This is a genomic window from Streptomyces sp. NPDC002092 (assembly GCF_053593775.1).
On sequence record NZ_JBSFDG010000004.1, the window covers coordinates 1 to 57404 of the forward strand.

The 57404-nt window shown below is 69.4% G+C and carries 52 protein-coding genes, 4 tRNA genes and 1 pseudogene (1 of these 57 running past the window's edge); 43 read left to right on the forward strand and 14 right to left on the reverse strand.

All coding sequences use genetic code 11. The annotated features are described in order from the left end of the window. The 4 genes from ACWCRD_RS10005 to ACWCRD_RS10020 form a co-directional block, all read right to left on the reverse strand. Window positions 1-650: 2-oxoacid:acceptor oxidoreductase family protein (locus ACWCRD_RS10005; protein ID WP_450965425.1), on the reverse strand; the 650-nt coding region annotated here is incomplete at its 3' end. Window positions 651-938: 288 nt separating this feature from the next. Continuing rightward, on the reverse strand, window positions 939-1598 hold the full coding sequence (locus ACWCRD_RS10010; protein ID WP_311736815.1) for a response regulator transcription factor: 660 nt from the start codon (window positions 1596-1598) through the stop codon (window positions 939-941). Between the two features lie 318 nt (window positions 1599-1916). Further along, a complete protein-coding gene (locus ACWCRD_RS10015; protein ID WP_450965426.1) occupies window positions 1917-3275 on the reverse strand; it encodes a sensor histidine kinase in 1359 nt (452 codons plus the stop codon). A 128-nt stretch (window positions 3276-3403) separates the two neighbouring features. Beyond that, window positions 3404-4597 (reverse strand): sensor histidine kinase, encoded by a 1194-nt coding sequence (locus ACWCRD_RS10020; protein WP_450965427.1) that lies wholly within the window; start codon window positions 4595-4597, stop codon window positions 3404-3406. A gap of 226 nt (window positions 4598-4823) precedes the next feature. On the opposite strand from ACWCRD_RS10020, the gene ACWCRD_RS10025 reads away from it, so the two are divergent. From ACWCRD_RS10025 to ACWCRD_RS10085, 13 genes are all read left to right on the forward strand, one after another. Beyond that, the gene (locus ACWCRD_RS10025; RefSeq protein WP_344403636.1) at window positions 4824-5231 is read left to right on the forward strand and encodes an NADH-quinone oxidoreductase subunit A; all 408 of its coding nucleotides are present in this window, start codon (window positions 4824-4826) and stop codon (window positions 5229-5231) included. Beyond that, window positions 5222-5842 (forward strand): NADH-quinone oxidoreductase subunit B, encoded by a 621-nt coding sequence (locus ACWCRD_RS10030; protein WP_344403637.1) that lies wholly within the window; start codon window positions 5222-5224, stop codon window positions 5840-5842. Before ACWCRD_RS10025 ends, ACWCRD_RS10030 begins: the two co-directional genes overlap by 10 nt. Beyond that, on the forward strand, window positions 5839-7350 hold the full coding sequence (locus tag ACWCRD_RS10035; protein WP_450965428.1) for an NADH-quinone oxidoreductase subunit C: 1512 nt from the start codon (window positions 5839-5841) through the stop codon (window positions 7348-7350). The genes ACWCRD_RS10030 and ACWCRD_RS10035 overlap by 4 nt, the downstream gene beginning before the upstream one ends. Further along, window positions 7347-8315 carry a complex I subunit 1/NuoH family protein gene (locus ACWCRD_RS10040; RefSeq protein ID WP_450965429.1) on the forward strand — a complete coding sequence of 323 codons (969 nt, stop codon included), beginning with the start codon at window positions 7347-7349 and terminating at the stop codon, window positions 8313-8315. Before ACWCRD_RS10035 ends, ACWCRD_RS10040 begins: the two co-directional genes overlap by 4 nt. Then, entirely contained in the window at window positions 8315-8926 is a 612-nt protein-coding gene (locus ACWCRD_RS10045; protein WP_450965430.1) for a NuoI/complex I 23 kDa subunit family protein, read from the forward strand. The genes ACWCRD_RS10040 and ACWCRD_RS10045 overlap by 1 nt, the downstream gene beginning before the upstream one ends. Before the next feature lie 23 nt (window positions 8927-8949). Beyond that, window positions 8950-9654, forward strand: coding sequence for an NADH-quinone oxidoreductase subunit J family protein (locus tag ACWCRD_RS10050; protein ID WP_450965820.1), 705 nt, complete (start codon window positions 8950-8952; stop codon window positions 9652-9654). After that, window positions 9654-10043 carry an NADH-quinone oxidoreductase subunit NuoK gene (gene nuoK / locus ACWCRD_RS10055; protein WP_450965431.1) on the forward strand — a complete coding sequence of 130 codons (390 nt, stop codon included), beginning with the start codon at window positions 9654-9656 and terminating at the stop codon, window positions 10041-10043. Before ACWCRD_RS10050 ends, nuoK begins: the two co-directional genes overlap by 1 nt. Continuing rightward, window positions 10040-12034 (forward strand): NADH-quinone oxidoreductase subunit 5 family protein, encoded by a 1995-nt coding sequence (locus ACWCRD_RS10060; protein WP_450965432.1) that lies wholly within the window; start codon window positions 10040-10042, stop codon window positions 12032-12034. The genes nuoK and ACWCRD_RS10060 overlap by 4 nt, the downstream gene beginning before the upstream one ends. Before the next feature lie 6 nt (window positions 12035-12040). Further along, on the forward strand, window positions 12041-13639 hold the full coding sequence (locus ACWCRD_RS10065; RefSeq protein ID WP_450965433.1) for an NADH-quinone oxidoreductase subunit M: 1599 nt from the start codon (window positions 12041-12043) through the stop codon (window positions 13637-13639). Then, complete coding sequence (locus ACWCRD_RS10070) at window positions 13636-15156, forward strand: NADH-quinone oxidoreductase subunit N (RefSeq protein WP_450965434.1); 1521 nt, start codon at window positions 13636-13638, stop codon at window positions 15154-15156. The genes ACWCRD_RS10065 and ACWCRD_RS10070 overlap by 4 nt, the downstream gene beginning before the upstream one ends. Window positions 15157-15349: 193 nt before the next feature. Beyond that, window positions 15350-16213 (forward strand): zinc metalloprotease HtpX, encoded by an 864-nt coding sequence (gene htpX, locus ACWCRD_RS10075; protein ID WP_344403646.1) that lies wholly within the window; start codon window positions 15350-15352, stop codon window positions 16211-16213. Continuing rightward, on the forward strand, window positions 16210-16602 hold the full coding sequence (locus ACWCRD_RS10080) for a YccF domain-containing protein (RefSeq protein WP_450965435.1): 393 nt from the start codon (window positions 16210-16212) through the stop codon (window positions 16600-16602). Before htpX ends, ACWCRD_RS10080 begins: the two co-directional genes overlap by 4 nt. Window positions 16603-16720: 118 nt before the next feature. Beyond that, window positions 16721-17287, forward strand: coding sequence for an SMI1/KNR4 family protein (locus ACWCRD_RS10085; RefSeq protein WP_450965436.1), 567 nt, complete (start codon window positions 16721-16723; stop codon window positions 17285-17287). 184 nt (window positions 17288-17471) lie between these two features. On the opposite strand, the gene ACWCRD_RS10090 is transcribed toward ACWCRD_RS10085, so the two are convergent. After that, entirely contained in the window at window positions 17472-18722 is a 1251-nt protein-coding gene (locus ACWCRD_RS10090) for an APC family permease (protein WP_450965437.1), read from the reverse strand. Window positions 18723-18877: 155 nt separating this feature from the next. Here ACWCRD_RS10090 and ACWCRD_RS10095 point away from each other — a divergent pair, with 155 nt between their 5' ends. Then, window positions 18878-19144 (forward strand): GlsB/YeaQ/YmgE family stress response membrane protein, encoded by a 267-nt coding sequence (locus tag ACWCRD_RS10095; protein ID WP_351462518.1) that lies wholly within the window; start codon window positions 18878-18880, stop codon window positions 19142-19144. Between the two features lie 135 nt (window positions 19145-19279). On the opposite strand, the gene ACWCRD_RS10100 is transcribed toward ACWCRD_RS10095, so the two are convergent. Then, window positions 19280-19768, reverse strand: coding sequence for a YajQ family cyclic di-GMP-binding protein (locus tag ACWCRD_RS10100; RefSeq protein WP_019756392.1), 489 nt, complete (start codon window positions 19766-19768; stop codon window positions 19280-19282). Between the two features lie 232 nt (window positions 19769-20000). Between ACWCRD_RS10100 and ACWCRD_RS10105 the strand changes: the two genes are divergently transcribed. Beyond that, a tRNA-Tyr gene (locus tag ACWCRD_RS10105) sits at window positions 20001-20082 on the forward strand. 217 nt (window positions 20083-20299) lie between these two features. On the opposite strand, the gene ACWCRD_RS10110 is transcribed toward ACWCRD_RS10105, so the two are convergent. Next, window positions 20300-22786 carry an MFS transporter gene (locus ACWCRD_RS10110; protein ID WP_450965438.1) on the reverse strand — a complete coding sequence of 829 codons (2487 nt, stop codon included), beginning with the start codon at window positions 22784-22786 and terminating at the stop codon, window positions 20300-20302. A gap of 230 nt (window positions 22787-23016) precedes the next feature. Here ACWCRD_RS10110 and ACWCRD_RS10115 point away from each other — a divergent pair, with 230 nt between their 5' ends. After that, window positions 23017-23229, forward strand: coding sequence for a hypothetical protein (locus ACWCRD_RS10115; protein WP_115906481.1), 213 nt, complete (start codon window positions 23017-23019; stop codon window positions 23227-23229). Between the two features lie 100 nt (window positions 23230-23329). Here ACWCRD_RS10115 and ACWCRD_RS10120 read toward each other — a convergent pair whose 3' ends face one another. Both ACWCRD_RS10120 and ACWCRD_RS10125 read right to left on the reverse strand, forming a co-directional pair. Beyond that, window positions 23330-23986: an NAD(P)H-binding protein gene (locus ACWCRD_RS10120; protein WP_450965439.1), complete on the reverse strand. Its 657-nt coding sequence runs from the start codon at window positions 23984-23986 to the stop codon at window positions 23330-23332. Between the two features lie 621 nt (window positions 23987-24607). Beyond that, window positions 24608-25915, reverse strand: coding sequence for an amidohydrolase family protein (locus ACWCRD_RS10125; RefSeq protein WP_450965440.1), 1308 nt, complete (start codon window positions 25913-25915; stop codon window positions 24608-24610). Between the two features lie 267 nt (window positions 25916-26182). Between ACWCRD_RS10125 and ACWCRD_RS10130 the strand changes: the two genes are divergently transcribed. The 5 genes from ACWCRD_RS10130 (at window position 26183) to ACWCRD_RS10150 (ending at window position 27761) form a co-directional block, all read left to right on the forward strand. Next, a tRNA-Thr gene (locus ACWCRD_RS10130) sits at window positions 26183-26255 on the forward strand. 46 nt (window positions 26256-26301) lie between these two features. Continuing rightward, window positions 26302-26374 (forward strand) — tRNA-Met (locus tag ACWCRD_RS10135). Window positions 26375-26463: 89 nt separating this feature from the next. After that, window positions 26464-26628, forward strand: a complete 165-nt coding sequence (rpmG, locus tag ACWCRD_RS10140) for a 50S ribosomal protein L33 (RefSeq protein WP_003948671.1) — start codon at window positions 26464-26466, stop codon at window positions 26626-26628. 243 nt (window positions 26629-26871) lie between these two features. Next, entirely contained in the window at window positions 26872-27324 is a 453-nt protein-coding gene (locus ACWCRD_RS10145; RefSeq protein ID WP_232650397.1) for a MaoC family dehydratase N-terminal domain-containing protein, read from the forward strand. An 8-nt stretch (window positions 27325-27332) separates the two neighbouring features. Next, entirely contained in the window at window positions 27333-27761 is a 429-nt protein-coding gene (locus ACWCRD_RS10150; protein ID WP_344403672.1) for a MaoC family dehydratase, read from the forward strand. 103 nt (window positions 27762-27864) lie between these two features. Here the strand turns inward: ACWCRD_RS10150 and ACWCRD_RS10155 are convergent, their stop codons facing one another. Next, window positions 27865-28422 (reverse strand): hypothetical protein, encoded by a 558-nt coding sequence (locus ACWCRD_RS10155; RefSeq protein ID WP_450965441.1) that lies wholly within the window; start codon window positions 28420-28422, stop codon window positions 27865-27867. 88 nt (window positions 28423-28510) lie between these two features. On the opposite strand from ACWCRD_RS10155, the gene ACWCRD_RS10160 reads away from it, so the two are divergent. From ACWCRD_RS10160 to ACWCRD_RS10170, 3 genes are all read left to right on the forward strand, one after another. Then, complete coding sequence (locus ACWCRD_RS10160) at window positions 28511-29080, forward strand: TetR/AcrR family transcriptional regulator (RefSeq protein ID WP_450965442.1); 570 nt, start codon at window positions 28511-28513, stop codon at window positions 29078-29080. Between the two features lie 113 nt (window positions 29081-29193). Beyond that, a complete protein-coding gene (locus tag ACWCRD_RS10165; protein WP_450965443.1) occupies window positions 29194-30636 on the forward strand; it encodes a DHA2 family efflux MFS transporter permease subunit in 1443 nt (480 codons plus the stop codon). A 753-nt stretch (window positions 30637-31389) separates the two neighbouring features. Then, complete coding sequence (locus tag ACWCRD_RS10170; protein ID WP_450965444.1) at window positions 31390-32445, forward strand: UDP-N-acetylmuramate dehydrogenase; 1056 nt, start codon at window positions 31390-31392, stop codon at window positions 32443-32445. A gap of 47 nt (window positions 32446-32492) precedes the next feature. Here the strand turns inward: ACWCRD_RS10170 and ACWCRD_RS10175 are convergent, their stop codons facing one another. Beyond that, complete coding sequence (locus ACWCRD_RS10175) at window positions 32493-33125, reverse strand: NAD(P)-dependent oxidoreductase (protein ID WP_450965445.1); 633 nt, start codon at window positions 33123-33125, stop codon at window positions 32493-32495. A 103-nt stretch (window positions 33126-33228) separates the two neighbouring features. Between ACWCRD_RS10175 and ACWCRD_RS10180 the strand changes: the two genes are divergently transcribed. Both ACWCRD_RS10180 and ACWCRD_RS10185 read left to right on the forward strand, forming a co-directional pair. Continuing rightward, entirely contained in the window at window positions 33229-33840 is a 612-nt protein-coding gene (locus ACWCRD_RS10180) for a TetR/AcrR family transcriptional regulator (protein WP_450965446.1), read from the forward strand. A gap of 54 nt (window positions 33841-33894) precedes the next feature. Beyond that, on the forward strand, window positions 33895-34602 hold the full coding sequence (locus ACWCRD_RS10185; protein ID WP_450965821.1) for a hypothetical protein: 708 nt from the start codon (window positions 33895-33897) through the stop codon (window positions 34600-34602). On the opposite strand, the gene ACWCRD_RS10190 is transcribed toward ACWCRD_RS10185, so the two are convergent. Beyond that, on the reverse strand, window positions 34547-35521 hold the full coding sequence (locus ACWCRD_RS10190; RefSeq protein WP_450965447.1) for an adenosine deaminase: 975 nt from the start codon (window positions 35519-35521) through the stop codon (window positions 34547-34549). The two genes, ACWCRD_RS10185 and ACWCRD_RS10190, sit on opposite strands and share 56 nt — an antisense overlap. Before the next feature lie 215 nt (window positions 35522-35736). Then, window positions 35737-36963 (reverse strand): pyridoxal phosphate-dependent aminotransferase, encoded by a 1227-nt coding sequence (locus ACWCRD_RS10195; RefSeq protein WP_450965448.1) that lies wholly within the window; start codon window positions 36961-36963, stop codon window positions 35737-35739. A gap of 283 nt (window positions 36964-37246) precedes the next feature. On the opposite strand from ACWCRD_RS10195, the gene ACWCRD_RS10200 reads away from it, so the two are divergent. The 13 genes from ACWCRD_RS10200 to ACWCRD_RS10260 all read left to right on the forward strand — a co-directional run bounded on the left by ACWCRD_RS10200 (window position 37247) and on the right by ACWCRD_RS10260 (window position 53667). Further along, window positions 37247-37319, forward strand: a tRNA-Trp gene (locus tag ACWCRD_RS10200). A gap of 108 nt (window positions 37320-37427) precedes the next feature. Then, window positions 37428-37715, forward strand: a complete 288-nt coding sequence (gene secE / locus ACWCRD_RS10205; protein ID WP_030930581.1) for a preprotein translocase subunit SecE — start codon at window positions 37428-37430, stop codon at window positions 37713-37715. An 80-nt stretch (window positions 37716-37795) separates the two neighbouring features. After that, the gene (gene nusG / locus ACWCRD_RS10210; RefSeq protein ID WP_450965449.1) at window positions 37796-38647 is read left to right on the forward strand and encodes a transcription termination/antitermination protein NusG; all 852 of its coding nucleotides are present in this window, start codon (window positions 37796-37798) and stop codon (window positions 38645-38647) included. 167 nt (window positions 38648-38814) lie between these two features. Beyond that, entirely contained in the window at window positions 38815-39249 is a 435-nt protein-coding gene (gene rplK / locus ACWCRD_RS10215) for a 50S ribosomal protein L11 (RefSeq protein WP_311696792.1), read from the forward strand. A gap of 82 nt (window positions 39250-39331) precedes the next feature. Then, window positions 39332-40057: a 50S ribosomal protein L1 gene (rplA, locus tag ACWCRD_RS10220; protein WP_389084238.1), complete on the forward strand. Its 726-nt coding sequence runs from the start codon at window positions 39332-39334 to the stop codon at window positions 40055-40057. A 139-nt stretch (window positions 40058-40196) separates the two neighbouring features. After that, window positions 40197-41129 (forward strand): hypothetical protein, encoded by a 933-nt coding sequence (locus ACWCRD_RS10225; RefSeq protein WP_450965450.1) that lies wholly within the window; start codon window positions 40197-40199, stop codon window positions 41127-41129. 109 nt (window positions 41130-41238) lie between these two features. Then, window positions 41239-42108, forward strand: a complete 870-nt coding sequence (locus ACWCRD_RS10230; RefSeq protein ID WP_450965451.1) for a DUF1396 domain-containing protein — start codon at window positions 41239-41241, stop codon at window positions 42106-42108. 280 nt (window positions 42109-42388) lie between these two features. Continuing rightward, entirely contained in the window at window positions 42389-42919 is a 531-nt protein-coding gene (rplJ, locus tag ACWCRD_RS10235) for a 50S ribosomal protein L10 (protein WP_450965452.1), read from the forward strand. A 123-nt stretch (window positions 42920-43042) separates the two neighbouring features. After that, window positions 43043-43432 carry a 50S ribosomal protein L7/L12 gene (rplL, locus tag ACWCRD_RS10240; RefSeq protein WP_344404711.1) on the forward strand — a complete coding sequence of 130 codons (390 nt, stop codon included), beginning with the start codon at window positions 43043-43045 and terminating at the stop codon, window positions 43430-43432. Window positions 43433-43991: 559 nt separating this feature from the next. After that, complete coding sequence (gene rpoB, locus ACWCRD_RS10245) at window positions 43992-47477, forward strand: DNA-directed RNA polymerase subunit beta (RefSeq protein ID WP_390693033.1); 3486 nt, start codon at window positions 43992-43994, stop codon at window positions 47475-47477. A gap of 99 nt (window positions 47478-47576) precedes the next feature. Continuing rightward, on the forward strand, window positions 47577-51476 hold the full coding sequence (locus ACWCRD_RS10250) for a DNA-directed RNA polymerase subunit beta' (protein ID WP_450965453.1): 3900 nt from the start codon (window positions 47577-47579) through the stop codon (window positions 51474-51476). 212 nt (window positions 51477-51688) lie between these two features. Then, window positions 51689-52117, forward strand: a complete 429-nt coding sequence (locus tag ACWCRD_RS10255; protein ID WP_450965454.1) for an FHA domain-containing protein — start codon at window positions 51689-51691, stop codon at window positions 52115-52117. Further along, window positions 52114-53667, forward strand: a complete 1554-nt coding sequence (locus ACWCRD_RS10260; RefSeq protein WP_450965455.1) for a serine/threonine-protein kinase — start codon at window positions 52114-52116, stop codon at window positions 53665-53667. The genes ACWCRD_RS10255 and ACWCRD_RS10260 overlap by 4 nt, the downstream gene beginning before the upstream one ends. A gap of 50 nt (window positions 53668-53717) precedes the next feature. Here ACWCRD_RS10260 and ACWCRD_RS10265 read toward each other — a convergent pair. Further along, window positions 53718-54686: pseudogene (locus tag ACWCRD_RS10265) on the reverse strand (FHA domain-containing protein); the annotation flags it as partial. A gap of 265 nt (window positions 54687-54951) precedes the next feature. Between ACWCRD_RS10265 and ACWCRD_RS10270 the strand changes: the two are divergent. From ACWCRD_RS10270 to fusA, 4 genes are all read left to right on the forward strand, one after another. Continuing rightward, window positions 54952-55488, forward strand: a complete 537-nt coding sequence (locus ACWCRD_RS10270) for a DUF1707 and DUF4190 domain-containing protein (RefSeq protein ID WP_450965822.1) — start codon at window positions 54952-54954, stop codon at window positions 55486-55488. A gap of 341 nt (window positions 55489-55829) precedes the next feature. After that, a complete protein-coding gene (gene rpsL, locus ACWCRD_RS10275; RefSeq protein WP_003948652.1) occupies window positions 55830-56201 on the forward strand; it encodes a 30S ribosomal protein S12 in 372 nt (123 codons plus the stop codon). Between the two features lie 2 nt (window positions 56202-56203). Further along, a complete protein-coding gene (rpsG, locus tag ACWCRD_RS10280; protein WP_003998848.1) occupies window positions 56204-56674 on the forward strand; it encodes a 30S ribosomal protein S7 in 471 nt (156 codons plus the stop codon). Between the two features lie 39 nt (window positions 56675-56713). Then, window positions 56714-57404, forward strand: partial view of an elongation factor G gene (gene fusA, locus ACWCRD_RS10285; protein ID WP_450965456.1) — the 5' portion only. It continues 1436 nt past the right edge of the window; 691 of the gene's 2127 nt are visible here — the first part of the coding sequence; the start codon lies at window positions 56714-56716; its stop codon lies off the right edge, out of view.

Here is a 57404-nt window from a genome sequence, read left to right on the forward strand (position 1 = left end):
TTCTTCGCGAACTTGGTCCGCAGGAACTTCTCGGTGCCCTCGGTGGGCCGGTGGTACATCCAGGACAGCAGGCCCAGCGCGAACATGTTCTTGCTGCGCTCGGCCTCCTTGCGGGAGAGATCGAACTCCTTGAGCGCCTCCACCGTGAGGGTGGTCAGCGGCACCGGGTGCAGGCTGTACCCGTCGAGCGAGCCGTCCTCCAGCGGGGAGGCGGCGTACCCGACCTTCTGCATCGCCCGTTTGGTGAACTCGTCCGTGTTGACGATGATCTCCGCGCCGCGCGGCAGATCGGCGATGTTGGCCTTGAGCGCGGCCGGGTTCATCGCGACCAGCACATTGGGCGCGTCGCCCGGCGTGAGGATGTCGTGGTCGGCAAAGTGCAGCTGGAAGGACGACACACCCGGCAGGGTCCCGGCAGGCGCGCGGATCTCGGCCGGGAAGTTCGGAAGAGTGGACAGATCGTTCCCGAAGGACGCGGTTTCGGAGGTGAAACGGTCACCGGTGAGCTGCATACCGTCACCCGAGTCCCCCGCGAACCGGATGATCACCCGGTCCAGCTTGCGTACGTCCTTCGTCCCGCCCGGCCCCCGCTGCTCTCCGACGACGGCTCCGTCTGCCTGCTCCGCTGTCCTGCTGACCTGGCTGGTCACTGAACTGGACCTCCCTCGAGGCGGCTGTCTGGGACCGGCCTTCCCGTAGGCCTTCCCAAAATCAACCCTACGTCCGGCAGGGTCGCCTTCCCGTGGCCATTCGCATCATGGACACGGTTTTGAGACGGTGCGACGCCCTGACTTGTCATGATTTCTCGCCCCCCGGCGCTCCCTTTGAAGACGCTTCGTGCGATTCGTTCGGTTCTATTGGGTTCTATACGTGGACCGAGGCCGGACGGATGCCGGATCGATGACTGAACGCGCGCTTACTGACTCAGTGTCAGCCCGTCAGGAGTTCAGATAGGTGAGGACCGCGAGAACGCGCCGGTGATCCCCGTCACTCTGGGACAGCCCGAGCTTCAGGAAGATGTTGCTGACGTGCTTCTCCACGGCGCCGTCGCTCACCACCAGCTGCCGCGCGATGGCCGAGTTGGTCCGCCCCTCGGCCATCAGCCCCAGCACCTCCCGCTCCCGCGGGGTGAGCCCGGCCAGCACGTCCTGCTTACGGCTGCGCCCCAGCAGCTGCGCGACCACTTCCGGGTCGAGCGCGGTACCCCCCTGGGCCACCCGCACCACGGCATCCACGAACTCCCGGACCTCGGCCACCCGGTCCTTGAGCAGATATCCGACGCCATGACTGGAACCGGCCAGCAGTTCGGTGGCGTACCGCTCCTCCACGTACTGCGACAGCACCAGCACCCCGAGCCCCGGATGGGCCTTGCGCAGCTGCACCGCGGCCCGCACCCCTTCGTCGGTGTGCGTCGGCGGCATCCGCACGTCCGCGACCACGACATCGGGCAGCTCACCCTGCGCGTCCAGCTCGGTGATGGTCTTGATCAGCGCGTCTCCGTCACCCACCCCGGCGACCACGTCATGCCCACGGTCGGTCAACAGCCGGGTCAGCCCCTCCCTGAGCAGCACTGAATCCTCGGCGATGACCACCCGCACCCTGTCCTCCACGATTCCCCGGCCCCCCGTGCCCGACTCCGTCTGCCAGTGGTCCAGCATTCCAGCATTCGGACCCGACCGCCTCTGACCAACGGGAATCAGCGGGAAACCGGCTCAATGACACTTTTCAGCCGTTGTGCCGCCGGTCAGGCACTTTCAGCCCGTCCGGCGTTTGAGGACGAGGCCGTTCAGGCCGATCGGGGGTCCAGGGGGCGGAGCCCCCTGGCGGGGGCGAAGGGGCAGCGTCCCTGGGGACGGGACGGGTAGGGGCGGCGGGGGCGAGCTGCATCCGTCAGCGGCCGCCGCGGGCCCCTGCGCTCACCCCACCGCCCGCTCCCCCCGCCACGGCAACTCCGCAGTCACCCGAGTAGGCCCGCCGACAGGCGAATCCACCACCAGAATCCCGTCCACCGCATCCAACCGCTCAGCAAGCCCTCCCAGCCCGGACCCCCCAGAGGCATCCGCCCCACCCACCCCGTTGTCCACAACCTGCACCATCAGCCGGCTCTCCACCCGCCACACATCCACCGCGGCCCACGTGGCCCGCGCATGCTTGCTGATGTTCTGCAGCAGCTCCGACACCGTGAAGTACGCGATCCCCTCGATCGCCGGCGCCGGCCGCTCCACCAGATCCACCTCCACCTGCACCGGCACGGTGCACCGCGAGGCCACAGCGGACAGCGCCGCATCCAGCCCCCGGTCCGTCAGCACCGCCGGATGAATCCCACGCGCCAGATCCCGCAGCTCCTGCAACGCCGTCTTCACCTCACCGTGCGCCTCGTCCACCATCCGCGCCGCCGCCCGCGGATCCTCCGCCAGCTTCTCCTTCGCCAGCCCCAGATCCATGGCCAACGCCACCAGCCGGGCCTGCGCCCCGTCATGCAGATCCCGCTCGATGCGCCGCAGATCCGCAGCCGCGGTGTCCACCACGACGCCCCGGTCCGACTCCAGCTCCACCACCCGCGTCGCCAGCCGCGACGGCCCGAGCAGCCCATGCACCAGCACCCGGTCCACCATCGTCAGCGCCCGCACGATCCACGGCGTGGCCAGCGTGAACAACAGCCCCACCAGCGCGGTGACGGTGATCTCGAAGGGGTTGTCGAGGTAGATGCTGTGGCTGCCGTCGCCGTACAGCTGAAGCCCGCCCTGACCGCCGTACATCGGAAAGAGCCAGAACCACAGCGGATACGTCAGCAGCCCCCAGCCGTACGCCCAGAAGTTGACGGCGACCACGAACGAGAACACCGACCACGGGAACTGCACCACCGCATACAGCAGCGCCCGCCACGACGTGCCGCTCTTCAGCACGGCCCCCATCCAGGCCAGCACACCGGAATTCTTCATCCGCAGCGGCTCCGGGTCGCCCACCTCGAGCCCCAGCAGCCCCCGCGCCCGCGCCCGCTCCAGCGCGCCGAAGCCCCGGCAGCCGGCCAGCCCCGCCGCCAGCACCGGAATCCCCAGGAACGTCACCAGCAGACCCGCCCCGAGCGACACCATCGTGACGGCGTAGACGAAGAGCATGATGCCGATCGGCAGGCTCAGCAGCACATACCCGAACTCGCGCCAGCTGCGCCCCTCGAACGGCGCCCGCAGCCCGGCCGGCAGCCGGCGCCGCGCCCCCTCGGTGAACCCGAGCCCGCTGTCGTGCCCGTAGCCCTGTCCGTACTCCGTGGCCATCGGCGTCGTCCGTTCTACTCGTCCCGTTCGCCCTGTCCGGCTGTGACTGTCCTGCCGTACCCCCACACTGCTGCGCCGCAGGTCCGCGGACCATGGAGGCCGTCGGCCTCTTGGGAGTGGGGTTTTCCCTACCTCTCACCGGGAGCGCGGTCGCGCCACGGCAGCTCCGCGGTGACCACGGTCGGCCCGCCCTGCGGTGAGTCGATGACGAACAGTCCGTCGACGGCGCCCAGCCGGTCGGCGAGCCCCTGCATCCCCGAGCCGCCGTCCAGGCGCGCACCCCCGCGGCCGTCGTCCTCGACCTGGATGAGCAACCGGTCCGTCGCCCGCCACACCTCCACGGACGCGGTCCTCGCCGCACTGTGCTTGCTGATGTTCTGCAGCAGCTCGGAGACGGTGAAATAGGCGATGCCCTCGATGGCCGCGGCGGGCCGTGAGCCGAGGTCGACCGTCACCTTCACGGGGACGGTGCAGCGTGAGGCGACCGCGGACAGCGCGGCGTCGAGCCCCCGGTCCGTCAGTACGGCGGGATGGATCCCCCTGGCCAGATCCCGCAGCTCCTGCAGCGCGAGCTTCACCTCGCCGTGCGCCTCCGCGACCATCTCCGCCGCCGCGTCGGGGTCCTCCAGGAGCTTCTCCTTGGCCAGGCCAAGACCCATCGCCAGATTGACCAGGCGGGCCTGCGCGCCGTCGTGCAGATCGCGCTCGATGCGCCGCAGATCGGCGTTGGCGGTGTCGACCACGACGCCCCGGTCCGACTCCAGCTCCGCGATACGCCGCTCCAGCTCGTCGGAGGGCGACAGCAGCCCGCGCACCATCGCCCGGTCGGCGTTGGCCAGACCCCGCGCGATGAACGGCAGCACCGGCCACAGCACGAACAGCGAGGTCAGCGTGATGACAAAGGTCAGGATCCCCCAGGGCAGCCGGATGAAGTCGTACAGCACCGTGCGCCAGCCCACCGGGTCCTTCACCCGCATCCACAGCCACGGCAGGAAGCCGGTGCCGCGTCCGGGCAGCCGGCTCGGCTCGTCCACCCGCACCCCGAGCAGCTTCCTGGCCCGCGCCCGCTCCATCCTGCCCAGCAGCCGCGCACCGGTCAGACCGGCCGCCAGCAGCGGGAACCCGATCACCGTCACGGTCAGCCAGAAGCCGGTGAACAGCACCGTCACGACGTAGACGAACCCGATCAGCGACACCGGAAGGTTCGCCAGCAGATGCGCGATCTCCTTCCAGGTGTGCCGGTCGTAGGCGAAACGGGCAGGCGGCAGACGGTCGCCGTCACCTTCCGGGGCCCCCATCGGGCGCGTGTGTCGTTCGGTCATATGGGCTAGCGTGCCGCGCGCCGCGCCCCCGCGCCATGAGGTCGGCCGCCCCCGTCCCCTGGGGAAAACCCCACCCCGACAGCTCCTCGGCGCTTCCTGGCATCTCAAGGTCGTCTCAAGCGGTGACGGGCTGCTTACCGTCTCTTTATCAGGGCCTAGACTCCCGTGCGTACAGATCGTCGAACAGCAGCGTTCATCAAGGTCGCAGGGAGCGAGGGGTACGGACGTGCGGGAATCGACCGTCGCCGGTCCGACCGTCGTCGCGGCGGACTACTTCCAGTCGTACTCGGTCGTCGGACTGCTCGCCGTCGTCGGCGTGCTCTTCGTCGCGGTCGCCTTCGGCGCCGGCCGACTGCTGCGGCCCATGGTCCCCACCCCCGAGAAACTCCTCACGTACGAGTGCGGAGTCGACCCCGTCGGCGAGGGCTGGGCCCACACCCAGGTCCGCTACTACGTCTACGCCTTCCTGTACGTCATCTTCGCCGTCGACTCGATCTTCCTGTTCCCCTGGGCGACGGTGTTTGCCGCGCACGGGTACGGCGTGACCACACTGGTGGAGATGTTCATCTTCCTCGGCTTCCTGGCCGTGGGCCTGCTGTACGCATACAAGAAGGGCGTCCTGGCATGGACGTGACGACGCCGGACACCAACGGTCAGCCCGTACTCCTCCCGGAGCCGAAACGGCTGGGCGCCCTCGCCCGCCTGGCCCCCGAGCCGATGAAGGTGGTCCTGAACTGGGGCCGCCGCTACTCCCTCTGGGTCTTCAACTTCGGCCTCGCCTGCTGCGCGATCGAGTTCATCGCCGCGTCGATGGCCCGCCACGACTTCATCCGCCTCGGCGTCATCCCCTTCGCACCGGGCCCCCGCCAGGCCGACCTGATGGTCGTCTCCGGCACGGTCACGGACAAGATGGCCCCGGCCGTGAAGCGCCTGTACGAACAGATGCCGGAGCCCAAGTACGTCATCTCCTTCGGCGCCTGCAGCAACTGCGGCGGCCCCTACTGGGACTCCTATTCCGTCACCAAGGGCGTCGACCAGATCATCCCGGTCGACGTCTACGTCCCCGGCTGCCCGCCCCGCCCCGAGGCCCTCCTCCAGGGGATCCTGAAGCTCCAGGAGAAGATCGCCCGCGAGTCGCTGGGGGAGCGGTACGGAACCGCACCGGCACGCCCGTCGGCGGCGGCCCTGCAAAGCGGCCTGGTGAAGCCCCCGTCTCCCGACGCTCCCTCGGAGGAGGACCGATGAGCACGGTCGGCTGGCTCCCCGCCCCCGCCGACGAGCTGTTCGGTACGGAGGCCACCGCCGAGGAGTCGTACGAGCTCCTGACGGTCGACGTCCCGCCGGCGAGCTGGCCGGCAGCGCTGCAGGTGGCCCGCGACCAGCTGTCGTGCACCTACTTCGACTGGCTGAGCGCGGTCGACGAACCGGGCACGGGCTTCCGCGTCTCGGCACACGTCGTCTCCCTGTCTCCCGTGCGCCGTCTGCTGCTGCGCACCACGGTCCCGCACGACGCGCCGACGCTGGCCTCCGCCGTCGGCGTCTACGCGGGCGCGGCCTGGCACGAACGCGAGACCCACGAAATGTTCGGCGTCGTCTTCGAGGGCCACCCCGCCCTGGACCACCTCCTCCTCCCGGAAACCTTCGAGGGCCACCCCCTGCGCAAGGACTTCGTCCTGGCCGCCCGTGTGGCCAAGGCCTGGCCGGGCGCCAAGGAACCCGGCGAGTCCGACCACGGCGGCCCCAAGCGCCGCCAGATGCTCCCGCCGGGCGTCCCCGACCCGAACGAGTGGGGCCCCCTGAAGGGTCAACTCCCCCCTGCCCCGGCCCGCCCCACCCGAGCCGCAGGCCGCGCCTCCGCCGACCGCCCTGCCCGCCCCGCCGGCGACCGCCCGGTACGCCGCGCCCGCTCGGCAGCGGAGGGCTCGGCAAGCCAGGCGGCCACATCGCCTTCTGCCGATGCACCGGCCGCTCCGCGGCGTGCGCGGTCGGCGGGGGAGGGCTCGGCAAGCCAGGCGGAGGGTACAAGCGGGCGTGCGGCGGACGCAGGGCGTGCCGATGCCCCGGCTGCACCACGTCGTGCGCGGTCGGCGGCGGAAGGGTCGGTGAGCCAGGCGGAGCCGGCTGCGGCTGAGGGTGCCCCGGCCGACCGGCAGCCGGGTGTCTCCGGTGCGGCAGCGCCGCGACGCACACGCAGCGCGAGTGAAGGCTCGGCCTCGCAGCCCCCCCGAGCCCCGTCGCCACAGAGCCCAAGCACCCGACCCGCACCCGCCCCCCGCAGTTCTGACGCCCCGTGGCACCACGCCCGCCCGGCTTTCGACGAGCCGGAGACCAGGCCTGAGGGCGAGCCGAGGATGGAGAGCGGGCCGGCCCCGAAGGGTGCGGCCCCCGAGACCGAAGCGGTGCCTGGGACGAAGCCGAGCCCGGAAACGAAGCCCGGCGCGGACTCGAAGCCGGCCCCGGAGGGCGAGCCGAGCCCGGTTCCCGAACGGCCCTCGGCGGCTGAGCCGAGCCCGGATGGCGAGCCCGTCGCCGAACCGCCGAGCGAAGCCGAACCCAGCCCGAAACCGTCCGCCGACGCCGACTCCGACGCGGGTTCAGGCCCCTCCGCCGAGTCAACCCCCGGTGACAGCCCCTCAAGGCCGACCTCCGCCAAGGAGGCCCCCGCCGAGGAGTCCCCCCACGCCACCCCGGAAGATCCGTCCGCCGAAGATCCGTCTTCGAACCCAGAAGACCCCGCAGGAGGCCCGCAGTGACCGACGCTCTGGACGTCACCCTGCGACTCCTGATCGTGTTCGTCGTCTTCCTCACCTTCCCTCTGATCGTCGGCCAGACCGAGCACAAGGTCATGGCCCACATGCAGGGCCGCCTCGGCCCGATGTACGCCGGCGGCTTCCACGGCTGGGCCCAACTCGTCGCCGACGGCGTGAAGTTCGCGCAGAAGGAAGACATCGTCCCGGCGGGCGCGGACCGCCGCATCTTCCAGCTCGCCCCCGCTGTGGCTCTCCTCCCGTACCTCCTGGTTCTCCTGGCCATCCCCATCGGCCCGGGCGAGGGCGCCGTGGGTCAGGTCCTGGACGCGGGTATCTTCTTCGTCCTGGCGGTGATGGGCGTAGGCGTCCTCGGCTCCCTCATGGCCGGCTGGGCCTCCGCGAACAAGTTCTCCCTCCTCGGCGGTCTCCGCACCGCCGCGCAGCTCCTCGCCTACGAACTCCCGATGCTCCTCGCCGCCGCCTCCGTCGCGATGGCGGCCGGCACGGTCTCCCTCCCCGGCATCCTGGACGCCTTCCACTGGTGGTGGCTGCCCTGGCAGATCGTCGGCGCGGTCGTCTTCTTCGTCGCCGGTCTCGCCGAACTCCAGCGCCCGCCCTTCGACATGCCCGTCGCCGACTCGGAGATCATCTTCGGTGCGTACACCGAGTACACCGGCCTGCGTTTCGCCCTGTTCCTCCTCGCCGAGTACGCCGGAATCATCGTCCTGTGCGGGCTGACCACCGTCCTCTTCCTGGGCGGCTGGCACGGCCCGTGGGGCGCCGACGGCCTCGGCTGGGTCTGGACCCTGCTGAAGACGGCCGTCCTCGCCTTCCTCGTGATCTGGCTCCGCGTCACCTATCCCCGGCTACGCGAGGACCAGCTCCAGAGACTCTCCTGGACCCTCCTCGTTCCTCTCTCCCTCGCTCAGATCGCCCTCACCGGCATCGTCAAGGTGGTGATCTCCTGATGGCTGAGCCGCTTCCCCCCACCCGCTCCCGTATCCCCGGCTCCGGTCTGGCCAAGGGCCTGGCGGTCACCCTTCGCACCATGACGCGGAAGACCGTCACCGAGCAGTACCCGGACGTCCAGCCCGACCTGCCACCCCGCACCCGCGGCGTCATCGGCCTGTTCGAGGAGAACTGCACGGTCTGCATGCTCTGCGCCCGGGAGTGCCCGGACTGGTGCATCTACATCGACTCCCACAAGGAGACGGTGCCGGCGGCCACCCCGGGCGGCCGTGAACGCAGCCGCAACGTCCTCGATCGTTTCGCCATCGACTTCTCCCTGTGCATGTACTGCGGCATCTGCATCGAGGTCTGTCCTTTCGACGCCCTGTTCTGGTCCCCGGAGTTCGAATACGCCGAGACCGACATCCACGAACTCACCCACGAGCGTGACAAGCTCCGTGAGTGGATGTGGACGGTCCCGGCCCCGCCCGCCCTCGACCCCGGCGCGGAGGAGCCGAAGGAGATCGCCGCCGCCCGCAAGACCGCGGAGAAGCTCGCTGCCGCGCAGGCCGAGCCCACCGGAGCCGCCGAGCCTGCCCGGCCGACCGAACCCGAGGGAGGCGCGTCGTGACCTTCATCGCAGCCACCGCGACGGTGACACAGGCCACGGCAGCTCACGCGTCGGTAGCCCACGCCCACGCCGCCACGACCGCCGCCGGCGCCCACGGCTTCCTCTCGCCGACCGGTGTCGAGATCGCCTTCCTCCTTGTGGGCCTCGCGACCTTCGGCGCAGCCCTGGTCACCGTCACCACCCGGCAACTGGTGCACGCCGCCCTGTGGCTGGTGGCCACCCTTGGTGGCCTTGCTGTCGAATACCTCCTGCTCACCGCCGAGTTCATCGCCTGGGTGCAGGTCCTCATCTATGTGGGTTCCGTCGTCGTCCTCCTCCTGTTCGGTCTGATGCTCACCAAGGCCCCGATCGGCCGCTCCCCGGACGCCGACTCCGGCAACCGGTGGGCCGCGCTCACCGTGGCCCTCGCCGCGGCCACCGCCCTGGTCTGGGTCGTCGTCGACGCCTTCCGCACGACCTGGATCGACCTGGACGGCCCGGCGGCCGGTTCCACCGCCGTCACAGGAGCGAGCCTCTTCCAGAACTGGGTCCTCCCCTTCGAGGCCCTCTCCGTCCTCCTCCTCGCCGCCCTGGTCGGCGCGATCGTCCTGTCCCGCAAGGCGAAGGCGGAGATGAGCTCTCCCCCTGTGAACTCCCGGGCTGACACCGGCAGTTCCCCATCCGTCCCTGATTCCCGTAATCACCCGATCGAGGGAAACAGCCCGGCCGAGCAGGAAGGCGCCCGCTGATGCACCTCGCCTATCCCGCCGTACTCTCCGCCCTCCTCTTCTGCACCGGCCTGTACGGCGTCCTCGCCCGCCGCAACGCGATCCTGGTCCTGATGTCCGTCGAGCTGATGCTCAACGCCGTCAACCTCAACCTCGTCGCCTTCGACGTCTGGCTCAGCAAGGCCGCCCAGGAAAAGCTGCACTCCGGCCAGGCCCTGACCCTCTTCACCATTGCCATCGCCGCCGCCGAGATCGGCATCGGCCTGGCGATCGTCCTCGCCGTCTACCGCAACCGCGGCACCTCGGACATCGACAAGCTTCGCGACAGCGCCGAGGGCCACGAGAGCGACGGCCCCGACGGCAACGCCCTCACGGCGGAAGAGACCGGGAAGGCTGAGGCCACCGCGTGACCACGACCACCCTCGCCGTCCTCGTCCCCCTCCTGCCGTTCCTGGGCGCCGCCTGCGGCCTGCTCCTGGGACGCACGGCACCCGGCTTCGTCCGCCCGCTCGCCGTCCTGCCGACCGTTGCCTCTCTGGTGCTGGCGGTGCTGGTCGCCATGCATCAGGGCGGCGACCAGGCGATCGACGCCGCCACCGAGCTCACGCCCACCGGCTCGGTCCCCATCGAACTCGCCCTGCACATCGACGGCTTCGCCGCCCTCGTCGCCGTTCTGGTCGGCGTCGTAGCCACCTGCGTGCAGATCTACTCGACCGGCTACCTGCGCGACGACCCGCGCTACCCCTCGTACGCCGCCCTGGTCTCCCTCTTCACCTCCGCGATGCTGCTCGTCGTCTACTCCGGCGACCTGATCGTGCTGCTGGTCGGCTGGGAGATCATGGGTATCTGCTCGTACTTCCTGGTCGGCCACTACTGGGAGACCCCCGAGGCCCGCGCCGCCTCCATCAAGGCCTTCCTGGTGACCAAGCTCGGTGACGTCCCCTTCCTCATCGGCCTGTTCGCCCTCGCCACCGATGCCGGCTCCTTCCGCATCACCAAGGTCCTCGGCACCGTCGCGAGCGGCGGACTCCACCACCCGACACTGATCGCCCTGCTGCTCCTGGCGGGGGTGGCGGGCAAGTCGGCGCAGTTCCCGCTGCACACCTGGCTCCCCGACGCGATGGCGGGCCCGACGCCCGTCTCCGCGCTGATCCACGCCGCGACGATGGTGGCCGCCGGCGTCTACTTCATCGCCCGCCTCCTCCCGGTCTTCGAGGCCTCACGGGCCGCGATGGTCGTCCTCGCCGTCATGGCGGCTGTCACGATGGTCGGCTCGGGTCTCGCCGCGCTCGCCCAGGACGACATCAAGCGCGTCCTCGCCTACTCGACGATCGGGCAGCTCGGCTATATGACCGGCGCCCTCGCCGTCGGCGACCGCGGAGCGGCCGTCTTCCACCTCCTGTCCCACGGCGCCTTCAAGGCGCTGCTGTTCCTCGCGGCCGGCGTGATCATCCACGCCGCCGGCACCAACTCGCTGGCCACCATGTCCCGCATGCAGGGCCTGCGCGAACGCATCCCCGACGCCTACTGGACGATGACCGTGGCGCTTCTCGCGCTCGCCGCGATCCCGCCCTTCAGCGGCTTCTTCTCCAAGGAGTCCGTCCTCGGCGCCGCCGAGCACGTGGCCACCGGCCACACCGGGGACGCCCCTCTCGCCGCAGGCTGGATCACCCTCGTCGCCGGCCTGCTCACCGCCGTGCTCACCGCGGCGTACGCGCTGCGCCTGTGGCTGCTGGCCTTCCACGGCCGGGGTGCCGAAGCCCCCGACCACGGCCGCCAGCCGCTGACCATGACCGTGGTGCTGTGGGTCCTCGCCGTCCCCTCCCTCGCGCTCGGCGGGCTCACCTACCGCTTGCTGCCCGACTGGTTCGACGGCCGTGACCTCACCCCGACGCTCACCACTTCCGTGCTCGGCACGGGCGTGGCCCTGGTCGGCGGCATCGTCACCTATGCGGCCTGGCGGCACACCACCGTCCTGGCGTCCCGCGCCCCGCTCGGCGCGGTCGCGGCCCACCCCGAGGGCGATGCCGGACTCGTCGAGGCCGAGGCCATCGCCAGCCACGCGCCCGCCTACGGGGGAGTGGCCTACGCGCCCGACCCGGCGGACCCGGGACGGCTGCTTCTCGGCCCGCTGCACCGGCACGCAGCCGTCGGCTTCCAACTCGACGCGGTGTACGCGGCCCTCTTTGTCCGGCCGGTCCAGGCCGGAGCGAGTCTCGTCCGCTTCCTGGACCGCGAGGTCGTCGAGACCTACGTACGCGGCGCGGGCGCCCTACCGCGTCTGCTCGGTGCCGCCGTACGGCGCGCCCAGACCGGCAATGTGCAGACCTATGTGAGCGCGCTGCTCGCCGGCACCGTCGTCCTGGCGGTCGCCGTCCTCCTCGTCGCCACGGGAGCGTGAGCAGGCGTGATCGATATCAACGAGTCCGTGATGCAGTTCCTTCTGGCATTCGTCGTCGTCGGCCCGCTCCTCGGGGCCGTCGCCGCTCTCCTGCCCGCTCCGCCGGGACTGAAGGGGAAGTCACCCGAGCAGGCCGTGCTCCGCCACGGCGTGACCGTGACCGGCGTGGTCCTCATCGCCGCGATCGCCCTCGCGCTCGGCTTCGACCACGACCACCCGTCGAAGATGCAGGCCACGACCGACATCAGCTGGATCCCCGCACTGGACGTGCGGATCCACCTCGGCATCGACGGCATTTCCCTCCCCCTTCTGGTCCTGACCGCGCTGCTGACCTTCCTCTGCGCGCTCTACTCGTATTTCAAGCAGCAACATCAGCGGCTGACGCCGCGGGCGTCGGGCCCGACCCCGAAGGCCTTCGTCGCACTGGTGCTGGTCCTCGAGTCCGGCACCAGTGCGAGCTTCGCCGTCCTCGATCTGCTGCTGTTCTTCCTCGCGTTCGAGATGGTCCTCGTCCCGATGTACTTTCTCATCGCCCGCTGGGGCGGCGAGGGCCGGACCCAGGCCGCCTGGCGGTTCATCCTCTACACACTGCTCGGTTCGGTCGTCATGCTGCTCGGCCTGCTCCTGATCGGGATCAAGGCCGGCACATTCGACATGGTGGCACTCGCCACTGACAACGGCCGGTCGCTGACCACATCCGTGCAGGTCATCGCGGTTTTGGCGATTGGGATCGGGCTCGCGGTCAAGACTCCGATGTGGCCGCTGCACAGCTGGCTGCCCGACGCCCACACCGCCGCCCCGACCGTCGGCTCGGTCCTGCTGGCCGGTGTCCTGTTGAAGATGGGTACGTACGGTTTCGTCCGGATCCTCCTCCCGATCGCGCCGGACGGGCTCCACACCTTCGCGCCCTACCTCGCCGCCTTCGCCGTCGTCGGGATCATCTACGGTTCGCTGGCCTGCCTGGCGCTCGCCAAGCAGGGAGCGAAGGGCGATCTCAAGCGCCTCATCGCCTACTCCTCCGTCGGTCACATGGGCTTCGTCCTGCTCGGCATCTCGACCATGACCCCGACGGGTGTGAACGGCGCCCTGTTCGCCAACATCGCCCACGGCCTCATCACCGGCCTGCTGTTCTTCCTGGTCGGAGCGCTCAAGGACCGCACGGGCACCACCGACCTCGACACCCTCGCCGAGGAGACCGGTGCCGCGCTCTACGGCAAGGCCCCCCGCCTCGGCGGTCTGCTCGCCTTCGGTGCGGTCGCCTCGCTCGGTCTGCCGGGCCTGGCCGGTTTCTGGGGCGAGATGCTGGCCCTGTTCGGCGCGTTCAAGCCCGCCGGCGACCTCAGCCGGCCGGCCTTCCTCACCTTCATGGCGATCGCGGCCCTCGGCACCCTCCTCACGGCCGCCTACATGCTGGTCGTGGTCCGCCGCGTCTGCATGGGCGCGGTACCGCAGGAAGCGCCGCAGCTCGCCGACGTCCACACGTACGAGTTCGTGGCCTGGACCCCGCTTGTCGCCCTCACCGTCGCCGCCGGTCTGTGGCCCAGGGCCCTCCTCGGCCTGACCGACCCGGCCGTGCAGCAGCTTCTCTCAGGAGGCACCCGATGAGCTCCCTGGCGCAGCCGCTGGCCGCGAGTGTCGTCCAGTCCGTCGACTGGCTCGCCATCGCGCCACCCACCCTCACGGCGGTCGTCGGACTCGTCGTCCTGGTCGCCGACCTGTTCGTCGCCGACGCCAGGAAGGCGCTCCTCGGCTGGGTCTCGGTCGCCGGCCTCGCCGCCTCCGCGCTCCTGCTGCTGCCCCTTCTGGACGGCGACCGCAGCACCTTCTGCGTGAACGGCACACACGCGTGCAGTTACACCGCGGACCGCTTCACCCTCGTCATCCAGTTCCTGGTCCTCGGCGGCGCCTTCCTCACCGCCCTCCTGTCGGTGACAGCCCTGAAGGACGCCGACAGACAACTCCCCGAAGGGGAGTACTGGTTCCTGCTGCTCTCCTCCGCGGCCGGCGCCGCCCTGCTGCCCGCCTCCCGCGACCTCGCCACCCTGATCGTCGCCCTGGAGGTCGCCTCCCTGCCCGCCTTCGCCCTCGTCGGCATCAGGCACGGCGACAAGAAGTCCTCCGAGGCGGCCCTGAAGTTCTTCCTGTCGTCGGTCACCGCGACCGCTGTCAGCCTCATGGGCATCAGCTTCGTGTACGCCACCACCGGCACCCTCTACCTCACCCAGGTCGCCGACCGGATCCAGCACGTCGACGGACAGCTCCACACGCTCGCCCAGACCGGTGTCGTCCTCACCCTCGTCGGCTTCGCCTTCAAGACGGCCGCCGTGCCCTTCCACTTCTGGGTCCCAGACACCTACGTGGGCGCACCCCTGCCCATCGCCGCCTATCTGTCGGTCGTCGGCAAGGCGGTCGGCTTCTCCGGCCTGATCCTCGTCACGGTCGTCGCGTTCCCGTCGTACGCCGACGTCTGGGGGCCCGCGCTCGCGGTGCTGGCCGCGCTCACCATGACCGTCGGCAACGTCGGCGCCCTGCGCCAGCAACCCACGCGCGCGTACAGCGCGGTACGCCTGCTCGCCTGGTCGTCAATCGGCCAGGCGGGCTACCTCCTCGTACCGATCGCCGCGGCCGCCTACTCCGACAAGGCCGAGCACTCGATCGGCTCCACGGTCGCCTACGCCCTCATGTACGCCGCCGTGAACCTCGGAGCCTTCGCGATGGCCGCACTGGTGGGCCGTACCGCGTCTGCGAACCGCATCACGGACTACCGCGGCCTCTACGCGAGCAATCCGGTCGCCGCCCTGCTGCTGGCCTTCTTCCTGCTCTGCCTGGCCGGACTGCCCCCGGGCATCATCGGCCTGTTCGCCAAGGTCACCGTGTTCTCGGCGGCGGTCGAGGCGGGACTCGGCTGGCTCGCCGTGGTCATGGCCGTCAACGTCGTCATCGCCCTGTTCTACTACCTCCAATGGACGGCACTGCTGTTCCGCGCCCCCGAGGGCGAGCCCGTCAAGCACCGCCTCCCCGCGCCCCTCACCGCGGCGATCACCCTCACCGGCGTCCTCGGCATCGCCCTTTCCGGAGCACCCCAGCTGGTCCTGCGCTTCGCCGGCACAGCCCTCTTCTGAGCCGACGCCGGCCACCCAGGGGCGCCGTCACCCGGACGGTCCACGCAGGTCGCCGTACGCACAAGGGAACTAGTGGCCCTCGCCTGGCGTTGACCGGTACGGGAGGGTCCACTGGACGTGACACCACGGCACCAGTGGCACCCGAGATCAGCAAGCAAAGGGTTCCCCTGCTGCACGACTTGGAGGGCGTACCGTGCACCGCCGGCACAACGGGCTAAGGACCGCAGTTCTCCTCGGAGGACTGTCCGCCCTCATCATCGTCATCGGCAGCTTCTTCGGCCGCATGGGGCTCGTCGTCGCGGTTGTGATCGCACTGGGCACGAACGCGTACGCGTACTGGAACAGCGACAAGCTGGCGCTACGCGCGATGCGCGCGCGCCCCGTCAGCGAGTTCGAGGCGCCCGCCCTCTACCGCATGGTCCGCGACCTCTCCACCCAGGCCCGCCAGCCCATGCCGCGCCTGTACATCTCCCCGACGGAGGCACCGAACGCCTTCGCGACGGGCCGCAACCCGCGCAACGCCGCGGTGTGCTGCACGGAAGGCATCCTGCGCATCCTGGACGAGCGCGAACTGCGGGGCGTCATCGGCCACGAGCTCAGTCATGTCTACAACCGCGACATCCTCATCTCGTCAGTCGCCGGGGCCCTGGCCTCAGTGATCATGTTCCTGGTCAACTTCGCCTGGCTGATCCCGGTCGGCCGCTCCAACGACGACGACGGCCCGGGCATCCTCGGCATGCTGATGATCATGATTCTGGGCCCGCTCGCGGCCACCCTCATCCAGCTGGCCATCAGCCGCTCCAGGGAATACGAAGCCGATGCCTCCGGCGCGCAGTTGACCGGCGATCCCCTCGCGCTCGCCGGTGCGCTGCGCAAGCTCGAAGCAGGTACGAGGCAGCTGCCGTTGCCGCCCGAGCCGCGCATCGAGACCGCGAGCCATATGATGATCGCGAATCCTTTCCGCCCGGGCCAGGGACTCTCCAAGATGTTCTCGACACACCCGCCGATGGCGGAGCGCATCGCCCGGCTCGAGAAGATGGCAGGTCGCCCCCAGTGAAAACCATCCTGAACGTCATCTGGCTCGTCCTGAGCGGTTTCTGGCTGTTCCTCGGTTATCTGGCCGCGGGCATCCTTCTCTGCATCACCATCATCGGCATCCCGTTCGGCATCGCGGCGTTCCGCATCGGTGTCTACGCCCTGTGGCCCTTCGGGTACACGACGGTCGAGCGCCGCGACGCCGGTGCGCCCTCCTGCGTCGGCAACGTCCTGTGGCTGGTCCTCGCGGGCTGGTGGCTCGCGCTGACGCACATCGTCACCGGCGTCGCCCTGTGCATCACGATCATCGGCATCCCGTTCGGCATCGCCAACTTCAAGCTGATCCCGGTCTCGCTGCTGCCGCTCGGCCGCGAAATCGTGCCGACGGACCAGCCGTTCGCCGCTCGCTGACCAACCTGGACCAGGGGGGGCGGCCCGCTCGCTCCCATCCGAGTGACCAGGTTTTCCACAGCTCGAAGGTTGTCCACAGGCCCGACCGATTGTCAGTGGCGCCTTGCATCATGAACCCATGACCGAGAACGAGCAGTTGCTGGTACGGGTGTCGGCCAAGGCACACAACACCCGCCCGTGGGGCTGGCCTTCACTCCCGCAGCCGGCCGACGCGTCCACGCTGGCCCGCGCCGAGACCGCCCTTGGCTTCTCCCTGCCTCCGCTGCTCGCCGAGCTCTACCTGCGCATAGGAGACGGCGGATTCGGCCCGGAGTACGGCCTGTTGCCCCTCCTCGACAGCCCGCCCGCCGGCGAGCCCGCCGCCGTGGCGCAGTACCTCGCCAACCGCGAGAGCGCCCGCAAGGACCCCGACTGGCCCTGGCCCGAAGGTGTTCTGCCGATATCCCACTGGGGCTGCGCGATGTACGCGTGTGTGGACTGCCGCACCCCGGAAGCCCCAGTCCTCCTCTTCGAGCCGAACGTCGACCACTCCGACCACGCCTGGTACGTCGACGCCCCCAGCCTCACGGCCTGGCTGAGGTCCTGGGTGGACGGCACGGGCTGGTACGAGGAGACGAACGAGGAACTCGAGATGATCCCTTGGAACGACCTCCGCATACGCACCACGGCGGCACGAGCGTCCTAGCAGCCGCGACACCATGCGCACGACAGTGCAGCGAACCCGCTAGCTCGGCGACTGCGGAGATCCCGCGAGACAACTGCCGGAAGAACGAACTCCGCCCCCGGCCCTGACGGCCGGACATGCCCACCCTGGGCCGGAAACCTTGATCAGGGGCCCGCCCGCCCCGACTGGTGTTCGGCCCAGTGCGCTACCGCGCAGCCACCCGTCGCCGTACGCCATACGTGCCCACACCCACCGCCAACACTCCCGCGCCCACGACCACCGAAACCGCCGGCAGCGAGAACGCCAGCACCACGCACCCGAGAAGACCCACTGCAGGCAACAGCCGAGCCCTCGTGGCCGAACTCAACGTCCAGGCGGAGGCATTGGACACGGCGTAGTACGCCAGCACACCGAAGGAGGAGAAACCGATCGCACCCCGTACGTCCACCGTGGCGGCCAGGGCGGCGACCACGGCACCCACGGCCAGTTCGGCCCGGTGCGGCACCTGGAAGCGCTGATGCACGGCCGACAGCGCGCCGGGAAGGTACCGGTCGCGGGCCATGGCCAGCGTCGTCCGAGAGACGCCCAGGATCAGGGCGAGCAGCGAACCAAGCGCCGCCACGGCGGCCCCCACCCGAACCACCGGAACCAGCCCCGGCACGCCGGCCGCCCGCACCGCGTCGGCCAGCGGAGCACCCGCACTCCCGAGGCCGCCGGCCCCCAGCACGGAAAGGACAGCCACCGCCACGCACACGTACACCGCCAGCGCGATGCCCAGAGCCAAGGGGATCGCGCGTGGGATGGTTCGCGCCGGATCCCGGACTTCCTCGCCCAGGGTCGCAATGCGCGCGTACCCGGCGAACGCGAAGAACAGCAGCCCCGCCGCCTGCAGCACCCCGCCCACACCACCCGAGGTGCCTACGTCCAAGCGCCCCGCGTCGGACGTCCCGGACCCCAGGCACACCACCACGACGGAAGCGAGGACAGCCAGCACCACCGCCACGATCACCCGCGTGACCCATGCGGACTTCTGAACACCGCCGTAGTTCACCGCGGTCAGCGCCACCACGGCTGCGACCGCCACGGTGTGCGCCTGCCCCGGCCAGACGTACGCCCCCACGGTGAGCGCCATCGCCGCGCACGACGCAGTTTTCCCGACCACGAACGACCAGCCCGCGAGATAACCCCAGAACGGGCCGAGCCGCTCACGCCCGTACACATATGTGCCACCAGAGGCCGGATACAGGGCGGCCAGCCGCGCCGACGCGATGGCGTTGCAGTAGGCGACGACGGCGGCGACGGCGAGGCCGAGCAGCAGCCCGGACCCGGCCGCGCGCGCCGCGGGTCCCAGGGCGGCGAAGATCCCGGCGCCCACCATCGAGCCGAGCCCGATGACGACGGCGTCGCCCACGCCCAGCGTGCGCCGCAGTTCGGAAGCAGTACCGGTCGATGCCATGTCCCGCACCCTACTGATCACTGCAACCGATGAGTGCCGCTGCGACGTCCTGCTCATCAACAGGGCAGGAACAAGCACACGGCGCGCAGCGGATCTTGACCGAAATCTCACTGTCCGGAAAGTGCAGCCACAGTGCGAAAGGGCAGGTTCACGCCATGACCATCATCAGCTGGATCATCCTGGGGCTGTTGGCCGGGGCCATCGCCAAGTTCCTGCTGCCGGGCCGCGACCCGGGCGGCTTCATCGGCACGACTCTCATCGGCGTCGCGGGTGCCTTCATCGGCGGCTGGATCTCGGCCCGTTGGCTGGACCATCCGATCACCAAGAACTTCTACGACGGCGCGACATGGGCCGCGGCGATAGGCGGCTCACTCGTGCTCCTGATCGTCTACCGCATCCTGTTCGGCAACTCGCGCAACTGAGCACGACCGAGAACGCCCCGGACCGCAGCCAGCAGGCGAGAAGGGTGGGCACCGGCCAGGTGCCCACCCTTCCTCGTGGACCGGCAGCCGACGGCCAGCCGGGTGACTGTCATCCGACAGGGCTGAACCAGTAGCTCACCGGTAGTTCACGAACTGCAGCGCGAAGTCGAAGTCCTTGCCCTTCAGGAGCGCGATCACGGCCTGCAGGTCGTCACGGCTCTTCGAGCTGACGCGCAACTCGTCGCCCTGCACCTGCGCCTTGACGCCCTTGGGGCCCTCGTCGCGGATGATCTTCGCCACCTTCTTCGCGTTCTCCTGGGAGATGCCCTCCTCGATCGACGCGAAGATCTTGTACTCCTTGCCCGAGAGCTGGGGCTCGCCCGCGTCCAGCGCCTTCAGTGAGATCCCGCGCTTGATCAGCTTGGACTGGAAGACGTCGAGGACGGCCTTGACCCGGTCCTCGGAGTTCGCCTCCATGAGGATCTTGTCACCGGACCACGAGATCGAGGCACCCACGCCCTTGAAGTCGTAGCGCTGCGAGATCTCCTTGGCGGCCTGGTTGAGGGCGTTGTCGACCTCCTGCCGCTCGACCTTCGAGACGATGTCGAAACTGGAGTCGGCCATGTCCTGTGGCTCCTTGTATCGGTGCGTGATGGGGTGCGTACGGGGGCGTATCGGCGTACGTAGGGGCGGGCGCCGAGCCCGGCGTGGTCCGGGCCGCATCCGGACAAGCCTAGCCACCCGTCGTCCTCGGGGCGCAGATCAATCGGGTGGCGAAGCACCCCTCGGCATCGGGTATTGTTTACGTCGTTGCCAGGGAGCACCGCCGAAAAGCGGTTCGAACGGCAGCAAACCCGGCGGTGTGCCCGAGCGGCCAAAGGGAGCAGACTGTAAATCTGCCGGCTCAGCCTTCCCAGGTTCGAATCCTGGCGCCGCCACTTTGATGAAGAGACCCCCTCTGATCTGCGGAAACGCAGATCAGAGGGGGTCTCTTCATATGCGGCCGTCGGCATCACACCATCACGCCATCGAGCGGAACGGCCCGCACGAACTCCTCCGCTCAAGGTGTCCATGCGGACCGTGACTCACGGTCGGCCCAGATTGCCATCCGGGCTGTGGGCTGACGGGCCTACCCCTGTGCTGCTGCAGGCGCAACTACTCCCCGCTGTGTGCAAGTTCGATGTCGTGGTCGTCCATGCCGCCTCCCCGTACCGTCACCGTTGCCGCGTGCGGGGGATAGCCCGCCGCGATGACCGTGTACGCGCCGCTGTCCAGGTCGGAGAAGGCGTACGCGCCGTCGTGCCCGGTCCGGGTAGTGGCGACCGCGTTGCCCGCGGCGTCCACCAGGGTGACCCGGGCGTCGCTCAGTGGGGCGCCCGCTCCGCGTACCGTGCCCCGGACATGGGCGCCGGGCCGGAGTTCGACTTCGATGCGTGTGGTGCCCGCGCCGCCGAGCTCGACGGGCAGGGCCAGCGGGCGGTGCTTGGCGGAGTTCACGGCGAGCGTCACCGTCCCCGGCACCAGGTCGGTGACCGTGAACTCACCCAGCACGTCGGTCCGTCCGGTGGTCAGCACCTCCCCGCGCACATCGGTCACGATCACCACGGCGTCGGCGACCGGTGCCCCGCTGTCGGCCGACCGCACCAACCCGGCGAGGCCGCTCGTGCCGCTCAGCAGGACGTCGTACGAGACCGGCCCGTCGGCGACGACGAGTGTCGAGGCCTGCGGCTGGAAGCCGTCGGCGGAGGCGATCAGGACGTACGAACCGGCGGCGGGTGCGTCGACACCGTACGAGCCGTCGGCTCCCGAGACCGACCGGCTCAGCTGCTTTCCGCCGAGCGAGATGAGCGTGACCGGGGCCCCCGCCACGGGGACCCGTTCCGCCCCCAGGACATGCCCACTCACCGGGATTCCGCCGTCGGCGGAGCCGCTCGCCCCGTCAGGCCCGGCGGTGACGACGGAAGCCGATGAGGAAGCGGGCCTGGGCGAGGATCCGTCCGAGCGCGCGGCCGACAGACCAGGCGCACCCTCCCCGATTGAAGCCGAAGCCGAAGCCGCAGCCGTCGCGGACCGCCCCGGCGCCCCCTCTTCAGCCAGCCCGGGTGCGCCCCTCTCGCCTCCGGCCGCGGACGGCGTCGTAACAGACGCCAGGGCTGTCGCCGTGGCGGAGGCCCCTCCGGCAACACCCCTCGCCTCGGACGCCGAGTCGCCCGCTGCCGGAGCCGCCCGATGGCGCGGAATGAAGGACGCGACGGCGAAGGCGAGCAGCGCAGCTCCGCCGCCGACGGCCAGAACGGTCTTGAAGCCGTTCTCCGAGGGGAGAGGGACCCCGCCCAGGTCCGTGGTCATCTGCGACAGGATGACGCCGGCGACGGCGCTGGCGGTCGACGTGCCGATGGACCGCATCAGGGTGTTGAGACTGTTGGCGGCGCCCGACTGGGACGGGGGCACGGCGCCCATGATGAGGGCGGGCATGGCGCCGTAGGTGAAGCCGATGCCGCAACCGATGACGCACGACACCAGGACGAACTGCCAGACCTCGGACATCAGGAGGATCTGCAGGCCGTAGCCGGCCGCCACGATCAAGGAGCCCAGCATCAGGCTGGCCTTCGGGCCCTTGGCCTTGGAAAGGGCGGCCGAGACGGGGGCGATCGCCATCATCACCAAGCCGGAAGGGGCCATGACCAGGCCGGCGGTCAGCAGCGACTTGCCCAGACCGTAGCCGGTAGCCTCAGGCAACTGCAGGAGCTGCGGAAGCACCAGGGACATCGCGAACATGCCGAAGCCGAGGGCGATCGAGGCGAGGTTGGTGACCAGTACCTGACGGCGGCCGGTGGTGCGCAGGTCGACCAGCGGCTGCTCGGTACGAAGCTCGTACCAGCCCCACAGCAGCAGCACCACGACGGACGCCCCGAACAGGCCGAGCGTGGTGCCGCCGGTCCAGCCCCAGTCGCCGCCCTTGGAAATGCCGAGCAGCAGGCAGACCAGGCCGACCGCCATCCCGAGGCCGCCGACGACATCGAAGCGGCCGCCCGTCCGGACCTTGGACTCGGGGACGACGAACAGCACCAGCAGGAGCGCCACGGCACCCATCCCGGCCGAGCTCCAGAAAAGTACGTGCCAGTCGAAGTTGTCCGCGATCAGGGCGGCCGCGGGCAGGCCGAGAGCGGCACCGACGCCCAGCGAGGCGCTCATCAACGCGGTGGCCGAGCCGAGCCGTTCGGCGGGCAGTTCGTCCCGCATGATGCTGATGCCGAGCGGGATCACACCACCCGCCGTGCCCTGCAGCACCCGCCCGACGATCATCGGCGCCAGGGAGTCGCTGAGCGCGGCCGTGACCGATCCGGCGACCAGCAGGACCAGGCTGACCAGGAGCATGCGGCGCTTGCCGTACATGTCTCCCAGCCGACCCATCATCGGGACGGCCACGGCGGCGGCGAGCAGCGTGGCGGTGACGGCCCAGGCGGTGTCGGACGCCGGGGCGTCCAGGAGCTTCGGCAGCTCCGGGACGATCGGGATCACCAGGGTCTGCATCAGCGAGACCACGATCCCGCCGAAGGCCAGGACCGCTACGACGGCATTGGCCCGCGGTGCTGCGGACACCACCCCGTCGTCGGCGGGTCGGGGAAGGGCGTGGGACATGGGCCGGGCCTCCGTGGGCAAGGGGCATCGGGTTTGCGCGACACCCCTAAAGTAAGTCAGTTGATTGACTTAAGCAAGCACGGTGGACTCCGTAGCGTCCCGGTGAAGGCTTCGGGGTGACTTTGGCGCCCGGGAGGCTCCATCGGCGACCGGACGGGCGCGCGAGGTCCATGCGGGCCGGAGCGTGTGCCCCGCGCACAACACGGCCCCGCCCGGGGCACACTGACCCCATGTCCACTCGCCGCAGACGCTGCCCCGAATGCCGTCGCGAGATCGCCGTCGTCGCCGGCCGGTTCGCTCGCCACGACCCGCCCGGCGCGCGCGAGAACGGCGTACTCGTCTCCTGTCCCGGCTCCCGCCGCCAGGCACAACTGGACGCGGTCCAGCCATCACTGGACGGATACGTCGTCCCGGAGATACCTGGCCAACTGCCCCTGTTCTAGAGGGACGTGCAGCGAATGTTCTAGAGGGACTCACAGCGAACCGGCGCCCCGCTGGAGCTTCTCAAGCCGCATCCCCTCCAGCATCCCCCGCCGCCCACCCTCAGTTCCCGGCCACCGACTTCACCGCGACCGACACAGGTGCCGATCCGCTGACCAGTTCCAGGGTCAGTCCGGCCGTCGCCGGGGTCTCCACCAACTCCGCCAGTACGGCGGCCACGTCGTCCCGGGGGACGGCGCCGCGGCCCGTGTGCGCCTCCAGCCGTACGAGGCCGGTGCCGGCGTCGTTCGTCAGCATCCCGGGGCGCAGAATCGTCGCGTCCAGGGCGTCCTGCCGCAGCACGTACGCGTCGGCCTCACCCTTCGCACGCAGATACACGTCGAAGATGTCGTCCCCCTCGTGCGCGGGATCGGCGCCCATCGACGAGACGACCACATGTCGTCGTACGCCCGCTCGAACCGCCGCGTCCGCAAACAGGATCGCCGCTCCCTTGTCCACCGTGTCCTTGCGGGCCGTCCCGCTGCCGGGACCCGCACCCGCCGCGAACACCGCCGCGTCGGCGCCCTGCAGATGCGCCGCGACCTCCTCGACCGAGGCCGACTCCAGATCGAGCAGAACCGGTTCGGCACCGGCCTCCCGCAGGTCGTCGCCCTGTTCGGCGTGACGGATGATTCCCGCGACCTCATCTCCGCGCGCAGCGAGCAGCCGCTCCAGCCGCAGCGCGATCTGACCATGACCACCAGCGATGACAATGCGCATGTTTCCGACCGTACGCCCGGACGGCCGCGTCCGCCGCACGACTTGAGCCACGCCTCAGGGTGCGCACGCGGAGCGCACAAATGGAGGGTGCGCGCTGGGCGCGCGAGTCCCGACCATGCGCTCCCGGCGCACATCGCTGAGGCGCGCGCTGCCCGCTCGCTCCTTGTGCAAGACGTCGGAGCGGCTCTGGCGGAAGGCGTTCCCGTCGCTCGAACCGACGGCGTGACTTCGCCTCGGGCCGTCAGCGGATCGGAGCACGGGGCCCAACCGGGCAGGTGCACACGCCCAGCGTGCGCCCCGCGCACAAGCCCCACGCTGACCGCCCCTCACGCCTACACGCGCCCCCGGCACGCCCCTCAACGCCCACACGCCTCTCAGCACGCCTCTCAACGCCCGCACGCCTCTCAACGCCCGCACGCCTCTCAACGCCCGCACGCCCCTCAACGCCCGCCGGAATTCCTCACCAGGGCCGCAACACCCCGACGACGCGCACCCCACAACGCCCGCCGACCTCTCGTACCCCCACAACGCATGCGCCCGCCTCTCGCACCCCCACAACGCGCGCGCCCACTTCTCACACCCCCACAAACACGCGCACCACTCCCACTCCCGCCCAACCCCTCACGACAACTCGCCCCGCCCCTGCCGAGGCAACCCCAACTCCGCCGCCGCGGCCGAGTTGCAGTACTCCCGTACCGCGCTCGTCCGCGCCACCACCCGCCCCCGGTGCACCACGATGCGGCTGTACGCCAGCGACAACGCCCCCGCCAGCCGGTCGCCGCGCAGGGCCAGCAACTCCGCCGGGAAACCCGCCTCCACCCGCACCTCCGGCAGCCCCATGGCGGACCGAGCCGAGGAACTCACCGCGTCGTACGAGTCCTCGGGCCGCAACCCGTACCGGGAGGCCAGCAGATAGGCCGCCTCCAAGGGGTCCCCGCGCCCCACCGGGTTCGACAGGTCCCGCAGGGCGCCGCTGCCCGCAGCCACCCGGACGCCGGCCGCCCGCAGCAGCCGTACCGGAGCCGTGTCGCGCCGGTCGGTGCCGCCGCAGCCGCCCTGAGGCAGACACACCACCGTCACCCCGGCCGCCGCGAGCTGGTCGGCGGTGCGCCGCGCCGTCTCGGCGGGCAGCCGGCCGAGGCCGCCGCACGGTCCGAGCGTCACCCCGGGCCGCAGTCCCCCGGCCATCGCGGCGATGCGGGCGAGGCGGGCCGGATCGGCGGCGTCCGTGTGCAGGTCGACAGGACAGCCGTGTTCCGAGGCGACCTCGAGGACCGCCTCCACGTACCCGGTCGGATCCGGATCCAGGTCCGGACAGCCACCCACCACGGAGGCGCCCATCTTCAGGGCGTCCCGCAGCATCGCCAGGCCCTCCGCTCCGGCCACGCCGGTCAGCATGCGCGGCATCGCCACCGTCGTCAGTTCCGTCAGCCCGCGCAGCGAACGCCGCGCCTGCAGTACGGCGCCCAACGCGGCCAGCCCCTGCACGTCACCCACGCGCACATGTGCCCGCAGCGCGGTCGCCCCGTGCCCCAGCTGCAACAGCGCCGCCTCGGTGGCCCGGCGCTGTACGTCCTGGGGCTCGTACGAGGCCGGGCCGTCGTGCTCCGCGGACAGCGCGGTGTCCCCGTGCGCATGCGGTTCGGCCGGTGCCGGCAGCAGCAGATAGCCGCTGAGATCCACGCGCATGCCGCAGTCCCGCGCCCCGCCGGCAGCCAGGCTTCCGGCCGTGCCGACCGCTTCGATGCGCCCGCCGCTCAGCCGCACGTCCACGGTGCGGCCGTCGGTCAGCCGGGCCCCGCACAGCAGCAGGGCGGCCGGGTCACCCACCCGTCCCGAGGGCCCCGGAGAACCCGAGGACCCCGAGGAGGAGGACGAGCCCGAAGAGGAGGACGACGAGTGGGGTGGCTGCGGCTGGCTGTCGGGCATCGCACTCCAGGGGCTCGGGGGCTGCGCAGGGGAACGCAAGATCACGCAGAGTGAGTCGAGCCTAGGGTGGCGATCCGCCCGTGTCGGGGAGGAGCGCAATAGTCGTACCGGTGTGGTCCGCCGTATCGCAGCGGCCTCAGTGGCACCTGGGAGAGCCGGGAAACGGGCCCGGGCAGGGGTCCGGACCGCCGGTGGAACAGGCCGGGACGGGGGCCGCGAAACGGATTTGGGTGAACGGCGGCCGAGCGTGTAATGTCTTCATCGCTCGCCCCAATAGCTCAGTCGGCAGAGCGTCTCCATGGTAAGGAGAAGGTCTACGGTTCGATTCCGTATTGGGGCTCTGGTGTGTGAGGTTCCCGTCGCAAGACGGGAACGGATCGCATCGCAGCGGTGTAGCTCAGTCGGTAGAGCAAGCGGCTCATAATCGCTGTGTCACCGGTTCAAGTCCGGTCACCGCTACTGACAGTAGCCGATTGCGGGGTCGGTCCTTCGATCGGCTACTCTTCTATGCGTTAAACCGTCCTATCCGTTCGTCAAGGAGCACTCACGTGGCTGCCACCGACGTCCGCCCGAAGATCACGCTGGCCTGCGTGGAGTGCAAGGAGCGGAACTACATCACCAAGAAGAACCGGCGGAACAACCCGGACCGTCTTGAGATGAAGAAGCACTGCCCGCGTTGCAACGCGCACACCGCGCACCGCGAGACGCGATAAATCAGGCTCGTACGCGAGGCCGTCCCCACTAGCGGGGGGCGGCCTCGCGGCGTTTCACCCCCGGTTACCGGCCGGTTCCGCCCGACCATGGGCGCCCGGAACAGCTGTCCGGCGGGCACCCGCAGACATCAGCAGACATCCGCAGACATCAGAAGTCAGCAGCAGTCGGCAGCGGTCAGTAGCAGTCAGCGGACAGTAGCGAGTAGTCAGAAGTCAGCAGGCAGACACAGGAGGTGCCGAGCCATGGCGCTCGACCAGTCCTTCGTGGGGCGGAGCTACCCACCCACCGAGCCCTACGAGGTGGGCCGCGAGAAGATCCGCGAGTTCGCCGAGGCGGTGGGGGACCCCAACCCCGCGTACACGGACCCGGAGGCCGCCAAGGCACTCGGGCACCCCGATGTCATCGCGCCGCCGACCTTCGTCTTCGCGATCACCTTCAAGGCGGCCGGACAGGTCGTCCAGGACCCCCAGCTCGGCCTGGACTACAGCCGGGTCGTCCACGGCGACCAGAAGTTCTCCTACGTCCGCCCGGTCCGCGCCGGCGACCGCCTCACCGTCACCTCCACCATCGAGGCGATCAAGTCCCTGGCGGGCAACGACATCCTGGACATCCGTGGCGAGGTCCACGACGAGGCCGGCGAGCACGTCGTGACCGCCTGGACGAAGCTCGTCGCGCGCGCGGCAGAGGAGGCGTGAGCGAGAACATGACCGCGAAGATCGCATACGACGACATCGAGGTCGGCACGGAACTGCCCGCCCGGACCTTCCCTGTGACCCGCGCCACGCTCGTCCAGTACGCCGGCGCCTCGGGGGACTTCAACCCCATTCACTGGAACGAGAAGTTCGCCAAGGAGGTGGGCCTCCCGGACGTCATCGCGCACGGCATGTTCACCATGGCCGAGGCGATCCGGGTGGTCACCGACTGGACCGGCGACCCGGGCGCGGTCGTCGAGTACGGAGTCCGCTTCACCAAGCCCGTCGTCGTCCCGAACGACGACCAGGGCGCCCTCATCGAGGTCAGCGCCAAGGTGGCCGCCAAGCTCGACGACAACACGGTCCGCGTGGACCTCACGGCGACCAGCGCCGGGCAGAAGGTGCTGGGCATGTCACGGGCGGTCGTACGGCTGGCCTGAGCGGCGCGACTGGCGCGGTGTAAGGGGCACCCTCCATGCCGGAATGCCCCTTGCAACGTCTGCAACGTCTGCAACGTCTGCAACGTCTACGACACCCATGAACTCACCGGCCTTGAATGTCCAAGGCCGGTGCGGTTTCGTCGAGTGCGGCGCGGGCGGCAGCGGTGAAGGCGCTGATGCGTTCGGACACCCTGGTCACCTCGACCGCGTGCCGTTCCACGAACTTCACGTTGTGGTCGGCCGCGCGATCCGCCGAGTCGCGCCACGCGAGCAGTGTTGTCTGCATCGAGTGCAGCGCGGTTTTGACGCCATGGGCCAGCTGCTCCACCGTCTCGGGGCCTTCGACGGCGAGAGCGGCCCAGGCCGCCTGCACCGCCGTCAGGTTGTCGTGGGCGGCCTGGAGCCGCCGGTCCGCCTCCGCCGCGTCCACGTCACCGATCAGCGCCCGGGCGGCCTGTTTCAGGGCGTTGCCCGTCTCGTGCGCGGGCGCGAGGAAGGCGCTGTAGGCGTCGCGCCGGGCCTGTCGGCGCCACTGGGCATGGTCGATTCCGGCCTGGGCCCGTAACTGCTGACGGCTCGACCACCCGGAGATGGCCGCGGTGGCCACGGTGCCGAGAACGCCGACCGTCGCCCCCAGCAGGGCCGCGATTCCCTGATCCACAAGGCGATTGTGGCGTCTCCGTCCGGCCTCCGGAGCCCGATCCCCGTACCCCTTGACCTAGTTAGTGATTAAGTACTAACTTACTTGCATGGCCAGGATGAGCGCAGAAGAGAGGCGCGAGAGCGTCATTCGGGCGGCGACCACGGAGTTCGCCCGAGGCGGCTACTACGGCACGTCGACCGAGGCGATCGCCAAGCGGGTAGGTGTCTCGCAGCCGTATCTCTTCCGGCTCTTCCCGGGCAAGAAGGCCCTCTTCCTCGCGGTGGCGCAGCGGTGCATGGAGGACACCATCCGCACCTTCGAGGAAGCCGCCAGGGGGCTGGAGGGCGAAGAGGCCCTGCGTGCCATGGCGAACGCGTACACCAAGGTCATCGCCGAGCAGCCCGAGCGGCTGCTGATGCAGATGCAGATGTACGTCACCGTGGGCGCCGCCGAGCAGGCGGGCGACCGCGAACTCGGCGAGGCGGTGCGCAACGGATGGATGCGGCTGTGGGACACGGTCCATCTGCCGCTGGGTGCCGACACCGACGGGACGACGACGTTCATGGCGTACGGAATGCTCATCAACTGCCTGGTGGCCATGGGTTTTCCTCCCGAGCATCGAGTCTGGGAGGGGCTGTATCCAGAGGCACGGCTGGAAGGCCGTCTGGAGAAGTAGTCCACGCACTCCGCGGGAAAGGCGCCGCGACCGCCTTTTCATGGGCGCGAAAGTTAGTCATTAATAACTAACCAAAATCTCGACCGAGCGACTGATCACCCTCTGGGGGAGCGATGTCACAGCAGACCGCACGTCGCGGGGGAACCGCCTGGGCCCTCGTCATCACCAGCGTCGCCGGATTCATGGCGGCCCTCGACAACCTCGTCGTCACCACCGCCCTGCCCTCCATCCGCAAGGACCTGGGCGGCGCTCTGGACGACCTGGAATGGACTGTCAGCGCCTACACCCTCACCTTCGCCGTCCTGCTGATGTTCGGCGCGGCACTCGGCGACCGGTTCGGCCGCCGTCGGCTCTTCCTCGCCGGCCTCACCGTCTTCACCGGCGCCTCCGCGGCCGCGGCCATGGCGACCGGCATCAACTCCCTGATCGCCGCGCGTGCGGTGCAGGGCATGGGCGCCGCGATCATGATGCCCCTGACGCTCACCCTTCTCACGGCCGCCGTGCCCGCGGCCAAGCGCGGGATGGCGTACGGCATCTGGGGGGCCGTCAACGGCCTCGCCGTGGCCTCCGGCCCGCTGATCGGCGGCAGCCTCACCGAGCACGTCTCCTGGCACTGGATCTTCTGGCTGAACGTCCCGCTGGGCCTCGCCCTGCTGCCGCTGGCCCGCCTGCGCCTCGCCGAGTCGTACGGCACCGGCGCCCCGCTCGACGTCCCCGGCACCCTGCTCGCCAGCGGCGGCCTCTTCGGGATCGTCTACGGCCTGGTGCGCGGCCCCGCCGACGGCTGGACCGCCCCCTTGGTCCTGACCGGTCTCTTCGCCGGAACCGCGCTGCTCACAGCGTTCGTCGGCTACAGCCTGCGCGCCAAGAACCCCATGCTCCCGATGCGGCTGTTCCGCTCCCGCGCCTTCTCCGGCATCAACGCCGCGAGCCTGCTGATGTTCCTCGGAATGTTCGGCTCGATCTTCCTGCTCAGCCAGTTCATGCAGGGCGTGCTCGGCTACTCGCCCACGGAGGCGGGCCTGCGCATGCTGCCCTGGACCGGCATGCCGATGATCGCCGCGCCGATCGCAGGCATCCTGTCCGACCGCATCGGCGGCCGTCCCGTCGTCGCCACCGGCCTCTTCCTGCAGGCCGTCGGCCTCGGCTGGATGGCTTCCGTGGTGGCGCCCGGCGTGTCCTACGCCGCCCAGCTGCCCGCCCTGATCATCAGCGGCCTCGGTATGGGGCTGTACTTCGCCCCGGCCGCCAACCTGGTGATGTCCAGTGTCCGCGCCGATGAGCAGGGCATCGCCTCCGGGGCCAACAACGCGCTGCGCGAGGTGGGCGGCGCGCTCGGCATCGCGATCATGTCGTCGATCTTCTCGGCGCAGGGCGGCTACGAGTCCGCGCAGGCCTTCGTCGACGGCCTGCAGCCGGCGCTGGTGACCGGGTCCGCGGTCGTTGCGCTGGCCGGTCTGGCGGCACTGCTGATCCCGAGGCGGCGCGTCACGGAGCCCTCCGCGCCGACACCGACGGACGAACCGACTCCGGCACTCGAGCCGGTCGCAGGCTGACCCCCACCGCAGTGGCCCCGTCCCGAAGGGCGGGGCCACTGCGCATGCCCGGCGGCCGGGCCCGGGTCGGGGAGGTTTCGCTCGCCCGCGCTGGCGGGGTGCCGCTGCGCCCACCCGTGCCGCCCCAGCGGAACGACTGCCCGCAGCTACGGGGTTGGGCGGCGGCGCTCGCGGCTACGGGGGTTGGGTGGCGAGGCTCGCGGCTACGGGGGTTGGGCGGCGAGGCCCGCAGCTGCGGAGGCTGGGTGCCGATGTCCGCAGCTGCGGCGGCGGGGACGCGACTTCCCGCTGGCTGCGGCGGAGAGGCGGAGACGAGGTACGCACCCGCAGTCGCGTACGGCGGGAAGGGGACGTGGCGGGGGGTGCCCGCCCGCAGCGGCCGGCGTCACCCCCGAGCACTGTTGCACCCACCAGCAACCGCCGGACCGAGGACGGACACCCCCGGCGCGGCCCCGCCCCACCCACCGAACCACAGGCACTACTTACACCCCCACCGAAGCCGCACGGGCGCCGCAGGCATCCGCACCCAGACAGCCGCTCAGCCATCCACACCGAAGCCGCACGGGCGCCGCAGGCATCCGCACCCAGACAGCCGCTCAGCCATCCACACCGAACCCGCTCAGGCGCCGCAGGCAGACGCACCCCACCGAACCCGCACAAGCGCCGCAGGCAGACGCACCCCACCGAACCCGCACAAGCGCCGCAGGCATCCGCACCCCAGCCGCCCGCCCCCCGTCTCGTACCCTTGAGCCCGTGCAGGAACGACACGACGCCCCCCTCGCCCCGCTGACCACCTTCCGCCTGGGCGGTCCCGCGACCCGGCTGATCACCGCCACCACCGACGCCGAGGTGATCGCAGCGGTCCGGGAGGCCGACGACAGCGGCACCCCGCTCCTGCTGATCGGTGGCGGTTCCAACCTGGTCATCGGCGACAAGGGCTTCGCCGGCACCGCTCTCGTCATCGCCACCAAGGGCTTCGACCTCGACGGCACACGCCTGGAGCTCGCCGCCGGCGAGGTGTGGACCGACGCCGTGGCCCGCACCGTCGAGGCCGGACTCGCCGGCATCGAGTGCCTGGCCGGCATCCCGGGCTCGGCCGGCGCGACCCCCATCCAGAACGTCGGCGCGTACGGCCAGGAGGTCTCCTCGACCATCACCGAGGTGATCGCCTACGACCGCCACACCCGCGAAACGGTCACCGTCCCGAACGCCGACTGCGCCTTCACGTACCGCCACAGCCGCTTCAAGGCCGACCCCGATCGCTACGTCGTGCTGCGCGTCCGCTTCGAACTCGAAGACGCCGACGGCCTCTCCGGCCCCGTCAAGTACGCCGAGACGGCCCGCGCTCTCGGCGTCGAGCCCGGCGATCGCGTCCCCCTCGCAGCGGCCCGCGAGACCGTCCTCAAGCTGCGCGCCGGCAAGGGCATGGTCCTGGACCCCGAGGACCACGACACCTGGTCGGCCGGTTCCTTCTTCACCAACCCGATCCTCACCGACGCCCAGTTCGCCGCCTTCCACGCGCGCGTGCAGGAACGGCTCGGCGACGGCGTGGAGCCCCCCGCCTACCCGGCGGGCGAAGGCCACACCAAGACCTCCGCCGCCTGGCTGATCGACAAGGCGGGCTTCACCAAGGGCTATGGCGCGGGCCCCGCCCGCATCTCCACCAAGCACACCCTCGCCCTCACCAACCGCGGCGAAGCCACCACGGAGGACCTGCTCGCACTCGCCCGAGAGGTCGTCACCGGCGTCCACGAGGCCTTCGGCATCACGCTGGTCAACGAGCCGGTGACGGTCGGCGTCAGCCTGTAGCGCCGGTCCGGCCCGGGCGGCCGACCAGGGGGGCACAGGGCGTACGCCTAGTACGCCAGTCCCACCCCCTGCTTCACCGTCCCCTCGTCGTCGATCATCGCCAGCATGGCGTGCGCGACGTCGGCGCGTGCGATGAAGCGGCCCTTGCGCGGGAAGCCGCCGACGACGGTGCGATAGCGGCCGGTCAGCGGCTTGTTCTGCAGGCGCGGTGGCCGTACGGACGTCCAGTCCGTGCCGCTGCCGGCCAGCTCGGCCTCCATGCCGCGCAGGTCGGTGTACACGTCCTTCAGGGCGGCCGACACCAGACCGCGCATGGCACGGTCGAGCGCGCCCTCGCCGTCGGCGGCGGGGCCGACGGGAGCGGCGCTGACCACGAGCAGCCGTCGTACGCGCTCGGCCTCCATGGCGCGCAGGACCGTACGGGTCAGCCGGGTGGCGACCCCGGCGTCCTTGCGGCTGCGCGCTCCCAGGCCGGAGAGGACGGCGTCCCGGCCGCTGACGGCGGCGCGCAACTCGTCGGGGTCGGTGAGGTCGGCGCGGAAGACCTCCAGCGCGTCCCCCGTGACGTCGAGCCGGGCCGGATCGCGGACCACCGCGGTCACCCGGTGGCCGGCCCCGAGGGCCTGGCGCACGATCTCCCGGCCGATGCCGCCGGTGGCGCCGAAAACGGTGAGGTTCATGAGTGCTCCCGTGTCCGGGATGGTGGGTGAGTACTCACTCACCCCTGCTGGCTTCTAGAGTGGGTAATCACTCACTCACCCGTCAAGCCCGATTGGACGCCCCATGCAGCCGAAGCCGGCGCGTGTCCGCATCCTCGACGCCGCCCACGAGCTCATGCTCACCGTCGGACTCGCCCGCACCACCACCAAGGAGATCGCCCGGGCGGCCGACTGCTCCGAAGCGGCCCTCTACAAGTACTTCGACAGCAAGGAGGAGCTGTTCGTGCGCGTGCTCGCCGAGCGGCTGCCCCGGCTCACGCCCCTCCTGGCCGAGCTCGCCGCCGAACCGGGACAGGGCACCCTGGAGGCAAACCTCACCGGGATCGCCCGCCAGGCCGCGCTGTTCTACGAGCAGAGCTTCCCGATCGCCGCCTCCCTGTACGCCGAGCCCCAGCTCAAACGACGCCACGACGACGCCCTGCGCGCGCTCGGCGCCGGCCCGCACCGGCCCATCCAGGACCTGGACGCCTACCTGCGAGCCGAACAGGCCCTCGGCCGCGTCCGCGCCGACGCAGACACCTTCGCCGCGGCCTCCCTGCTGCTGGGCGCCTGCGCACAGCGCGCGTTCGCCTACGACATGACCGGCACGGGGGAGCGGCCCCCGGTCGACGCGTTCGCCGAACGGCTGGCGAGGACGCTGCTGGGCGGAATCTCCGTTGCGCCCACGCGCGCGTGAACCTCACGCTGGGTGCATGACAAGCAGCCGGACAGCCGCCCCGTGGAGCACCGTATGCGGCTGAGGCTGCGCGAGTTCCGGCCCCGCGCCGGCCCACACACCTACCGGCTCGTCCAGCCCCGGCGCCCCTTGCGGCACACCTCCTTGCGTGCTCCCGACCCCATCGGCCTGCTGCTCGGCGACCACGACGGACTGAGCCGGCTGGCGGGTCTGTTCTCCTTCGCCGCCTGCTCCCGGCGCACCATCGTCCATGTGCCGCTGCGCGACGGCGTGCCGCCCGACGAGGGCGTCGGCGAGCTGGTCGACCTCGTCCTGGCCCACCACAGCCTCGGCCTGCGCGCCGGCCAGTGGCCCGAGCTGCGACGCAGGCTGCGGCAGGGCACCCCGCTCACCGTCCGCACCGACGAGGCGCGCACCGCGCGGGACGCCGCCGCGTGGCGCGCACGCCAGGAGCGGGCCGGTTTCCAGGACGCGCCGAGGCACGCCACGCACGCGCGTACGCTCTTTTTCTTCGGCGACCGCGACCCGTTCGCAGACATCGCGGTCCGGCTCGCCCATGCTGCGGGCCACGGGCCGCTTCAGAAAGGTGTCGGCAAGGGGCGCACGGCGTACATGGGATCGATCTTCCCCCCGGACGACCCGCCCGGCGGCGGGCATCCGGTCGAGGTGATGATCTGCTTCAAGGCATATCCGCCCTATGCCCACTTCAGGCCGCCGGGCGGGCCAGCCACTCGTCCACGCCGGCCAGCAGCCGTGCCCTGACGTCTTCCGGGGCGGCCGAGCCCCGGACCGACTGGCGGGCCAGCTCGGCGAGTTCGGCGTCCGAGAAACCGTGGGCCTGCCGGGCGATCTCGTACTGCGCGGCCAGCCGGGACCCGAACAGAAGCGGGTCGTCGGCGCCCAACGCCATCGCGACACCGGCGTCGTACAGCGTCCGCAGGGGGACATCCTCCGGCTTCTCGTAGACGCCCAGTGCCACGTTCGAAGCGGGACAGACCTCACACGTCACACCCCGCTCCGCGAGCCGCCTCAGCAGCCGGGGGTCCTCCGCGGCCCGCACCCCGTGCCCGATCCGGTTCGCGACCAGGTCGTCGAGACAGTCCCGTACCGACGAAGGACCCGTCAGCTCCCCGCCGTGCGGCGCCGACAGCAGCCCACCCTCGCGGGCGATCGCGAACGCCCGGTCGAAGTCCCTCGCCATGCCCCGGCGTTCGTCGTTGGACAGCCCGAAGCCGACCACACCCCGGTCCGCGTACCGCACGGCCAGCCGGGCCAGCGTCCGCGCGTCCAGGGGATGCTTCATCCGGTTCGCGGCGACCAGCACGCGCATCCCGAGCCCGGTCTCCCGCGAGGTCGTCTCCACCGCGTCCAGGATGATCTCCAGAGCCGGGATCAGACCACCCAGACGGGGCGCGTACGAGGTCGGGTCGACCTGGATCTCCAGCCACCCCGAGCCGTCCTTCAGGTCCTCCTCGGCGGCCTCCCGCACCAGGCGCCGGATGTCCTCCGGCTCCCTCAGGCACGAGCGCGCCGCGTCGTACAGCCGCTGGAAGCGGAACCAGCCCCGCTCGTCCGTCGCCCGCAGCCTCGGCGGCTCCCCGCTGGTCAGCGCCTCGGTCAGGGCTTCGGGCAGTCGCACACCGTACTTGTCGGCCAGCTCCAGCACGGTGGCGGGCCGCATCGACCCGGTGAAGTGCAGATGCAGATGGGCCTTCGGCAGCTCAGAGACATCACGTACACACGGGGGGTTCGGGGGGTGTCCCCCTGAAGAGCTCAGCATTCCAGGATCCTGCCGTACGCCCCAGCCGTCCCGGAAGCGGATTCCCCGTACGTGGTCTTGCTCGCACGAAAAAACGGACCCCCTCGCACGAGGGGGTCCGCATCCGTCCGCACAGGTCAGTCCTGCGCCTCCGCCAGCAGCTTCTGGATCCGGCTGACACCCTCGACGAGATCCTCGTCACCCAGGGCGTACGAAAGCCGCAGATAACCCGGCGTACCGAAGGCCTCGCCCGGGACGACCGCGACCTCGGCCTCCTCCAGGATCAGCGCGGCCAGCTCCACCGTGTCCTGCGGCCGCTTGCCGCGGATCTCCTTGCCGAGCAGGCTCTTGACCGACGGGTACGCGTAGAAGGCGCCCTCGGGCTCCGGGCAGACCACGCCGTCGATCTCGTTGAGCATCCGCACGATGGTCTTACGGCGGCGGTCGAAGGCCTCGCGCATCTTCGCGACGGCCTCCAGGTCGCCGGAGACGGCGGCCAGCGCCGCGACCTGGGCGACGTTCGACACGTTCGACGTGGCGTGCGACTGCAGGTTGGTGGCGGCCTTGACCACGTCCTTCGGGCCGATGACCCAGCCCACGCGCCAGCCCGTCATCGCGTACGTCTTCGCGACACCGTTGACCACGATGCACTTGTCGCGCAGCTCGGGCAGCAGCGCGGGCAGGGACACGGAGACCGCGTCGCCGTAGACGAGGTGCTCGTAGATCTCGTCGGTCAGCACCCACAGGCCGTGCTCGACGGCCCAGCGGCCGATCGCCTCGGTGTCGGCCTCGGAGTACACCGCGCCGGTCGGGTTGGACGGCGACACGAACAGGACGACCTTGGTCTTCTCCGTGCGGGCGGCCTCGAGCTGCTCGACCGAGACGCGGTAGCCGGTGGTCTCGTCGGCGACGACCTCCACCGGGACACCGCCCGCGAGACGGATCGACTCCGGGTACGTCGTCCAGTACGGCGCCGGGACGATGACCTCGTCGCCCGGGTCGAGGATCGCGGCGAAGGCCTCGTAGATGGCCTGCTTGCCGCCGTTGGTGACCAGGATCTGCGAGACGTCGGGCTCCCAGCCGGAGTCGCGCAGCGTCTTCGCGGCGATCGCGGCCTTCAGCTCGGGCAGACCACCGGCCGGGGTGTACCGGTGGTACTTCGGGTTCTTGCAGGCCTCGACGGCCGCCTCGACGATGTAGTCCGGGGTCGGGAAGTCGGGCTCACCGGCGCCGAAGCCGATCACCGGACGCCCGGCGGCCTTGAGGGCCTTGGCCTTGGCGTCCACGGCGAGGGTGGCGGACTCGGAGATCGCGCCGACTCGGGCGGAGACCCGGCGCTCGGTGGGAGGGGTTGCAGCGCTCATGGGCCCCATCGTTTCAGACCGGAAACGACCCCGGCACGCGGGTTTCACAGACTGAACATGTGCGGGTCGACCACTGAACACCTGTCCGGAATCAGCCGGTGGCCTGGGTGATCTTCCACCGGTTTTCCGGCGATCTTCCTCCGCCAAGGCCCCTACGGGCGCTTTCTGTTCGACGATGCGCTCCGGACCACGTACACTCTCACCTCGTTGGCCATCAGCAGCCGCGCCGCAGGCGGTGCACACCGAGCACCCGGTCGGATGCGGTACGTTGGGGGACACACAAAGGGTCGTAGCTCAATTGGTAGAGCACCGGTCTCCAAAACCGGCGGTTGGGGGTTCAAGTCCCTCCGGCCCTGCTACACACACCTTCGCCAGGATGTGTGCGCATGTACGTACAGCAATGCAACGCCGTGCGGCTCAGACCGGGCGCGGCACGGCCACGACCCGGGAACAGGTGAGGACGAATGGCGGACGCCGTGGGCTCCATCGACACGCCTGACGCCCAGGACGAGGCGCAGGAGTCGAAGAAGAAGGCCCGCAAGGGCGGTAAGCGGGCCAAGAAAGGTCCGTTCAAGAGGCTTGCCCTCTTCTACCGCCAGGTCGTCGCCGAACTCCGCAAGGTCGTCTGGCCTACGCGCAACCAGCTGACGTCGTACACCACCGTGGTGATCTTCTTCGTCGCCGTCATGATCGCCCTGGTGACCGTGATTGACTATGGGCTCAACCACGCGGCCAAGTACGTCTTCGGCTGAGCCGAGAGCGAAGGGCGCCGAGGTACCCGGCGCCCCTTTCGCATGTTCCACCCCTATGTATCCAGGAAGAAGCAGCCACCGTGTCTGACACGAACCTGAACGACGACGCCATCGAGCCGGACGAGTCCGTGGACGACGAGCTCGACATCGTCGAGGGCGCGGACGAGCAGGACGAGTTCGAGGCTGCCGAGGCCGAGGCGGGGGAGCCGGCCGAGGAGGCCGCCCTGCAGGTCGTGGACGAGGACGAGACCGCCGCCGACGAGACCGACGACGAGTCCGCCGAGGAAGAGATCGCGGAGGAGGAGTCCGAGCCGGTCGACCCGGTCGAGGCCCTCCGCGAGGAGCTGCGCTCCCTGCCCGGCGAGTGGTACGTCATCCACACCTACGCCGGTTACGAGAACCGCGTGAAGACCAACCTGGAGCAGCGCGCCGTCTCGCTGAACGTCGAGGACTACATCTTCCAGGCCGAGGTGCCGCAGGAAGAGGTCGTCCAGATCAAGAACGGCGACCGCAAGACGATCAAGCAGAACAAGCTCCCTGGCTACGTCCTCGTCCGCATGGACCTGACGAACGAGTCCTGGGGTGTCGTCCGCAACACCCCCGGCGTCACCGGCTTCGTGGGCAACGCCTACGACCCGTACCCGCTGACCCTGGACGAGATCGTCAAGATGCTCGCCCCGGAGGCCGAGGAGAAGGCCGCCCGCGAGGCCGCCGAGGCCGAGGGCAAGCCCGCTCCGCAGCGCAAGGTCGAGGTCCAGGTGCTGGACTTCGAGGTCGGCGACTCGGTCACCGTCACCGACGGCCCGTTCGCCACGCTGCAGGCGACCATCAACGAGATCAACCCCGACTCCAAGAAGGTCAAGGGTCTGGTGGAGATCTTCGGCCGCGAGACGCCGGTCGAGCTTTCGTTCGACCAGATCCAGAAGAACTAGCAGCTTCTGGACGGACCGCTTCCAGCAGGTCAGGCGGGCTCTCGTAGCCGGTCTGACCTGCTCGGTTTTTAGCCGCGCATCTATACCCGTTATCGTTGTGCGGTATGCCTTCATCCGGGACGCGACCCGGGCGGGGGCACGCCTCAATCGAAAGGACCCGGAGAGCAATGCCTCCCAAGAAGAAGAAGGTCACGGGGCTCATCAAGCTCCAGATCAACGCCGGTGCGGCGAACCCGGCTCCGCCGGTCGGCCCCGCGCTGGGCCAGCACGGCGTCAACATCATGGAGTTCTGCAAGGCGTACAACGCCGCGACCGAGTCGCAGCGTGGCTGGGTGATCCCGGTGGAGATCACGGTCTACGAGGACCGTTCCTTCACCTTCGTCACCAAGACGCCGCCGGCCGCCAAGATGATCCTCAAGGCCGCGGGTGTGGAGAAGGGCTCCGGCGAGCCGCACAAGACCAAGGTCGCCAAGATCACCGAGGCGCAGGTCCGCGAGATCGCCCAGACCAAGCTCCCCGACCTCAACGCCAACGACCTGGACGCCGCCGCGAAGATCATCGCCGGTACCGCGCGTTCCATGGGCGTCACGGTCGAGGGCTGAGCCCAACCCCCCGTACATCAAGCAGAAGTGGCAGGGCCTGCTCGGCCCGGACCACGACTCCTAAGACTCACCAGGAGCAGTAGTGAGCAAGCGCAGCAAGTCTCTCCGCGCTGCGGACGCCAAGATCGACCGGGAGAAGCTCTACGCCCCGCTCGAGGCCGTCCGTCTCGCCAAGGAGACCTCCACGACCAAGTTCGACGGCACCGTCGAGGTCGCCTTCCGTCTGGGTGTCGACCCGCGCAAGGCCGACCAGATGGTCCGTGGCACCGTGAACCTTCCGCACGGCACCGGTAAGACCGCCCGGGTCCTGGTCTTCGCGACCGGTGACCGTGCTGCGGCCGCGGAGGCCGCGGGCGCCGACATCGTCGGCTCCGACGAACTGATCGACGAGGTCTCGAAGGGCCGCCTGGACTTCGACGCCGTCGTCGCCACCCCGGACCTCATGGGCAAGGTCGGCCGCCTCGGCCGTGTGCTCGGTCCCCGTGGTCTCATGCCGAACCCCAAGACCGGCACCGTGACCCCGGACGTGGCGAAGGCCGTCAACGACATCAAGGGCGGCAAGATCGAGTTCCGCGTCGACAAGCACTCGAACCTGCACTTCATCATCGGCAAGGTGTCGTTCGACGACAGCAAGCTGGTGGAGAACTACGGCGCCGCGCTGGAGGAGATCCTCCGTCTGAAGCCGTCCGCCGCCAAGGGTCGCTACATCAAGAAGGCCGCGATCAGCACCACGATCGGCCCCGGCATCCCGGTCGACCCGAACCGCACCCGCAACCTCCTCGTCGAGGAGGACCCGGCCGCCGTCTGATCCTGACGGCAGTCGCGCGTACGCGTTTTTCAACGAGCCCCGCAACCTCCGTGGTGCGGGGCTCGTCCCTTTTCCCGGACGGGTGTCAGTGCTCTGCGTTAGCGTGCGGGCACAGCAATCGCATAGGGGTGGGGGACGAATGAAGAGCACGACCGTGCGCCGGATGAGCCTTTCGATCGCAGCGGTGACCGCGCTGTCGGGCGTGGCCGCCTGCAGTTCCCCGGACTCCTCCGGCAAGGGCGAGGGGCCCTCCGGCAAGGGCGCGACGCACGTCAGCCCCATAGCGGCCCTGCGCACCGCCGAGAAGTCCACCGACGGCGCCGACTCGGCGAAAGTCGAGTCCACGACCACCATGGGCTCCCTGATGTCCATGACGGGCGACGGAGCCCTGCGCTGGGCGGACGGCCTCACCGGCAACATGACCATCACGTACACCGGCGGCACCATCGCGGACACCATGCGCCGGCTCGGCACCACGTCGATGGAGGCCCGCTATCTGCCCGACGCGTACTACGCGAAGATGGGCGACAAGTTCGCCCAGCAGGCAGGCGGCAAGCACTGGGTGCGGTACGGCTACGCGGACCTCGCCGAGCTCGGCGGCAGCTCCGGCGCGTACCTCAAGGACCAGATGCAGAACACGACTCCCAACCAGTCGGTGAAGCTGCTGCTGGCATCCGGGGACGTCAAGAAGGTCGGCACCGAGAAGGTGCGCGGCGTAGACACCACCCACTACTCGGGCACGGTGGACGTCGCCGACCTCGCCCGCAAGAACTCCAACCTCACCGCGAGCCAGCTCGCCGGCCTGAAGAAGCAGCTCACCCAGGCCGGCGTCAGTACGGAGTCCGTCGACATCTGGGTCAACGACCAGAACCTCCTGGTCAAGAAGGTCGAGAAGGGCCGCATGTCAGCGGGGGAGTACACCCAGACCGCGTACTACAGCGACTACGGCGTGAAGGTCTCCGCCACCGAGCCGCCCGCGAGCGACACCGAGGACTTCAAGAAGCTGCTGAAGAAGCAGGGCTGGACACCGGGCAGCAGCGACACCGCGAGCGGATCCGGCAGCAGCTCCTGAGGCGGCGGGCCTCCTGATGTGCCGGGGAATACGGAAGACCTCCGCCGCCTCCTGAGGTTAGGCTCGCCTCCTTACTGTGTATCAGCCATGCATTCCATGGGGGGAATCAATGGGGACTTCCGTACGGGTTTCAGCGCGCCGCAAAGCGACGGGGGCAGGCCTCGCCGCCCTGCTGCTCGCCGGGGGAGCGGTCGGCTGTCAGAAGAGCGACTCCGCCCAGTCGCCCGCGATGACTCCGGCGGCGGCCGTCGCCAAGGCGGCGAAGAACAGCGAGGCCATCAGGTCCGCGCATTACAGGATGACGGGCCAGGTCCCGGGGCAGGGCCGGATTTCCGCCCAGGCGGCGGTGAGCATCAAGCCGCTGACCATGAGCATGAAAATAACGGCTCAGAACCAGGCGATTAAGGGACCGATCGAGATCCGCCTCGTCGGCAAGGCCATGTACGTCGGCGGGAACGCCTCCATGGCCAAGGAGATGGACGGCAAGAGCTGGATCAAGTTCGACATGTCGGCGCTCGGCGGCGGCAAGGGGCTGAACGCGGATCAGCTGGGCGCCGGCCAGGCCAACCAGAACCCGGCCGCCAACTCCACCTTCCTCACCGGCTCCAAGAACGTGAAGAAGGTCGGCACCGAGACCGTCGACGGCGTCAAGACCACCCACTACGCGGGCAAGGTCACCGTCGAGGACCTCAAGGCCTCGCTCAAGGAGAAGGACAAGACCGTCAACAAGACCGTCCGGGAACAGCGCGAGAAGAGCCTCGAGCAGTTCGAGAAGATGGGCGTCGACGCGTTCACCATGGACATGTGGATCGACGGCGACGACCACACCAAGCAGTTCCGGATGCGGGGCGAGGCCGACAAGGGCCCGCTCGACCTGACCTTCACGTTCCTCGACATCAACAAGCCGGTGCAGGTCACGGCCCCGCCGGCCAAGGACACCGCGGACCTGGCCGCGATGATGAAGGGCGCCCAGAGCTGAGCCGTAGGACCGGATTTGCTTGACGGCGATTCGGTCACGTACTCTCCTGAGGAAGCCAAAGACCGCTGGTCGTTGCCGTGCGCTCCTGGAGGGTGCGGTGGCCGAAGGATCCGCTGAACCGCGGACGACCCGCGCAGGTGACTGTGGAAGTGCTCCCGGAGTTCGCAGCTGACGCTGTGATGATCCGGTCGAGCTACGCCCCGTGCGCCTGCGCCGGGGCGTTTCGTTTGCTCCAGCCCCTTCCGAGCGGTCGTCATCACCCGGAAGGAGGCCGACGCTCATGGCAAGGCCCGACAAGGCTGCCGCGGTGGCCGAGCTGACGGAGCAGTTCCGCAGCTCGAACGCCGCCGTGCTGACCGAGTACCGGGGTCTCACCGTTGCGCAGCTCAAGAACCTGCGCCGTTCGCTCGGTGAGAACGCCCAGTACGCCGTGGTGAAGAACACGCTGACCAAGATTGCGGCCAACGAGGCCGGGATCTCGACGCTCGACGACCTGTTCAACGGTCCGACGGCGGTCGCCTTCGTCACCGGTGACCCGGTGGAGTCGGCGAAGGGTCTTCGTGACTTCGCCAAGGACAACCCGAACCTCGTCATCAAGGGCGGTGTCCTTGACGGCAAGGCGCTGTCCGCCGACGAGATCAAGAAGCTTGCGGACCTCGAGTCCCGCGAGGTTCTGCTCGCCAAGCTGGCGGGCGCCCTGAAGGGCAAGCAGACGCAGGCTGCACAGCTCTTCCAGGCGCTTCCGACGAAGCTCGTCCGCACCGTGGACGCCCTTCGCGCCAAGCAGGACGAGCAGGGCGGTGCCGAGTAATTCGGCTCGCATCATGATCGCCGCCTGAGGCAGTCCGCCTGAGGCAGCGGTCGTAGCGGGCCGAACGTACGCCCGCCAGACATGTACATCCCGGCACCAGCCGAAATTAGTGGAAGGAAAGCCATCGTGGCTCTCACCCAGGACGAACTGCTCGCCGAGTTCGAGGGCATGACCCTCATCCAGCTCTCCGAGTTCGTGAAGGCGTTCGAGGAGAAGTTCGACGTCACCGCCGCTGCCGCGGCCGTCGTCGCCGCCCCGGCTGCCGGCGGTGCCGCCGGCGGTGCCGCCGAGGTCGAGGAGAAGGACGAGTTCGACGTCATCCTCACCGGCGCCGGCGACAAGAAGATCCAGGTCATCAAGGTCGTGCGTGAGCTGACCTCGCTGGGCCTGAAGGAGGCCAAGGACCTCGTGGACGGCGCCCCGAAGCCCGTTCTCGAGAAGGTCGCCAAGGACGCCGCGGACAAGGCCAAGGAGGCCCTCGAGGGCGCCGGCGCCTCCGTCGACGTCAAGTAAGGCCTCTCGGCCCCACAAGGGGCTGTAACGCCTGAGCACCGAAGAGCGATCATCCATCCGGGTGGTCGCTCTTCGGCGTTCCTGGGTGCCGGGTGGTGGCTGCCTTGCACCCTCGGGTGTGCGGAGTATGGTGATCTTCGTCGTGGCTCCAAGCACCCCAGGTGGTATGTGGTTTGGGCCATGGGGGCCTTGACGAACCGCACGCAGCGCGCAATTCTCAGGACGCGTCGTCACAAGGATCCGAATCCGAGGCATGGATCGGCGACGAAGAGGGCAGTATCAACGTGCATTGAGGGCGTGGGCTTGCTGCAGGTGTTGAGGACGACGAGGGTCTCAGGAAATCGGGGCTGGACATCAGTGTGCCGAGTGGCTACACTGACCCTTTGCGCTGCCTGTTAGCTGTCCCCTGCCCGTCACCAGGGGCATGCCCTCGCTTGAACACCGACGATCGGAACGTCCCTGAGCTGGCCTTTCGGCCAAACCGGGGAGTCCTGTCTCTGTGTGCGGGAGAGGGACCGGTACGCGCGTAGTGAGTCCGAGCCCTCGGAAGGACCCCCTCTTGGCCGCCTCGCGCACTGCCTCGACCGCGAATACGAACAACGGTGCCAGCACCGCCCCGCTGCGCATCTCCTTTGCAAAGATCAAGGAGCCCCTCGAGGTTCCCAACCTGCTCGCGCTGCAGACCGAGAGCTTTGACTGGCTGCTCGGGAACACCGCCTGGCAGAGTCGGGTCGAGGCGGCTCTTGAGTCCGGTCAGGACGTCCCCACCAAGTCCGGTCTGGAGGAGATCTTCGAGGAGATCTCCCCGATCGAGGACTTCTCCGGGTCGATGTCGCTGACGTTCCGCGACCACCGTTTCGAGCCGCCGAAGAACAGCATCGACGAGTGCAAGGAGCGCGACTTCACGTACGCCGCCCCGCTCTTCGTGACGGCTGAGTTCACCAACAACGAGACCGGCGAGATCAAGTCCCAGACGGTCTTCATGGGCGACTTCCCGCTCATGACGAACAAGGGCACCTTCGTCATCAACGGCACCGAGCGTGTCGTGGTGTCCCAGCTGGTCCGTTCGCCGGGCGTCTACTTCGACTCCTCGATCGACAAGACGTCCGACAAGGACATCTTCTCCGCCAAGATCATCCCGTCCCGGGGTGCCTGGCTGGAGATGGAGATCGACAAGCGCGACATGGTCGGTGTGCGCATCGACCGCAAGCGCAAGCAGTCCGTGACCGTTCTGCTCAAGGCTCTCGGTTGGACGACCGAGCAGATCCTGGAGGAGTTCGGCGAGTACGAGTCCATGCGCGCCACCCTGGAGAAGGACCACACCCAGGGCCAGGACGACGCGCTGCTCGACATCTACCGCAAGCTGCGCCCGGGCGAGCCCCCCACGCGTGAGGCCGCGCAGACGCTGCTCGAGAACCTGTACTTCAACCCGAAGCGTTACGACCTCGCCAAGGTCGGCCGCTACAAGGTCAACAAGAAGCTGGGCGCCGACGCTCCGCTCGACGCGGGCATCCTGACCGTCGAGGACGTCATCTCGACGATCAAGTACCTGGTCAAGCTGCACGCCGGCGAGACCGAGACGACCGGCGACAGCGGCGGCACGATCGTCGTCGAGACCGACGACATCGACCACTTCGGCAACCGTCGTCTGCGCAGCGTCGGCGAGCTCATCCAGAACCAGGTCCGCACGGGTCTGGCTCGTATGGAGCGCGTCGTGCGTGAGCGCATGACGACCCAGGACGTCGAGGCGATCACGCCGCAGACCCTGATCAACATCCGGCCGGTCGTCGCCTCCATCAAGGAGTTCTTCGGCACCAGCCAGCTGTCGCAGTTCATGGACCAGAACAACCCGCTGTCGGGTCTCACCCACAAGCGCCGTCTGTCGGCGCTCGGCCCGGGTGGTCTCTCCCGTGAGCGGGCCGGCTTCGAGGTCCGTGACGTGCACCCGTCCCACTACGGCCGCATGTGCCCGATCGAGACGCCCGAAGGCCCGAACATCGGTCTGATCGGCTCGCTCGCCTCCTACGGCCGGGTCAACGCGTTCGGCTTCGTCGAGACGCCGTACCGCAAGGTCGTCGACGGTCAGGTCACCGACGAGGTGGACTACCTGACGGCCGACGAGGAGGACCGCTTCGTCATCGCGCAGGCCAACGCCACGCTCTCGGACGACCTGCGGTTCGCCGAGAACCGGGTGCTGGTCCGCCGCCGTGGCGGTGAGGTCGACTACGTCGCCGGTGACGACGTGGACTACATGGACGTCTCGCCGCGCCAGATGGTGTCGGTCGCGACCGCCATGATCCCGTTCCTCGAGCACGACGACGCCAACCGTGCCCTCATGGGCGCGAACATGATGCGTCAGGCCGTGCCCCTGATCAAGAGCGAGTCCCCGCTCGTCGGCACCGGCATGGAGTACCGCTCCGCCGTCGACGCCGGCGACGTGGTCAAGGCCGAGAAGGCGGGTGTCGTCCAGGAGGTCTCCGCGGACTACATCACCACCGCCAACGACGACGGCACGTACATCACGTACCGCCTGGCCAAGTTCGCCCGTTCCAACCAGGGCACCTCGGTCAACCAGAAGGTCATCGTCAACGAGGGCGACCGGATCATCGAGGGCCAGGTCCTCGCCGACGGTCCGGCCACCCAGAACGGCGAGATGGCGCTGGGCAAGAACCTGCTCGTGGCGTTCATGCCGTGGGAGGGTCACAACTACGAGGACGCGATCATCCTGTCGCAGCGCCTCGTGCAGGACGACGTCCTCTCCTCGATCCACATCGAGGAGCACGAGGTCGACGCCCGTGACACCAAGCTCGGCCCCGAGGAGATCACCCGGGACATCCCGAACGTCTCCGAGGAGGTCCTCGCCGACCTCGACGAGCGCGGCATCATCCGTATCGGTGCCGAGGTCATCGCCGGCGACATCCTCGTCGGCAAGGTGACCCCGAAGGGTGAGACCGAGCTGACGCCGGAGGAGCGCCTGCTGCGCGCGATCTTCGGTGAGAAGGCGCGTGAGGTCCGCGACACCTCGCTGAAGGTGCCGCACGGCGAGACCGGCAAGGTCATCGGCGTGCGCGTCTTCGACCGCGAGGAGGGCGACGAGCTTCCCCCCGGTGTGAACCAGCTGGTGCGCGTGTACGTGGCGCAGAAGCGCAAGATCACCGACGGTGACAAGCTCGCCGGCCGTCACGGCAACAAGGGTGTCATCTCGAAGATCCTGCCCATCGAGGACATGCCGTTCCTCGAGGACGGAACTCCGGTCGACATCATCCTCAACCCGCTGGGTGTGCCGTCCCGAATGAACCCGGGACAGGTGCTCGAGATCCACCTCGGCTGGCTCGCCAGCCGTGGCTGGGACGTCTCCGGTCTCGCCGACGAGTGGGCGCAGCGCCTGCAGGCCATCGGCGCCGACCAGGTCGACCCGGGCACGAACGTCGCGACCCCCGTCTTCGACGGTGCGCGCGAGGACGAGCTCGCGGGTCTGCTGCAGCACACCATCCCGAACCGCGACGGCGAGCGCATGGTGCTCCCGTCCGGCAAGGCGCGGCTGTTCGACGGCCGTAGCGGTGAGCCGTTCCCGGAGCCGATCTCGGTCGGCTACATGTACATCCTGAAGCTGCACCACCTGGTCGACGACAAGCTGCACGCGCGTTCGACCGGCCCGTACTCGATGATCACCCAGCAGCCGCTGGGTGGTAAGGCCCAGTTCGGTGGCCAGCGGTTCGGCGAGATGGAGGTGTGGGCGCTGGAGGCTTACGGCGCCGCATACGCCCTCCAGGAGCTGCTGACCATCAAGTCCGACGACGTCACCGGCCGCGTGAAGGTCTACGAGGCCATCGTCAAGGGCGAGAACATCCCCGAGCCCGGCATCCCCGAGTCCTTCAAGGTGCTCATCAAGGAGATGCAGTCTCTCTGCCTGAACGTGGAGGTGCTGTCCAGCGACGGTATGTCCATCGAGATGCGCGACACCGACGAGGACGTCTTCCGCGCTGCGGAGGAGCTCGGCATCGACCTGTCCCGGCGCGAGCCGAGCAGCGTCGAAGAGGTCTGACGGGAGTCCGGCCGGAGGACCTGGTGAGGACCCTCCGGCCGGCCCCTGGACCCCCGTATCAGACCAAAGACTTACAACCCTGAGAGGGATTGACGCATAGTGCTCGACGTCAACTTCTTCGACGAGCTCCGGATCGGCCTGGCCACCGCTGACGACATCCGTCAGTGGAGCCACGGCGAGGTCAAGAAGCCCGAGACGATCAACTACCGCACGCTCAAGCCCGAAAAGGACGGACTCTTCTGCGAGAAGATCTTCGGTCCGACCCGGGACTGGGAGTGCTACTGCGGCAAGTACAAGCGTGTCCGGTTCAAGGGCATCATCTGTGAGCGCTGCGGCGTCGAGGTCACTCGCGCCAAGGTGCGCCGTGAGCGGATGGGCCACATCGAACTGGCCGCTCCCGTCACGCACATCTGGTACTTCAAGGGTGTTCCTTCGCGCCTCGGCTACCTGCTGGACCTGGCGCCCAAGGACCTCGAGAAGGTCATCTACTTCGCGGCGTACATGATCACGTACGTCGACGAGGAGCGCCGTACCCGCGACCTGCCCTCCCTGGAGGCGCACGTCTCCGTGGAGCGTCAGCAGGTCGAGAACCGCCGGGACGCCGACCTGGAGGCCCGCGCCAAGAAGCTCGAGTCCGACCTGGCCGAGCTCGAGGCCGAGGGTGCCAAGGCCGACGTGCGCCGCAAGGTGCGCGAGGGTGCCGAGCGTGAGATGAAGCAGCTGCGCGACCGTGCGCAGCGCGAGATCGACCGTCTCGACGAGGTGTGGACCCGGTTCAAGAACCTCAAGGTCCAGGACCTCGAGGGCGACGAGCTGCTCTACCGCGAGCTGCGTGACCGCTTCGGCACGTACTTCGACGGTTCGATGGGTGCCGCGGCGCTGCAGAAGCGCCTGGAGTCCTTCGACCTGGACGAGGAGGCCGAGCGCCTCCGCGAGATCATCCGCACCGGCAAGGGCCAGAAGAAGACCCGTGCGCTGAAGCGGCTGAAGGTCGTGTCTGCCTTCCTGCAGACCTCCAACAGCCCCAAGGGCATGGTCCTCGACTGCGTTCCGGTCATCCCGCCGGACCTCCGCCCGATGGTGCAGCTGGACGGTGGCCGCTTCGCGACCTCCGACCTGAACGACCTGTACCGCCGTGTGATCAACCGCAACAACCGTCTGAAGCGCCTTCTCGATCTCGGTGCGCCCGAGATCATCGTGAACAACGAGAAGCGCATGCTCCAGGAGGCCGTGGACGCGCTGTTCGACAACGGTCGTCGTGGCCGTCCGGTCACCGGTCCCGGCAACCGCCCGCTGAAGTCCCTCAGCGACATGCTGAAGGGCAAGCAGGGTCGATTCCGTCAGAACCTGCTCGGCAAGCGTGTGGACTACTCCGCGCGTTCCGTGATCGTCGTCGGCCCCCAGCTGAAGCTGCACCAGTGCGGTCTGCCCAAGGCGATGGCGCTGGAGCTCTTCAAGCCGTTCGTGATGAAGCGCCTGGTCGACCTGAACCACGCGCAGAACATCAAGAGCGCCAAGCGCATGGTGGAGCGCGGCCGCACGGTCGTGTACGACGTCCTCGAAGAGGTCATCGCCGAGCACCCGGTGCTGCTGAACCGTGCTCCCACCCTGCACCGCCTGGGCATCCAGGCCTTCGAGCCGCAGCTGGTCGAGGGCAAGGCCATCCAGATCCACCCGCTCGTCTGCACCGCGTTCAACGCGGACTTCGACGGTGACCAGATGGCCGTGCACCTGCCGCTGTCCGCGGAGGCGCAGGCCGAGGCCCGCATCCTGATGCTGTCCTCGAACAACATCCTCAAGCCCGCCGACGGTCGTCCGGTGACGATGCCGACCCAGGACATGGTCCTCGGTCTGTTCTTCCTCACCACCGACGGCGAGCTGCGTGACACCAAGGGCGAGGGCCGGTCCTTCGGCTCCACGGCCGAGGCGATCATGGCGTTCGACGCCGGTGAGCTCGCGCTGCAGTCCGCGGTCGACATCCGCTTCCCGGTGGGCACCATCCCGCCGCGCGGCTGGACCCCGCCGGCCGTGGAGGAGGGCGAGCCGGAGTACCAGACCGGTGACACCTTCCGGCTGCGCACCACCCTGGGCCGCGCGCTCTTCAACGAGCTGCTGCCCGAGGACTACCCGTTCGTCGACTACTCGGTGGGCAAGAAGCAGCTCTCCGAGATCGTCAACGACCTGGCCGAGCGCTACCCCAAGGTCATCGTGGCGGCGACGCTCGACAACCTGAAGGCGGCCGGCTTCTACTGGGCGACCCGTTCCGGTGTCACCGTGGCCATCTCCGACGTCGTCGTTCCCGAGGCGAAGAAGGAGATCGTCAAGGGCTACGAGGCGCAGGACGAGAAGGTCCAGAAGCAGTACGAGCGCGGTCTGATCACCAAGGAAGAGCGCACTCAGGAGCTCATCGCGATCTGGACCAAGGCGACCAACGAGGTCGCCGAGGCGATGAACGAGAACTTCCCCAAGACGAACCCCATCTTCATGATGGTTGACTCGGGTGCCCGAGGAAACATGATGCAGATGCGGCAGATCGCCGGTATGCGTGGTCTGGTGTCGAACGCCAAGAACGAGACGATCCCGCGTCCGATCAAGGCGTCCTTCCGTGAGGGCCTGTCCGTGCTGGAGTACTTCATCTCCACGCACGGTGCCCGTAAGGGTCTGGCCGACACCGCCCTGCGTACCGCCGACTCGGGTTACCTGACCCGTCGTCTGGTGGACGTCTCGCAGGACGTCATCATCCGCGAGGAGGACTGCGGCACCGAGCGCGGTCTGAAGCTGCGGATCGCCAACCGCGGCGCCGACGGCGTGCTGCGCAAGGCGGACGACGTCGAGACCAGCGTCTACGCCCGCATGCTCGCCGAGGACGTCGTCATCGACGGCAAGGTGATCGCGCCGGCCAACGTGGACCTGGGCGACGTGCTCATCGACCAGCTGGTGCACCACGGTGTCGAGGAGGTCAAGACCCGCTCGATCCTGACCTGCGAGTCCCAGGTCGGCACCTGCGCCATGTGCTACGGCCGCTCGCTGGCCACCGGCAAGCTGGTCGACATCGGTGAGGCGGTCGGCATCATCGCCGCCCAGTCCATCGGTGAGCCCGGTACCCAGCTGACGATGCGTACCTTCCACACCGGTGGTGTGGCCGGTGACGACATCACCCAGGGTCTGCCGCGTGTCGTCGAGCTCTTCGAGGCCCGTACCCCGAAGGGTGTCGCCCCGATCTCCGAGGCCTCCGGCCGCGTCCGGATCGAGGAGACCGAGAAGACCAAGAAGATCGTCGTCACCCCGGACGACGGCAGCGACGAGACGGCGTACCCGATCTCGAAGCGTGCCCGGCTCCTGGTCAGCGAGGGCGAGCACGTCGAGGTGGGCCAGAAGCTCACCGTGGGTGCCACCAACCCGCACGACGTGCTGCGCATCCTGGGCCAGCGTGCCGTCCAGGTCCACCTGGTCGGCGAGGTCCAGAAGGTCTACAACTCGCAGGGTGTGTCGATCCACGACAAGCACATCGAGATCATCATCCGGCAGATGCTGCGCCGTGTGACGATCATCGAGTCCGGCGACGCCGAGCTGCTGCCCGGCGAGCTGGTCGAGCGCTCGAAGTTCGAGGTCGAGAACCGTCGTGTGGTCCAGGAAGGCGGCCACCCGGCCTCCGGCCGTCCGCAGCTGATGGGTATCACCAAGGCCTCGCTGGCGACCGAGTCGTGGCTGTCGGCGGCGTCCTTCCAGGAGACGACCAGGGTCCTCACGGACGCGGCGATCAACGCCAAGTCCGACTCCCTGATCGGCCTCAAGGAGAACGTCATCATCGGTAAGCTCATCCCGGCCGGTACGGGCCTGTCCCGCTACCGCAACATCCGGGTCGAGCCGACCGAGGAGGCCAAGGCCGCGATGTACTCGGCCGTCGGCTACGACGACATCGACTACTCGCCGTTCGGCACGGGCTCCGGCCAGGCCGTTCCGCTGGAGGACTACGACTACGGGCCGTACAACCAGTAAGCGGGCAGTTTGAGTTGAGGGGCGGTCACTCCGAAAGGAGTGGCCGCCCTTCGGCGTTCCCGCACACGCAGTTTCGCGGTGCGGCCACAGGGTGAGCATCTAGGATGCGGCCCGCCCGAAGTTGTCCGTGTTTCATCACGGGCGGGGCGGGGCGGGGCGGGGCCGGGAGCGATGCCGTGGGGGAGAGCATGCGCCGTTGTCCGTGTGGAGCGGTGGCCGAAGGGCCGCGGCAGCTCGTGTGCCGGGCCTGCTTCACCCCGTACGCCCTGAGCCCAGCAGGCGTCGTACGCACCCGCCGGGAGGACACCTCGGCAGGGATGGAACTGGGCTTCCCCACCGGAGTGTTGAGCATCCCGGCGGGCACCGTGCAGGTTCTCGGCCGGGAGGGAGACGGCGATGCCGCCCGGCTGCTGGAGCCGTACGACAACCTCTCGCGGCGGCACGCCACGGTCCGGGTCGACGCGGGCGGCCGGGCGTGGATCCGAGACGAGGACTCCACGAACGGCACTTACCACCAGGAGCGCAGGATCGCACCGGGCGCGTGGGTGGCCCTGCGCTCAGGAGACCGCCTCAGGCTGGCGTCCGACATACCGGTCGCCGTCCGGGCCATGGGCGAGGGGTACGAGGGGGACGACGCATGAGTCCGGGGGAGTACTCACTGCCCGAGCCGCTGGCGGACGCCTTCCCGGCCGGCGCCGAGCTGATCGGGCAGGGCGGGGAGGCCGATGTCTTCCGGGCCCGGGACGCCGACGGGGTGCTGCGCGCGGTGAAGCTGTATCGCCGAGGGCTGCGGGCCGACCGCACGGTGTGGGAGCGGCTGGAACGGCTGCGGCACCACGCGATCGTGCAGGTGGCCGGGCAGGGCAGTGCGGTGGACGGGCGGGACTACGAGGTGCTGGAGTACCTCAGCGGCGGCGCGCTGGCCGAGCGGCTGCACTCCGGTCCGCTGGCCTCCGCACAGCTCCTCTCGCTCGTACGGCAGTTGACCGGCGGGGTGAACTGCCTGCACGAGGCCGGCATCATCCACCGGGACCTGAAGCCGGCCAACCTCCTCTACCGTGACCCGTCTTCGGACAGCGCGGTCGTCATCGCCGACTTCGGCATCAGCAGGGACCGGGAGCGGGCCCACCGCACCACGTCGATGACGCTCGCCTACGCCCCGCCCGAGTTCGTGCTGGAGGGCGAGTCGTCGGAGGCCCACGACTGGTGGGCGCTCGGGATGATCGTGCGGGAGGCCGCCACCGGGACGCCGCCCTTCGCCGGGCTGAGTGAACACGGGATCCGCCAGGCGCTCGGCCGGGGCGCGATACCCCTGAAGCAGGTGCCGGGCGACCGGCTTCCGGCGCTCTGCGCGGGCCTCCTCCAAACCGATCCGGCCCACCGCTGGACGGGCCGGGAGGTACTGGAGTGGCTGGACGGGCGGGACAGACCGACGGCGTCTCCGCGGTCGCCGCGCTCGGCGCCGACGAGGCGGGAGGCGGAGCCGGTCCGGCAGTCCGCCCCGCCGCCGCGCACGGGTGTGCGCGGGCTGGCGTATGGCGGTCGGCTGCACACCACGCGTGTGGGCTTGGCGGCGGCCCTTCGCGAACGGCCGGGAGCGGCCGACTACTTCTTCGCACACATGGGCACACGGCAGGCGCCCTCCGAGGCATGGCGCGAACTGTCGGCCTGGCTGCGGGAGTTCGACGATCTGACGGTCGTGGAGCGCGAGGGCAGGAGGGACCTGTTCGACCGCTGGCTGACCGGAGGCCTGCCGCCCGAGGTCAAAGATCTTGACGATGTGGTCGTGGTCGAGGGCCGCGAGCGCGCGCACCTCCCGGTCGAACCGGGCCACCGCCTCGTCCGCCGAGCCGTCCGGCAGCGGGCGCAGCGGGGGCGACAGCACCTTGACCGCGACCCGCCGCCCGAGCGCCTCGTCGACCCCGGCGAACACCCGCCCCTGGCCACCGCTGCCCACGATCCGTTCCAGGCGGTAGCGGCCGGCCAGCAGGTCGCCCGCCCCGGCCGTGTACGCCGCCCTGGTCACCGCCGCCCCCGGCGTCCGCGCGGCGCCCCGCCCGGACGGTGCAGCAGGGTCGGCCCGGTGTCCGACGGCGACAGCGGCCGCACCGGCCCGTGCTCCGGGTCCTCGAAGAAGTACCGGCGCCCGCTCAGCTCCAGCGCGACCGTCTCGTGCAGCAGGAGCAGCTGACCTGTGTGCAAGGGCCACTCGCCGCCCCGGCGCAGCCGTACGTCCTCACCCTGCCGACGTACGACGATGCCGTTGGCGCTGGTGTCGCGGACGCGGACCTGCCCGCCGGCGAGGGTGATCGTCACGTGATTGCGGCTCATCCAGACACGGGCTGCCTCGCCGATCCACGGGGCGAGGGCGATGCCGTCCGACGGCGCCGGTGCCCGGCCGACGGTGATCTCCGCGCCCTCGGCCACCGTGAACCTGGTCCGCACCGCTCCGTCCACCCGGACCTTCAGCTGCGCCCGATGCGGCACCGTGCCCACCGCCGAGAGCTGGACCTCGTGGGTGGGGCACAGGACCTGGCCGCGGCGGTGGCGGGGCAGCGGCTGTCCCGTCGCACGGCCGGGACCGAACAGCGGGCAGGCGGCCGCGGGGCAGCGCCAGATCCGGTCGAGCAGCTCGCGGCGGGCGCCGGCGCCACGGCGGTCGTACATGCCGGAGGCAAGCAGGTCGGACTCCTCCCGCTTGCGCGAGATCTGCCACTCCTGCGGTACGGGCATCACACGCGGGACCACGGTCACGCCCCGGCCCGAGGCGTCGGGGACCGGTCGTAGGAAGCTGTCGGTGTTCCCTGCGATCCAGGGGTGGTCGGGGATCTCGTCGAAGAAGTTGTCGCCGGTCACGGCCGGCATGTCCAGGGCCTCGACGAGTTCCAGGATCCGCGGGTCGGCCACCGGCCGTACTTCCAGGCGCCCTTCGGCGGCCCAGCGGGCCAGCAGCGTGCGCTCGGCCGGGTACAGCCGGCCGTCGCCGATCAGGGAGCCGTCGCAGACGCCGTAGATCCGTACGGAGTCGTCGCGGGCGAACTCCGCGAGGGCGTCGGTGAGCAGGGTGAGCCGCGACAGATCGGCGGGCCGGTCGTTGACCAGACCCTGCTCGCGCACCACGTTCGCGACGTCCACGACGAAGTCCGCCGTCATGGCGTCGAGGGACAGCCGCGGTTCCCTGTCCAGCCCCCTCCCGCTTCGCATGTCCATGACCGGTCAGCGTAGAAGCAGATGCCGTGCCGTGTCGGCGAGTCCGGGTGGACCGTTCCGAGACGCGGTCTGTGCCGGAATTGCCGCCACGGCGCATCATGGAGTGACTCGGGGGTTCGGGGAGGTACTCGTGTCCAATCCGTCGTGGCAGCCCTGGCAGTCGGGGCAGGGGGACTCGCAGCGGGCACAGGATGTCCCGCAGGCGGGGCAGGACGTGCCCCCGCGGCCCTGGCATCGGGCCCCGCAGCGCGGGCAGCACGGCCCGATGCAGGCGTGGCAGGGCGCTTCGCCGCCGGTCCAGGGCTTCGGGCAGGCCTGGCAGGGGCACAGCGCCCCCTCCATGCTCGCCTCCCACGCCGACCGTGAGCGTGCCGTGGACGTGCTGCGGGCGGGGTACGGGGAGGGGCGGCTGGAGAAGGGGGAGTTCGACCGCCGGGTGGCGCGGGCGTACGCGGCCCGTACGGTGGGGGAGCTGGCCCTACTGGTCGCCGATCTGCCGCAGGGGCCCGTGCCGGTCAGCCAGGCCGCTCCGGCCGTGCCCGCGACCTTTCTGGCGGCCCCGCCGCCCACGAACGGCAAGGCGGTCGGCTCCATGGTCTGCGGGATCCTCACCGTCTTCACCGGCGGGCTCACCGGGATCCCCGCGGTCATCCTCGGTCACTCCGCCCGCAGCGAAATGCAGCGCACCGGTGAGCGCGGCGAGGGCCTCGCCATGACCGGCCTCGTCCTCGGCTGGCTGTCGGTCGCCGGATGGGCGCTGATCATCACGATCCTCATCGCGGCAGCTCTGGCCTCCGCGTGACCCGGGGTGAGCTGCGGTGACGTAGCTCCTCGAGGTGTCGGGAACGTGAATTCGAAGATCATGTACGGCGTAGGGTCTTGACATGCTTCGCATGGCGATGCGGGCCCGGCCCATTTGTTTTGACCGCAGCGTATGAGGTAGGTACGCTCAGACCTTGTGCCTGGGGTGTGCCCTGGCTCTCGTGCGTGCCTTCAACCGCATGGCGAGCCGTCATTGGCCACCGTAATCTGCGCCCTTTCCGCCTGGCGGCGGGAGTCTGCCGGATTCGACACACCCGACCGCGTGGGTCGGCGACGTTCCAGGTTAGCTGTACCCATCGGCACACAGAAACCGGAGAAGTAGTGCCTACGATCCAGCAGCTGGTCCGTAAGGGCCGGCAGGACAAGGTCGAGAAGAACAAGACGCCCGCACTCGAGGGTTCCCCTCAGCGTCGTGGCGTCTGCACGCGTGTGTTCACGACCACCCCGAAGAAGCCGAACTCGGCCCTGCGTAAGGTCGCGCGTGTGCGTCTGACCAGCGGGATCGAGGTCACCGCTTACATTCCGGGTGAGGGACACAACCTGCAGGAGCACTCCATCGTGCTCGTGCGCGGCGGCCGTGTGAAGGACCTGCCGGGTGTTCGCTACAAGATCATCCGTGGCTCCCTCGACACCCAGGGTGTCAAGAACCGCAAGCAGGCCCGTTCCCGCTACGGCGCCAAGAAGGAGAAGTAAGAATGCCTCGTAAGGGCCCCGCCCCGAAGCGCCCGGTCATCATCGACCCGGTCTACGGTTCTCCTCTGGTCACGTCGCTCATCAACAAGGTGCTGCTGAACGGCAAGCGCTCCACCGCCGAGCGCATCGTCTACGGCGCCATGGAGGGCCTGCGCGAGAAGACCGGCAACGACCCGGTCATCACGCTGAAGCGCGCTCTCGAGAACATCAAGCCGACCCTCGAGGTCAAGTCCCGCCGTGTCGGTGGCGCCACCTACCAGGTGCCGGTCGAGGTCAAGCCCGGCCGCGCCAACACCCTGGCGCTGCGCTGGCTGGTCGGTTACTCCCGCGCCCGTCGCGAGAAGACCATGACCGAGCGTCTGCTCAACGAGCTTCTCGACGCTTCGAACGGCCTCGGTGCGGCCGTCAAGAAGCGCGAGGACACGCACAAGATGGCCGAGTCCAACAAGGCCTTCGCGCACTACCGCTGGTAGTCGCTACCCACATCGAGACCGAGAGAAGACTGAAGCCTTATGGCTACCACTTCACTTGACCTGGCCAAGGTCCGCAACATTGGGATCATGGCCCACATCGACGCGGGCAAGACGACCACCACCGAGCGGATCCTGTTCTACACCGGTGTGTCCTACAAGATCGGTGAGGTCCACGACGGCGCTGCCACCATGGACTGGATGGAGCAGGAGCAGGAGCGTGGCATCACGATCACCTCTGCTGCCACCACCTGTCACTGGCCGCTGGAAGACGTCGACCACACCATCAACATCATCGACACGCCGGGCCACGTCGACTTCACCGTCGAGGTGGAGCGTTCCCTGCGCGTGCTCGACGGTGCCGTGACGGTGTTCGACGGCGTCGCCGGCGTTGAGCCCCAGTCCGAGACGGTGTGGCGTCAGGCGGACCGCTATGGCGTCCCCCGCATCTGCTTCGTCAACAAGCTCGACCGGACCGGTGCCGAGTTCCACCGCTGCGTCGACATGATCTCTGACCGCCTCGGCGCTCAGCCGATCGTGATGCAGCTCCCGATCGGTGCCGAGGCCGACTTCAAGGGCGTCGTCGACCTCGTGACGATGAAGGCCCTGGTCTGGTCCGCCGAGGCCACCAAGGGCGAGATGTACGACGTCGTCGACATCCCGGACACCCACGCCGAGGCTGCCGAGGAGTACCGCGGCAAGCTGCTCGAGGCCGTGGCCGAGAACGACGAAG

Excerpts from the sequence above, each read along its gene's own strand:
- ACWCRD_RS10015 (WP_450965426.1), bottom strand. The coding sequence starts at position 3,275 with ATGGCCACGGAGTACGGACAGGGCTACGGGCACGACAGCGGGCTCGGG.
- ACWCRD_RS10020 (WP_450965427.1), bottom strand. The coding sequence starts at position 4,597 with ATGACCGAACGACACACGCGCCCGATGGGGGCCCCGGAAGGTGACGGC.
- ACWCRD_RS10030 (WP_344403637.1), top strand. The coding sequence starts at position 5,222 with ATGGACGTGACGACGCCGGACACCAACGGTCAGCCCGTACTCCTCCCG.
- ACWCRD_RS10035 (WP_450965428.1), top strand. The coding sequence starts at position 5,839 with ATGAGCACGGTCGGCTGGCTCCCCGCCCCCGCCGACGAGCTGTTCGGT.
- ACWCRD_RS10045 (WP_450965430.1), top strand. The coding sequence starts at position 8,315 with ATGGCTGAGCCGCTTCCCCCCACCCGCTCCCGTATCCCCGGCTCCGGT.
- nuoK (WP_450965431.1), top strand. The coding sequence starts at position 9,654 with ATGCACCTCGCCTATCCCGCCGTACTCTCCGCCCTCCTCTTCTGCACC.
- ACWCRD_RS10070 (WP_450965434.1), top strand. The coding sequence starts at position 13,636 with ATGAGCTCCCTGGCGCAGCCGCTGGCCGCGAGTGTCGTCCAGTCCGTC.
- ACWCRD_RS10085 (WP_450965436.1), top strand. The coding sequence starts at position 16,721 with ATGACCGAGAACGAGCAGTTGCTGGTACGGGTGTCGGCCAAGGCACAC.
- ACWCRD_RS10090 (WP_450965437.1), bottom strand. The coding sequence starts at position 18,722 with ATGGCATCGACCGGTACTGCTTCCGAACTGCGGCGCACGCTGGGCGTG.
- ACWCRD_RS10095 (WP_351462518.1), top strand. The coding sequence starts at position 18,878 with ATGACCATCATCAGCTGGATCATCCTGGGGCTGTTGGCCGGGGCCATC.
- ACWCRD_RS10100 (WP_019756392.1), bottom strand. The coding sequence starts at position 19,768 with ATGGCCGACTCCAGTTTCGACATCGTCTCGAAGGTCGAGCGGCAGGAG.
- ACWCRD_RS10110 (WP_450965438.1), bottom strand. The coding sequence starts at position 22,786 with ATGTCCCACGCCCTTCCCCGACCCGCCGACGACGGGGTGGTGTCCGCA.
- ACWCRD_RS10115 (WP_115906481.1), top strand. The coding sequence starts at position 23,017 with ATGTCCACTCGCCGCAGACGCTGCCCCGAATGCCGTCGCGAGATCGCC.
- ACWCRD_RS10120 (WP_450965439.1), bottom strand. The coding sequence starts at position 23,986 with ATGCGCATTGTCATCGCTGGTGGTCATGGTCAGATCGCGCTGCGGCTG.
- ACWCRD_RS10125 (WP_450965440.1), bottom strand. The coding sequence starts at position 25,915 with ATGCCCGACAGCCAGCCGCAGCCACCCCACTCGTCGTCCTCCTCTTCG.
- ACWCRD_RS10145 (WP_232650397.1), top strand. The coding sequence starts at position 26,872 with ATGGCGCTCGACCAGTCCTTCGTGGGGCGGAGCTACCCACCCACCGAG.
- ACWCRD_RS10150 (WP_344403672.1), top strand. The coding sequence starts at position 27,333 with ATGACCGCGAAGATCGCATACGACGACATCGAGGTCGGCACGGAACTG.
- ACWCRD_RS10160 (WP_450965442.1), top strand. The coding sequence starts at position 28,511 with ATGGCCAGGATGAGCGCAGAAGAGAGGCGCGAGAGCGTCATTCGGGCG.
- ACWCRD_RS10165 (WP_450965443.1), top strand. The coding sequence starts at position 29,194 with ATGTCACAGCAGACCGCACGTCGCGGGGGAACCGCCTGGGCCCTCGTC.
- ACWCRD_RS10175 (WP_450965445.1), bottom strand. The coding sequence starts at position 33,125 with ATGAACCTCACCGTTTTCGGCGCCACCGGCGGCATCGGCCGGGAGATC.
- ACWCRD_RS10180 (WP_450965446.1), top strand. The coding sequence starts at position 33,229 with ATGCAGCCGAAGCCGGCGCGTGTCCGCATCCTCGACGCCGCCCACGAG.
- ACWCRD_RS10185 (WP_450965821.1), top strand. The coding sequence starts at position 33,895 with ATGCGGCTGAGGCTGCGCGAGTTCCGGCCCCGCGCCGGCCCACACACC.
- ACWCRD_RS10190 (WP_450965447.1), bottom strand. The coding sequence starts at position 35,521 with ATGCGGCCCGCCACCGTGCTGGAGCTGGCCGACAAGTACGGTGTGCGA.
- ACWCRD_RS10195 (WP_450965448.1), bottom strand. The coding sequence starts at position 36,963 with ATGAGCGCTGCAACCCCTCCCACCGAGCGCCGGGTCTCCGCCCGAGTC.
- secE (WP_030930581.1), top strand. The coding sequence starts at position 37,428 with ATGGCGGACGCCGTGGGCTCCATCGACACGCCTGACGCCCAGGACGAG.
- rplK (WP_311696792.1), top strand. The coding sequence starts at position 38,815 with ATGCCTCCCAAGAAGAAGAAGGTCACGGGGCTCATCAAGCTCCAGATC.
- ACWCRD_RS10225 (WP_450965450.1), top strand. The coding sequence starts at position 40,197 with ATGAAGAGCACGACCGTGCGCCGGATGAGCCTTTCGATCGCAGCGGTG.
- ACWCRD_RS10230 (WP_450965451.1), top strand. The coding sequence starts at position 41,239 with ATGGGGACTTCCGTACGGGTTTCAGCGCGCCGCAAAGCGACGGGGGCA.
- rplJ (WP_450965452.1), top strand. The coding sequence starts at position 42,389 with ATGGCAAGGCCCGACAAGGCTGCCGCGGTGGCCGAGCTGACGGAGCAG.
- ACWCRD_RS10260 (WP_450965455.1), top strand. The coding sequence starts at position 52,114 with ATGAGTCCGGGGGAGTACTCACTGCCCGAGCCGCTGGCGGACGCCTTC.
- ACWCRD_RS10270 (WP_450965822.1), top strand. The coding sequence starts at position 54,952 with ATGCAGGCGTGGCAGGGCGCTTCGCCGCCGGTCCAGGGCTTCGGGCAG.
- rpsG (WP_003998848.1), top strand. The coding sequence starts at position 56,204 with ATGCCTCGTAAGGGCCCCGCCCCGAAGCGCCCGGTCATCATCGACCCG.